Origin of the sequence: Micromonospora sp. NPDC049004, assembly GCF_040649315.1 — a bacterium.
Classification (GTDB): Bacteria; Actinomycetota; Actinomycetes; order Mycobacteriales; family Micromonosporaceae; genus Micromonospora.
The window spans coordinates 1-56,297 of the sequence record NZ_JBEZFG010000003.1; the positions used below are offsets into that span (position 1 = coordinate 1).

General features: G+C 73.2%; 51 protein-coding genes and 2 pseudogenes (1 of these 53 running past the window's edge). 27 read left to right on the top strand and 26 right to left on the bottom strand.

Annotation, left to right across the window (positions count from 1 at the left end; all coding sequences use genetic code 11):
* On the bottom strand, positions 1-1,331 hold a 1,331-nt coding region (locus AB0B97_RS09550), incomplete at its 3' end, for an Hsp70 family protein (RefSeq protein WP_357492123.1).
* Between the two features lie 202 nt (positions 1,332-1,533).
* Here AB0B97_RS09550 and AB0B97_RS09555 point away from each other — a divergent pair.
* The gene (locus AB0B97_RS09555) at positions 1,534-2,226 is read left to right on the top strand and encodes a response regulator transcription factor (RefSeq protein WP_007461060.1); all 693 of its coding nucleotides are present in this window, start codon (positions 1,534-1,536) and stop codon (positions 2,224-2,226) included.
* Positions 2,219-3,232 carry a HAMP domain-containing sensor histidine kinase gene (locus tag AB0B97_RS09560; RefSeq protein ID WP_357492125.1) on the top strand — a complete coding sequence of 338 codons (1,014 nt, stop codon included), beginning with the start codon at positions 2,219-2,221 and terminating at the stop codon, positions 3,230-3,232. The genes AB0B97_RS09555 and AB0B97_RS09560 overlap by 8 nt, the downstream gene beginning before the upstream one ends.
* An 11-nt stretch (positions 3,233-3,243) precedes the next feature.
* Here AB0B97_RS09560 and AB0B97_RS09565 read toward each other — a convergent pair whose 3' ends face one another.
* The 3 genes from AB0B97_RS09565 to AB0B97_RS09575 all read right to left on the bottom strand — a co-directional run bounded on the left by AB0B97_RS09565 (position 3,244) and on the right by AB0B97_RS09575 (position 5,320).
* A complete protein-coding gene (locus tag AB0B97_RS09565) occupies positions 3,244-3,834 on the bottom strand; it encodes a class I SAM-dependent methyltransferase (protein WP_357493406.1) in 591 nt (196 codons plus the stop codon).
* Between the two features lie 134 nt (positions 3,835-3,968).
* Complete coding sequence (locus tag AB0B97_RS09570) at positions 3,969-4,649, bottom strand: DUF2064 domain-containing protein (RefSeq protein ID WP_357492127.1); 681 nt, start codon at positions 4,647-4,649, stop codon at positions 3,969-3,971.
* Positions 4,646-5,320 carry a glycosyltransferase family 2 protein gene (locus AB0B97_RS09575; protein WP_234591555.1) on the bottom strand — a complete coding sequence of 225 codons (675 nt, stop codon included), beginning with the start codon at positions 5,318-5,320 and terminating at the stop codon, positions 4,646-4,648. Before AB0B97_RS09575 ends, AB0B97_RS09570 begins: the two co-directional genes overlap by 4 nt.
* A 145-nt stretch (positions 5,321-5,465) precedes the next feature.
* On the opposite strand from AB0B97_RS09575, the gene AB0B97_RS09580 reads away from it, so the two are divergent.
* Positions 5,466-6,959 (top strand): hypothetical protein, encoded by a 1,494-nt coding sequence (locus AB0B97_RS09580; RefSeq protein ID WP_357492129.1) that lies wholly within the window; start codon positions 5,466-5,468, stop codon positions 6,957-6,959.
* 322 nt (positions 6,960-7,281) lie between these two features.
* Here AB0B97_RS09580 and AB0B97_RS09585 read toward each other — a convergent pair whose 3' ends face one another.
* Positions 7,282-8,346, bottom strand: coding sequence for an NAD-dependent epimerase/dehydratase family protein (locus AB0B97_RS09585; protein ID WP_357492131.1), 1,065 nt, complete (start codon positions 8,344-8,346; stop codon positions 7,282-7,284).
* Between the two features lie 236 nt (positions 8,347-8,582).
* Between AB0B97_RS09585 and AB0B97_RS09590 the strand changes: the two genes are divergently transcribed.
* Both AB0B97_RS09590 and AB0B97_RS09595 read left to right on the top strand, forming a co-directional pair.
* Positions 8,583-9,950: a molybdopterin-dependent oxidoreductase gene (locus AB0B97_RS09590; RefSeq protein ID WP_357492133.1), complete on the top strand. Its 1,368-nt coding sequence runs from the start codon at positions 8,583-8,585 to the stop codon at positions 9,948-9,950.
* Positions 9,943-10,455, top strand: coding sequence for a hypothetical protein (locus AB0B97_RS09595; RefSeq protein ID WP_357492135.1), 513 nt, complete (start codon positions 9,943-9,945; stop codon positions 10,453-10,455). Before AB0B97_RS09590 ends, AB0B97_RS09595 begins: the two co-directional genes overlap by 8 nt.
* Here the strand turns inward: AB0B97_RS09595 and AB0B97_RS09600 are convergent.
* The 7 genes from AB0B97_RS09600 to AB0B97_RS09630 form a co-directional block, all read right to left on the bottom strand.
* Positions 10,422-11,129: a dihydrofolate reductase family protein gene (locus AB0B97_RS09600; protein WP_357492137.1), complete on the bottom strand. Its 708-nt coding sequence runs from the start codon at positions 11,127-11,129 to the stop codon at positions 10,422-10,424. The two genes, AB0B97_RS09595 and AB0B97_RS09600, sit on opposite strands and share 34 nt — an antisense overlap.
* Entirely contained in the window at positions 11,126-11,860 is a 735-nt protein-coding gene (gene ribA / locus AB0B97_RS09605) for a GTP cyclohydrolase II (protein ID WP_357492139.1), read from the bottom strand. The genes AB0B97_RS09600 and ribA overlap by 4 nt, the downstream gene beginning before the upstream one ends.
* A gap of 57 nt (positions 11,861-11,917) precedes the next feature.
* Entirely contained in the window at positions 11,918-12,856 is a 939-nt protein-coding gene (locus tag AB0B97_RS09610) for a lysylphosphatidylglycerol synthase transmembrane domain-containing protein (RefSeq protein ID WP_357493408.1), read from the bottom strand.
* Between the two features lie 64 nt (positions 12,857-12,920).
* Positions 12,921-13,745, bottom strand: coding sequence for a class I SAM-dependent methyltransferase (locus tag AB0B97_RS09615; protein WP_357492141.1), 825 nt, complete (start codon positions 13,743-13,745; stop codon positions 12,921-12,923).
* Positions 13,742-14,770: a glycosyltransferase family 4 protein gene (locus AB0B97_RS09620; protein WP_357493411.1), complete on the bottom strand. Its 1,029-nt coding sequence runs from the start codon at positions 14,768-14,770 to the stop codon at positions 13,742-13,744. Before AB0B97_RS09620 ends, AB0B97_RS09615 begins: the two co-directional genes overlap by 4 nt.
* Positions 14,771-14,832: 62 nt before the next feature.
* Positions 14,833-15,231 (bottom strand): 6-carboxytetrahydropterin synthase, encoded by a 399-nt coding sequence (locus AB0B97_RS09625; protein WP_357492143.1) that lies wholly within the window; start codon positions 15,229-15,231, stop codon positions 14,833-14,835.
* A 2-nt stretch (positions 15,232-15,233) separates the two neighbouring features.
* Positions 15,234-16,217, bottom strand: a complete 984-nt coding sequence (locus AB0B97_RS09630) for a dehydrogenase (RefSeq protein WP_357492145.1) — start codon at positions 16,215-16,217, stop codon at positions 15,234-15,236.
* A gap of 93 nt (positions 16,218-16,310) precedes the next feature.
* Between AB0B97_RS09630 and AB0B97_RS09635 the strand changes: the two are divergent.
* Together AB0B97_RS09635 and AB0B97_RS09640 are read left to right on the top strand one after the other, a co-directional pair.
* Positions 16,311-17,000 (top strand): annotated as a pseudogene (locus tag AB0B97_RS09635) (CDP-alcohol phosphatidyltransferase family protein); the annotation flags it as partial.
* Between the two features lie 365 nt (positions 17,001-17,365).
* Positions 17,366-18,964: pseudogene (locus tag AB0B97_RS09640) on the top strand (sulfatase-like hydrolase/transferase); the annotation flags it as partial.
* 4 nt (positions 18,965-18,968) lie between these two features.
* On the opposite strand, the gene AB0B97_RS09645 reads toward AB0B97_RS09640, so the two are convergent.
* Positions 18,969-19,949 (bottom strand): DUF2804 domain-containing protein, encoded by a 981-nt coding sequence (locus tag AB0B97_RS09645; protein ID WP_357492147.1) that lies wholly within the window; start codon positions 19,947-19,949, stop codon positions 18,969-18,971.
* A gap of 201 nt (positions 19,950-20,150) precedes the next feature.
* Between AB0B97_RS09645 and AB0B97_RS09650 the strand changes: the two genes are divergently transcribed.
* The gene (locus AB0B97_RS09650) at positions 20,151-21,470 is read left to right on the top strand and encodes a hypothetical protein (protein WP_357492149.1); all 1,320 of its coding nucleotides are present in this window, start codon (positions 20,151-20,153) and stop codon (positions 21,468-21,470) included.
* Between the two features lie 125 nt (positions 21,471-21,595).
* Here AB0B97_RS09650 and AB0B97_RS09655 read toward each other — a convergent pair whose 3' ends face one another.
* The gene (locus AB0B97_RS09655; protein ID WP_357492151.1) at positions 21,596-23,419 is read right to left on the bottom strand and encodes a glycoside hydrolase family 35 protein; all 1,824 of its coding nucleotides are present in this window, start codon (positions 23,417-23,419) and stop codon (positions 21,596-21,598) included.
* 117 nt (positions 23,420-23,536) lie between these two features.
* Between AB0B97_RS09655 and AB0B97_RS09660 the strand changes: the two genes are divergently transcribed.
* From AB0B97_RS09660 to AB0B97_RS09685, 6 genes are all read left to right on the top strand, one after another.
* Positions 23,537-24,514 carry a substrate-binding domain-containing protein gene (locus tag AB0B97_RS09660; RefSeq protein ID WP_234586712.1) on the top strand — a complete coding sequence of 326 codons (978 nt, stop codon included), beginning with the start codon at positions 23,537-23,539 and terminating at the stop codon, positions 24,512-24,514.
* A 167-nt stretch (positions 24,515-24,681) separates the two neighbouring features.
* Complete coding sequence (locus AB0B97_RS09665; protein WP_357492153.1) at positions 24,682-26,004, top strand: carbohydrate ABC transporter substrate-binding protein; 1,323 nt, start codon at positions 24,682-24,684, stop codon at positions 26,002-26,004.
* A gap of 71 nt (positions 26,005-26,075) precedes the next feature.
* A complete protein-coding gene (locus AB0B97_RS09670; RefSeq protein ID WP_357492155.1) occupies positions 26,076-27,050 on the top strand; it encodes a sugar ABC transporter permease in 975 nt (324 codons plus the stop codon).
* Positions 27,051-27,061: 11 nt separating this feature from the next.
* Positions 27,062-27,940: a carbohydrate ABC transporter permease gene (locus tag AB0B97_RS09675; RefSeq protein ID WP_357492157.1), complete on the top strand. Its 879-nt coding sequence runs from the start codon at positions 27,062-27,064 to the stop codon at positions 27,938-27,940.
* A gap of 19 nt (positions 27,941-27,959) precedes the next feature.
* On the top strand, positions 27,960-28,139 hold the full coding sequence (locus tag AB0B97_RS09680) for a hypothetical protein (RefSeq protein WP_357492159.1): 180 nt from the start codon (positions 27,960-27,962) through the stop codon (positions 28,137-28,139).
* A 156-nt stretch (positions 28,140-28,295) separates the two neighbouring features.
* Positions 28,296-30,263 (top strand): discoidin domain-containing protein, encoded by a 1,968-nt coding sequence (locus AB0B97_RS09685; RefSeq protein ID WP_357492161.1) that lies wholly within the window; start codon positions 28,296-28,298, stop codon positions 30,261-30,263.
* Between the two features lie 133 nt (positions 30,264-30,396).
* On the opposite strand, the gene AB0B97_RS09690 is transcribed toward AB0B97_RS09685, so the two are convergent.
* Entirely contained in the window at positions 30,397-30,990 is a 594-nt protein-coding gene (locus tag AB0B97_RS09690; RefSeq protein WP_357492163.1) for a helix-turn-helix domain-containing protein, read from the bottom strand.
* A 74-nt stretch (positions 30,991-31,064) separates the two neighbouring features.
* Between AB0B97_RS09690 and AB0B97_RS09695 the strand changes: the two genes are divergently transcribed.
* From AB0B97_RS09695 to AB0B97_RS09710, 4 genes are all read left to right on the top strand, one after another.
* On the top strand, positions 31,065-32,627 hold the full coding sequence (locus AB0B97_RS09695; protein WP_357492165.1) for a bifunctional NAD(P)/FAD-dependent oxidoreductase/class I SAM-dependent methyltransferase: 1,563 nt from the start codon (positions 31,065-31,067) through the stop codon (positions 32,625-32,627).
* A 212-nt stretch (positions 32,628-32,839) separates the two neighbouring features.
* Positions 32,840-34,564: a hypothetical protein gene (locus tag AB0B97_RS09700; RefSeq protein ID WP_357492167.1), complete on the top strand. Its 1,725-nt coding sequence runs from the start codon at positions 32,840-32,842 to the stop codon at positions 34,562-34,564.
* A gap of 155 nt (positions 34,565-34,719) precedes the next feature.
* Positions 34,720-35,496 carry a methyltransferase domain-containing protein gene (locus AB0B97_RS09705; RefSeq protein WP_357492169.1) on the top strand — a complete coding sequence of 259 codons (777 nt, stop codon included), beginning with the start codon at positions 34,720-34,722 and terminating at the stop codon, positions 35,494-35,496.
* Positions 35,497-35,683: 187 nt separating this feature from the next.
* Positions 35,684-37,078 (top strand): FAD-dependent oxidoreductase, encoded by a 1,395-nt coding sequence (locus AB0B97_RS09710; RefSeq protein ID WP_357492171.1) that lies wholly within the window; start codon positions 35,684-35,686, stop codon positions 37,076-37,078.
* Positions 37,079-37,121: 43 nt separating this feature from the next.
* Here the strand turns inward: AB0B97_RS09710 and AB0B97_RS09715 are convergent, their stop codons facing one another.
* The 3 genes from AB0B97_RS09715 to AB0B97_RS09725 are packed head-to-tail and all read right to left on the bottom strand — an operon-like array spanning position 37,122 to position 39,789.
* Entirely contained in the window at positions 37,122-37,889 is a 768-nt protein-coding gene (locus AB0B97_RS09715) for a nucleotidyltransferase domain-containing protein (protein ID WP_357492173.1), read from the bottom strand.
* Positions 37,890-37,939: 50 nt separating this feature from the next.
* Positions 37,940-39,307 carry a hypothetical protein gene (locus AB0B97_RS09720; RefSeq protein ID WP_357492175.1) on the bottom strand — a complete coding sequence of 456 codons (1,368 nt, stop codon included), beginning with the start codon at positions 39,305-39,307 and terminating at the stop codon, positions 37,940-37,942.
* A gap of 5 nt (positions 39,308-39,312) precedes the next feature.
* The gene (locus AB0B97_RS09725; protein WP_357492177.1) at positions 39,313-39,789 is read right to left on the bottom strand and encodes a hypothetical protein; all 477 of its coding nucleotides are present in this window, start codon (positions 39,787-39,789) and stop codon (positions 39,313-39,315) included.
* A gap of 102 nt (positions 39,790-39,891) precedes the next feature.
* Here AB0B97_RS09725 and AB0B97_RS09730 point away from each other — a divergent pair, with 102 nt between their 5' ends.
* Complete coding sequence (locus AB0B97_RS09730) at positions 39,892-40,725, top strand: copper resistance protein CopC (RefSeq protein ID WP_357492179.1); 834 nt, start codon at positions 39,892-39,894, stop codon at positions 40,723-40,725.
* Between the two features lie 250 nt (positions 40,726-40,975).
* Positions 40,976-43,807: a ricin-type beta-trefoil lectin domain protein gene (locus tag AB0B97_RS09735; protein ID WP_357492181.1), complete on the top strand. Its 2,832-nt coding sequence runs from the start codon at positions 40,976-40,978 to the stop codon at positions 43,805-43,807.
* Between the two features lie 83 nt (positions 43,808-43,890).
* On the opposite strand, the gene AB0B97_RS09740 is transcribed toward AB0B97_RS09735, so the two are convergent.
* Positions 43,891-44,277: a DUF2267 domain-containing protein gene (locus AB0B97_RS09740; protein WP_357492183.1), complete on the bottom strand. Its 387-nt coding sequence runs from the start codon at positions 44,275-44,277 to the stop codon at positions 43,891-43,893.
* Positions 44,278-44,427: 150 nt separating this feature from the next.
* On the opposite strand from AB0B97_RS09740, the gene AB0B97_RS09745 reads away from it, so the two are divergent.
* From AB0B97_RS09745 to AB0B97_RS09765, 5 genes are all read left to right on the top strand, one after another.
* The gene (locus tag AB0B97_RS09745; protein ID WP_357492185.1) at positions 44,428-45,234 is read left to right on the top strand and encodes an SAM-dependent methyltransferase; all 807 of its coding nucleotides are present in this window, start codon (positions 44,428-44,430) and stop codon (positions 45,232-45,234) included.
* A 163-nt stretch (positions 45,235-45,397) separates the two neighbouring features.
* Positions 45,398-45,730, top strand: coding sequence for a nuclear transport factor 2 family protein (locus AB0B97_RS09750; protein ID WP_234586754.1), 333 nt, complete (start codon positions 45,398-45,400; stop codon positions 45,728-45,730).
* Between the two features lie 34 nt (positions 45,731-45,764).
* A complete protein-coding gene (locus AB0B97_RS09755; RefSeq protein WP_357492187.1) occupies positions 45,765-46,601 on the top strand; it encodes an oxidoreductase in 837 nt (278 codons plus the stop codon).
* 181 nt (positions 46,602-46,782) lie between these two features.
* Positions 46,783-47,115 carry an STAS domain-containing protein gene (locus AB0B97_RS09760; RefSeq protein ID WP_357492189.1) on the top strand — a complete coding sequence of 111 codons (333 nt, stop codon included), beginning with the start codon at positions 46,783-46,785 and terminating at the stop codon, positions 47,113-47,115.
* A 29-nt stretch (positions 47,116-47,144) separates the two neighbouring features.
* Complete coding sequence (locus tag AB0B97_RS09765) at positions 47,145-47,540, top strand: ATP-binding protein (protein WP_357492191.1); 396 nt, start codon at positions 47,145-47,147, stop codon at positions 47,538-47,540.
* Between the two features lie 10 nt (positions 47,541-47,550).
* Here AB0B97_RS09765 and AB0B97_RS09770 read toward each other — a convergent pair whose 3' ends face one another.
* Entirely contained in the window at positions 47,551-49,095 is a 1,545-nt protein-coding gene (locus AB0B97_RS09770) for a SpoIIE family protein phosphatase (protein WP_357492193.1), read from the bottom strand.
* A 185-nt stretch (positions 49,096-49,280) separates the two neighbouring features.
* Between AB0B97_RS09770 and AB0B97_RS09775 the strand changes: the two genes are divergently transcribed.
* On the top strand, positions 49,281-49,658 hold the full coding sequence (locus AB0B97_RS09775) for a nuclear transport factor 2 family protein (protein ID WP_357492195.1): 378 nt from the start codon (positions 49,281-49,283) through the stop codon (positions 49,656-49,658).
* Positions 49,659-49,711: 53 nt separating this feature from the next.
* Here AB0B97_RS09775 and AB0B97_RS09780 read toward each other — a convergent pair whose 3' ends face one another.
* The 3 genes from AB0B97_RS09780 to AB0B97_RS09790 all read right to left on the bottom strand — a co-directional run bounded on the left by AB0B97_RS09780 (position 49,712) and on the right by AB0B97_RS09790 (position 53,343).
* Entirely contained in the window at positions 49,712-50,182 is a 471-nt protein-coding gene (locus AB0B97_RS09780) for a molybdenum cofactor biosysynthesis protein (protein WP_357492197.1), read from the bottom strand.
* A gap of 91 nt (positions 50,183-50,273) precedes the next feature.
* The gene (locus tag AB0B97_RS09785) at positions 50,274-52,358 is read right to left on the bottom strand and encodes a PQQ-dependent sugar dehydrogenase (RefSeq protein WP_357492199.1); all 2,085 of its coding nucleotides are present in this window, start codon (positions 52,356-52,358) and stop codon (positions 50,274-50,276) included.
* A gap of 37 nt (positions 52,359-52,395) precedes the next feature.
* On the bottom strand, positions 52,396-53,343 hold the full coding sequence (locus tag AB0B97_RS09790; protein WP_357492201.1) for a LamG-like jellyroll fold domain-containing protein: 948 nt from the start codon (positions 53,341-53,343) through the stop codon (positions 52,396-52,398).
* A gap of 130 nt (positions 53,344-53,473) precedes the next feature.
* Between AB0B97_RS09790 and AB0B97_RS09795 the strand changes: the two genes are divergently transcribed.
* Positions 53,474-54,508: a LacI family DNA-binding transcriptional regulator gene (locus AB0B97_RS09795; protein ID WP_357492203.1), complete on the top strand. Its 1,035-nt coding sequence runs from the start codon at positions 53,474-53,476 to the stop codon at positions 54,506-54,508.
* Positions 54,509-54,526: 18 nt separating this feature from the next.
* Here the strand turns inward: AB0B97_RS09795 and urtE are convergent, their stop codons facing one another.
* The 3 genes in view from urtE to urtC are tightly spaced (each overlapping or abutting the next) and all read right to left on the bottom strand, a layout consistent with a single transcriptional unit that may run on beyond the window.
* Positions 54,527-55,219, bottom strand: coding sequence for an urea ABC transporter ATP-binding subunit UrtE (urtE, locus tag AB0B97_RS09800; RefSeq protein ID WP_234586780.1), 693 nt, complete (start codon positions 55,217-55,219; stop codon positions 54,527-54,529).
* Positions 55,219-55,995 (bottom strand): urea ABC transporter ATP-binding protein UrtD, encoded by a 777-nt coding sequence (gene urtD / locus AB0B97_RS09805; protein WP_357492205.1) that lies wholly within the window; start codon positions 55,993-55,995, stop codon positions 55,219-55,221. Before urtD ends, urtE begins: the two co-directional genes overlap by 1 nt.
* On the bottom strand, positions 55,992-56,297 hold the final stretch of the coding sequence (gene urtC / locus AB0B97_RS09810; protein WP_357492207.1) for an urea ABC transporter permease subunit UrtC. Its footprint extends 882 nt past the window's final position; only the last 306 of its 1,188 coding nucleotides appear in the window; its start codon lies beyond the right edge, outside the window — the gene reads right to left on this strand; its stop codon occupies positions 55,992-55,994. Before urtC ends, urtD begins: the two co-directional genes overlap by 4 nt.

Below are 56,297 nucleotides of genomic sequence, written 5' to 3' on the forward strand. Positions count from 1 at the left end.
GGCGGCCAGCCGGGGCCGCCCGGCCGCGCCGGCGCCGGCCCGGGTTGCGACGGTACGGTCGGCGCGCTCGACGCCGCAGCCGGCGCAGGCGGACCCGCGAAGGCCGGCGCGGCCGGGGCTGGCGGGCCGGCCGGTGGCGGTACAGGCAGCGCGGGCGCAGCTGCCTGCGGTCCCGCGTACGCCGGCAGCGCTCGGCGCAGCGGCAGGTCCGTCAGCGCGCCCTCGGCCACCGGCAGCTCCGGCTGGTCCAGCACCGTCGGCGCCACCCCCAGCTCGGCGTGCAGCATCCGGGCGACGAGCGGAATCCGCGACGAGCCGCCCACCAGGAACAACCCGGCGAGCTGGTCGGGGCGCAGGCCGGCCGCGGCGATGACCTCCCGGGCCCGATGCACCGCCCGGTGCAGCAGCGGCGCGGCCACCCGCTCGACGTCCTCCCGCGTCAACCGCACCGCCTCGGCCACCCCCGGCACCGCGACCGGGGCCACTGCCGAACGCGACAGCGTCTCCTTCGCACCGCGCACCTCGTCCCACAGCCGGACCTGGTCGCGGCGCTGCGCCGCATCCGACGGCCGGACCAGCCGGGCCCACCGTCGGGCGTGCCGCTCGCCGAGCAGCTCGCCCACCCGCCGCACCAGCGCCGCGTCCAGATCGAGTCCACCCAGGTCGGGCAGGCCGCCGTCGGCGACCACGCGGAAGCCGGAGTCACCCCACGGGTCGGCGCCCTCGTTGCGCAGCACCGCGACGTCGAGCGTGCCGCCGCCGAAGTCGAACACCGCGATCGCGCCGCCGACCGGCACCGGCCGGTGCAGCACCTGCGTGTAGTAGCGGGCGGCGGCCACCGGCTCGCGCAGCAGCCGGGTGCCCGGCGGCGTCGGCCCGGCGAGGGTGTGCTCGGCAGCCTGCGGCCAACCCGCCCGCAGCAGCGCGTCGGCCAGCACCTGCCGGCGCGTGTCGTCCCAGGCAGCGGGGCAGGTGAGCACGGCCGGAGGCAGGAAGCCGACGGCGTCCACCGCGGCCCGACCGACAGCCGTCAGCACCGCGGCGAGCAGCTCCGCCGGCGCGTACGCGCGGTCACCGAGCTGCACGGTCGGCTCGTCCACCCGCCGCTTCGGGTTCGCCTCGAACCGGGCCGGGTCGGCCTGCGCCAACCGCCGGGCGTCCATCCCGACGTGCAGGGTGCCGTCCGGGTCGGCGTACACGGCGGACGGGCTGACCGGCTGACCGTCCATCAGCAGCGGACGGGTCCGCCCGTCCGGCCACCGCAGCACGGCGACCGTGTTGGACGTACCGAGGTCGACACCGAGGGCGTAACCCTCGTGCTGGCCTGCCATCTGCCGATACCTCCGCCGCGACGAGGGAAACTCAGCCCCGCATCGTACGCAGTCCATGCCGCCGGCCCGATCGGTCGGTGCGGTCGCCGCGTCGCACCGACAGATCGGCCGTGGTGGGGCGGCCGGGACGTAAGCGAACCGCAAGATCTCCCGGCTCGGGGCCGTCCGCTCCGCTGGCTAGGCTGGCCCGGGGAGGTGGCCGGTGGCGCAGCGGGTGCTCGTGGTCGACGACGATCGCACCGTCAGCGACGTGGTGTGCCGCTACCTGGAACACGCCGGGTACGAGGTGAGCCACGTCGGGGACGGTCTGGCCGCCCTGGAGGCCGTCCAGGACCGGCCGCCGCACCTGGTCGTGCTGGACCTGATGCTCCCCGGGCTGGACGGGTTGCAGGTGTGCCGGCGGCTGCGGGAGCGGCCGGACGGCGTACCCATCATCATGTTGACCGCGCGCGGCGACGAGGCGGACCGGGTGCTCGGCCTGCAACTGGGCGCCGACGACTACCTGGGCAAGCCGTTCTCGCCGCGGGAGCTGGTGCTGCGGGTCGGTTCGGTGCTGCGCCGCGCCGGTGAGCCGGCCGCGCCGGCGGCCGAACTGCTGGCCGACGCGGGGCTGGAGGTGGCCACCGGGCCACGGATCGCCCGGCTGCACGGCCGCGAGCTGGCCCTGACTCTGCGCGAGTTCGACCTGCTGGCACACCTGATGCGGCACCCGACGCGAGCGTTCAAACGCACCGAGCTGCTGGAACGGGTGTGGGGGTGGAACTTCGGCGACCAGTCCACGGTGACCGTGCACGTGCGGCGGCTGCGGGAGAAGATCGAGGACGACCCAGCCGAACCCCGACGGATCGTCACGGTCTGGGGCGTCGGCTACCGGTACGAGCCGGCCGATGCGTGACCTGGCGCTGATCTTCGGGGCGGCGCTCACGGCCGCGCTCGGCGTGGGCCTGCTGGGCGCGGCAGCCCTGCGGATGCTGCGCCACAGGTCGATCACCGTGCACGTCTGTGTCCTGCTCACCGTCACCGTGGCCGCCGTGGTGGCCGGGGTGGTGGTGGTCGCCCAGGCGATGTTCCTGTCTCCGCACGACCTCCAGGTGGTGCTGCTCACGGTCGCCGCGGCGGCGGTCGTGAGCCTCGGCGTGGGCTGGTACTTCGGGCGTCGACTGGCCGTGGCCGCGGTCTGGGCGGCCCAGGCCCGGGAGCGGGAACGGCGGGTCGAGAAGGGCCGCCGGGACCTGGTGGCCTGGGTGTCACACGACCTGCGGACGCCGCTGGCCGGCCTGCGGGCGATGGCCGAGGCGCTGGAGGACCGGGTGGTCGACGACCCGGCGACGGTCGCCGAGTACCACCGGCGGATCCGCCTGCAGACCGACCGGATGACCCGCCTCGTCGACGACCTGTTCGAGCTGTCCCGGATCAACGCCGGGGCGCTGCGCCTGACCCTGTCGGCGGTGCCGCTCGGTGAGGTGGTCTCCGACGCGTTGGCCGGCACCGCGCCGCTGGCAAAGGCCCGCCGCATCCGGCTGGTGGCCGCCGAGTCGGGTTGGCCCACGGTGCTGGCCAGCGAGCCCGAGCTGGCCCGGGTCGTGGGCAACCTGCTGCTCAACGCGGTGCACTACACGCCGAGCGACGGCACGGTGCGGGTGGACGCCGGGTGTGAGAGCGACGCCGCCTGGCTGGCGATCGCCGACACCTGCGGTGGCATTCCGGAGGACGACCTGCCCCGGCTGTTCGACGTGGCGTTCCGGGGTGAGCCGGCCCGTACGCCGCGCTCCGGTGGGGAGGGCTCCGGCGGGCTGGGGCTGGCGATCGTGCGCGGGCTGGTCGAGGCCCACGGCGGCCGGGTGGACGTGCAGAACGTCGTCGGCGGCTGCCGATTCGTGGTCCGCCTCCCGGCGGCCTGACGCCCGCGGCGTCAGCGGCCCGTTGCCAGTTCACCGAACCAGCGTCGCCCCCGCCGGAACACGTCCCGCACCGCCAGCCCGGCGGCGTCGGCGACCGGGTGCACGGCGCGCGCGTCCAGCCGGGCCCAGCGGAAGGCCGGGCCGAGCAGCATCCGGCCGGCGCGCTGCTCGGCGGCCACCCGGGCCAGGCCCTGCCACAGCCCCGCGCCGGGCGGCTCCAGCTCGACCAGCACCGTGCCGCCTGGAGCGAGCAGTTCCCGGCAGCGGCGCAGCAGCGCCACCGGCTCGCCGCCGATGCCGACGTTCCCGTCGATCAGCACCGCGTGTGCCCACCGGCCCTCGCCGGGCAGCCGCTCGAACAGGTCACCGTGCACCGCCACCGCGCCCCGGGCCCGCGTCAGCCGTACCGCCGTCGCGGAGACGTCCACACCGACCGCCGTCCGGCCGGCCCTGGTCAGCGCCACGGTCAGCCGCCCGGGCCCGCAACCGAGGTCGAGGGTCGGCCCGGCACACCGCTCGACCAGCCCGACGACCGCCGGCTCGGCAGGTCCGTGCCAGCGGTCCACCGGTAGCCGGCTGCGGACACCGTCGCCGTGCACCAGCCACCGTCCTCGGGCCGCACGGTCGGCGAGGGCGGCAGCGAACGGATCCGCCACCGTGCCCGCCGCCGACCCGTCGTGCCCCCGCGCCGGCGACCTCGTCGACGTCGCCTCGATCGGGGCGGTGTCGACGGGGTTCACCGACGACCTCCCGGCAGCAGGGCGAAGCGGACCGCCGCGACCTGTCGGGCGAACCGGCCCTCGGGCGCCTCGACGGCCACCGCGAGGGCGTCGGACCACTCGTCGACGTCGCGCAGCACCGGCAGCGGCGCGGTACGCAGGCCGCGTGCGGTCAGGGCCGCCCACGTGTCGTGGCCGGTGTCCGGCGTCGACATCGGCACGTCGCGCAACACCCGGGCGTGCCGGGGATCGCGCAGCCCGAGCGACCACCAGCCGCCGTCGCGCGCCCGGCCGAGCACCGCGTCGGTGGCACCCAGCCGCACGACCGCCGCGGCCAGCCCGGTCGGCGTCACCTGCGGGGTGTCCATCCCGATCTGGAGTACCTGCCGTCCCGGGTACGCCGCCGCGACCTCGGCGTACGCGTTGGCGAGCCGCTCGCCCAGGCCGACGCCGCGCTGGTCGAGGACCGACCAGCCGGCCAGCGCGGCGGTCAACGCGTCGGCGTCCTCCGCCTCGGTCAGCCGGCCCGTCCAGGCCAGCACCGGCGTGACACCGGGGGTGGCGCGGACGGCGTCGAGGGTGTCGCGCAGCGCGGCGGCGGCGATCCGGGCCGCCTGCGCCGGGGTGGCCGGCGGGCAGAGCCGCGTCTTCACCGCCCCCGCGACGGGCGCCTTGGCGACCACCAGCAGAACGGTCACCGGGGGCCCTCCACGGTGCGCAGCACGCCGGCGAAGTCACGGGTCGCTCGCAGGGTGCCCCGCACCGAACCGGACACCTTGGAGCGGGTGCCGACGGCCCGGGGCGCGTAGGTGACGTCCAGCTCGTGGATCCGCCAGCCGGCGGCGGCGGCCCGGATCAGCAGTTCGAGGGGGTAGCCGAAGGCCCGGTCGGTGACGCCGAGGTCGAGCAGCGCCTCGCGGCGGGCCACCCGGATCGGGCTGAGGTCCCGCAGCGGTACGCCCCGACGGCGCAGCAGCGCGGCGACCAGCGCCGTACCGGCGCGGGCGTGCCACGGCCACACCCCGGCCCCGACCGGGCGTCGCCGGCCCACGCTGAGGTCGGCGGTGCCCGCCAGCACCGGCGCGACCAGGGCCGGCAGCTCGGTGGGGTCGAACGATCCGTCGGCGTCGAGGACGCACACCACCTCGGCATCGGCGGCCTCCAGGCCGGCGTGCACCGCTGCGCCGTAGCCGCGCCGGGGCTCGTGCACCACCCGGGCGCCGTGCCGGGCGGCCACCTCGGGCGAGCCGTCGCGCGAGCCGTTGTCCACCACGATGGCCCGGTAGCCGGGCGGCAGCGCGGTGAGCACGCCGGGCAGGGCGGCCGCCTCGTCCAGGCAGGGCAGCACCACGTCGATCTCAGTCGGCATACCGCCGACGCTAGGGCGACAAGCCAGCGGTGGAGGCGCAAATGTGCTTACCGAACCCTTACCACCTGGGCATTTCTTACCGTCCGGTGACGGGCCGCCGATTGGCGAGCGCGGAGGCGGGCTGTCGCCGTACCGTCCGGTGGTCATGGCCTCGACCACCGCTCTCGCCGCCGCCCCTGGGCGGACCCCGCCCCGCCGCCGGGCCGGGGACCTTCTGGTGCTGGGCGTGGAGGCGGCGCTGCTCGCCGCCGCCGTGCTGGTGGGTGCCGTGCTCAACGCGCGTGGCGCCGGGCTGCACGCCGACGCCGCTCCGCTGTACGCGACGTGGCGGCCGCACGTCGGCTGGGGCAGCCCCGCCGCACTGGCCGTGGCCGTCGCGGTGGTGGGCTGGGGAGCCCGGTGGGCGCGCACCGCCCGGTGGGGTGTCCTGCTGGCTGCCGCGTGGTCGACCGCTGTCGCCTGGACGTTGTCGTTGGCCCTGGTGGACGGCTGGACGGCGGGGCTGACCCGGCGGCTCACCCCGCAGGCCGAGTACCTGCACGAGGTCCCCGGGGTGACCGACATCCCGGCGATGCTGGCCGGCTTCGCCGGCCGGATCGTCGACTTCCAACCCGACGCGTGGTCCACCCACACCGCCGGGCACCCTCCGGGCGCGCTGCTCATCTTCGTCTGGCTGGACCGCATCGGTCTCGGCGGAGGTGCCGCCGCCGCGCTGGCCTGCGTGCTCGTCGGCGCGACGGTAGCGGTGTCGGTGCCGGTGACCCTGCGGGCGCTCGGCGCACCCGACGCGGCCCGCGCGGTGCTCCCGTTCCTGGTGCTGCTGCCGGGGGCGGTCTGGGTGGGCGCGTCCGCCGACGGCATCTTCGCCGCCGTGGTCGCGGCCGGCCTGGCGCTGCTGGCGGTCCGTGGCCGCGTCGCCGCTCTGGCCGGCGGGGTGCTGCTCGGGTTCGCGCTGTACCTGTCGTACGGGTTTCTCCTGGTCGGTGTGCTCGCGCTGGCCGTGGTGACGCTGCGCCGTACGCACCGTCGGGGCGCGCTGCTCGCCGCCGCCGTCGGGGTCGCGGCGGTGATCGCGACCTTCAGCGCGGCGGGCTTTCACTGGTGGGTCGGCTACCGCCTGGTCGTCGAGCGGTACTACCAGGGCTGGGCCGCCGACCGTCCGTACGCCTACTGGGTGTGGGCCAACCTGGCCGCGCTGCTGCTCAGCGCCGGGCCCGTGCTCGGGCCGGCGCTGCGCCGCGTGCTGTCGGGCGCACGGTCGCCGTGGCCGGGGCTGCGCGCGGCGCTGCCGGCGGCCGCCCCCACCCCGGCGGGCGGCCCGGCGCCGGGTGGGCCGCGATTCGGGCCGGGCGCGGCCGCGAGCGGGTGGCGGGCCGTCGGCCGGCTGGCCACGCCTGCGGCAGCAGCGGTACGCGCAGCCGGGCCCACTGTGCTGCTACCGCTGGCCGCCCTGGTGGCGGTGCTCGGTGCGGACCTGTCCGGGCTGAGCAAGGCCGAGGTGGAGCGGATCTGGCTGCCGTTCGTGGTGTGGCTGCTGGTGGCCACCGCCCACCTGCCGACGGGGTCCCGGCGCTGGTGGCTGGCCGCGCAGGCGCTCACCGCGCTGGCCGTCAACCACCTGGTCTGGACGGTCTCCTGACCAACGGCCGCGCCGAGGCGCCGTCGCACCGCCCGGCCGCACCGCCGCACCACCCGGCCGCCTGGTCCCGCCGCCGCATGGCCTGGCCGCCCCGCCGCAGCCCCATCGGCCACCCCGCCACTCCGTTGAGCGGTATGACTCTGAGGAATATTTATGACTCACCGTCATACCGCTCAACGGCAGTACCGGCTCGTCACCGCGCGCGCCAACCGGAGCGAGCACCACCGCCCGAGCCAGCACCACCGCCCGTCAAGCACCGCGCGGCGCGAGCATCCCCAGCGCGCGCACCACTCGGCGTGGACGGGCGGCAGGCGGCGGTCGGTCAGCCTGCGACGGCGGCTGGTTCCCGGAGCGGGTCGGTGGCGAAGCCGGCCACACCCTCGGCGAAGCCGACGCGCGCCGTGTAGCCGAGCAGTTCCACGGCCCGGCGGGGGTCGGCCACCACGTGCCGCACGTCGGCCGCGCGGGCCCCGCCCACCACCTGCGGGGCGGGCCCGCCCATCGCCTCGGCCAGGGTGACGGCCAACTCCCCGACCGTGTGCGGCTCGCCCGAGCAGACGTTCACCGGCACCAGCGTGGCGGGCGGCGCGCTGCTGTCCAGGGCCAGCAGGTTGGCCCGCGCCACGTCGGTGACGTGCACGAAGTCCCGCCGTTGCCGGCCGTCCTCCAACACGCGGGGCGCCACGCCGGCCGCCAGCGCCGACCGGAAGATCGATGCCACCCCGGCGTATGGGGTGTCGCGGGGCATCCGGGGGCCGTACACGTTGTGGTACCGCAGCGCCCACACCGCGCCGCCGGTCTGCCGGGCCCAGGCTGCGGCCAGGTGCTCCTGGGCGAGCTTGCTGGCGGCGTACGTGCTGCGGGGTTCCAGCGGCGCGTCCTCCGGCACGAGCACCGGATCGAGTCCTCGGCCGCAGTGTGGGCAGGTCGGGTCGTACCGGCCGGCTGTCACGTCCTCGGACCGGCGGGGCGCGGGGCGCACCGTGGCGTGCTCGGGGCAGGCGTAGCGCCCCTCGCCGTAGACCACCATCGAGCTGGCCAGCACCAACCGGCCGATGCCCGCCCGGTGCAGCGCCGCCAACAGCACCGCCGTGCCGTAGTCGTTGTGCGTGACGTAGTCGGGGCCGTCCGACGGGTCGAGGCCGTGGCCGACCATCGCCGCCTGGTGACAGACCGCGTCCACGCCGACGAGCAGCCGGTCCAGCAGGGGGCCGTCGCGGACGTCGCCGTGGACCACGTGGTGCCCGCGTGACCAGGTAGGCAGTTCACCGCCGTGCGCCTGGGGCAGCAGCGCGTCCAGCGCCACCACCTCGTGGCCCTGCTCGACAAGCAGGTCGACGACCTGCGACCCGATGAACCCGGCCGCGCCGGTGACCAGTACGCGCATGCCGGTCACGCTAGGGCGGACGGGACGCCCGGCGGGCCGGTTCGGCGGACCCGTAAGGAGTTCGCAACAGCTCGGCGGGTGCCCGCGCCCCGGTAAGCGTTCGGTAATGCGGTAAACCCGGCCCGGCCGTACCCCCGCGGTCTAACCTGCCGGCAGTGCCCGCCGCCGCCCCACGCGCCCGGCCGGGCCGACCGGTGTGGACGACAAGGCGTGTGACGGCGAGGAAGGGGCAGCGGGTGCCGGTTAGCAGACCCGGCCCGAGCGGCAGCGGGACCCGGGCAACGGACGCGGACGGCTACGGCGCTCCGCGCGGGTTCTGGCGAGGGGTGGCGCAGCACGCCCCACCGGGTGTGGACGCCGTCGAACGAAGCTGGCGCAGCCCGTTGCGCGGCCCCTGGCTCACCGCCGTCTACGGCTCGGTGCTGCTGGTGGCGCTGCCGCTGGTGATCATCACCGGCCTGCTCGACTACGCCGCCTACGGCCCGCAGTTCGACCAGGCGTTCCCGACGAACGTGGGCTGGCTGCGGCTGCCCGCGTTCGACTGGCCGACGCGGCCGTCGTGGCTGTTCCGGGTCACCCAGGGGCTGCACGTGACGCTCGGCATCGTGCTCGTCCCGGTGGTGCTGGGCAAGCTGTGGTCGGTGCTGCCGAAGCTGTTCGACTGGCCGCCGGCCCGCTCCCTGGCCCAGGTGTTGGAACGGCTGACGCTGCTGTTGCTGGTCGGCGGGATCCTGTTCCAGATCGCCACCGGCCTGCTCAACATCCAGTACTCGTACGTGTTCGGTTTCGACTTCTACACCGCCCACTACTTCGGAGCGTGGATCTTCACGGGCGCCTTCGTGGCGCACGTGATCATCAAGTTTCCCCGGCTGGTGACCGCGCTGCGGTCCCGCCCGCTGGGCACGGAGCTGCGCACCCCGCGCGCCGCGACCCGACCCGAACCGCCCGACCCGGACGGCCTGGTCGCCGCCGAACCCGCGCCGGCGACGGTCAGCCGGCGCGGCGCGGTCGGACTGGTCGGCGGCGGGGCGCTGCTGCTCGCCGTCGTCACCATCGGGCAGAGCCTGGACGGCCCGCTGCGGCGCACGGCGCTGCTGCTGCCCCGCGGACGACAGCCCGGCACCGGGCCGAACGGCTTCCCGGTCAACCGCACCGTCGCCGCCGCTGGCGTACGCCCCGAGCAGACCGACGCGTCCTGGCGGCTGACGCTGCGGGGCGGCGGCCGGACCGTGACCCTGGACCGGCCCGGCCTGCTCGCCATGGCGCAGCACACCGCCGACCTACCCATCTCCTGCGTGGAGGGTTGGTCGACCCGGCAGACCTGGATCGGCGTCCGTCTTCGTGACCTGGCCGCGCTCGCCGGTGTCGCGGACCCGGCCTCGGCGCGCGTGTCGTCGCTGGAGAAGGCCGGGCTGTTCCGCACGGCGGTGCTCGCCCCCAACCAGATCCTCGATCCGGATTCGTTGCTCGCCCTGCGGGTCAACGGCGTCGACCTCGCCCCCGACCACGGCTACCCGGCTCGGGTCATCGTGCCGGCCCTGCCCGGGGTGCACTGCACGAAGTGGGTCGCCGAGATCGACTTCCGGGGTCAGGCCGATGGCTGAGCGGGACGGGCCGACCGCGGGACGAGACAGGCCAACCGCGGGACGGGCCGGCCGACTGCGCGCCGCCTACGGCGCCGCGCCGTGGCACTTCGTCCTGGTCACGGCGGTCATCGTGCTCGCCGGCTGGGTGGCGCTGCGGCTGGCGCAGGAGGCGACGTTCGGCCGGATGCTGCTCTGGTTCGTCGGCGCGGTCATCGCCCACGACCTGGTGCTGTTTCCGGTGTACGCGAGCGTCGACCGGGTGCTGCGCGCGGTGGTACGCGACCGGGTCACGCTGCTCAACCACCTGCGGGTGCCGGCGCTCGGCACGGCGCTGCTGTTCGTCGTCTACTCCCCCGGCATCCTGCGCTGGGGCGAGACGACCCACGAGGCGGCCACCGGCCAGACCCAGCGCCCGTACCTCGTGCGCTGGTTGGTGCTCAGCGCGACGCTCTTCCTGCTCAGCGCGATCGTGTACCTGCTGCGCCGCCGTCAGGCATCGCGGCACCGGTCGGAGAGCGCGTAGCGCAGCAGCACCACGTCGCCGATCTGGCGGGCCTCGGCCAGTCGGGCGCGGCGTCCCGGGTGCCAGGGGAAGCTCCCCTCCCCGACGAACCGGGGCGCCCGGCGGTCGCCGACGAAGAACGGGGCGACCACCAGGTGCAGCTCGTCGGCGAGACCGGCGGTGAGGAACTGGGCGTGCACCGTCCCGCCCCCCTCGACCATCAGCCGGCGTATGCCCCGCGCCGCCAGGTCGGCGAGGATCCAGGCGAGGTCGACCGGGTCGCCTCCGTCGACGACGGTGGCCAGCCGGCCGACCCGCTCGCGGGTCTTGTCCAGCACTCCGCTGGCGCAGTAGACCAGTCGGTCGGGATCGCCGGCGGTGAAGAACCGGGCGGTCGGGTCGAGGTCTCCCCGAGCGGTCAGGGTCACCTTCGTGGGCGAGGCGGGCCGCCCGCACGTCACCCGCTCGGCCCGGCGGGACGCGGACCGCACCAGCAGGCGGGGATCGTCCCGGCGGACCGTGGCGGCGCCGACCAGGATCGCGTCGCAACTGGCCCGGACCGCGTCGACGCGGTCGAGATCATCGTCGTTGGACAGCAGCAACCGCTGCTCGGAGGCGTCGTCGATGTACCCGTCGATACTGGTGGCGCAGCTCAGCAGCACGTACGGCCGTGGCGACGCCGGCCGGCAGCTCATCGGGAGACGGGCCCGTCAGGGGTACGACCCGCCGGCGCCGGCGCCTGCGCCGCCTCGACCTGCGCCGCCTCGGCCTCCGCCGCCTCAGCCTCCGCCGCCTCGACCTGCGCCGCCTTGGCGGCCTTCGCCGCGAGGTACTCGGCGTTGGCCGGGGACAGGAAGATGCTGGTGGGGACGCGTTCGACGACGTCCACGCCGAGCCGGGTCAACTGCTCGGCCTTGTCCGGGTTGCTGCTGAGCAGGCGCACGCGCGGCACGCCGAGGGTGGCCAGCATCTGCGCGGCGGCGCTGTAGTCACGCTCGTCCTCGCCCCGGCCCAGCGCCACGTTGGCCTGGTAGGTGTCCAGCCCGGCGTCCTGCAGGGCGTACGCGTCGAGCTTGGCGTACAGGCCGATGCCCCGGCCCTCCTGACGCAGGTAGAGCAGGAACCCGCCGGTCTCGGCGATCCGCTGCACCGCCTCGCGCAGCTGCGGCCCGCAGTCGCAGCGCTGGCTGCCGAACACGTCGCCGGTGAGGCATTCGCTGTGCGGGCGGACCAGCGGCGGCTCGCCACCGGCGGCGAGCCGGTCCAGCGCCCCGGCCCAGTCGCCCAGGCCGAGGGCGAGGTGTTCCCGACCGTCGATGAGGCCCTTGAACGTGAACACCCGGACGGTGGTGGTGTAGCCGTCGGGAAACGCCAACGGCACCGTGACCTGCGTACGGACCGTGGCGACCGGCAGTGCTTCGGGCATGGGACTCCTTTGTCCGGCGCCGTCGGGGGACGGCGACGCGTACCGTCTCACCACGACTCAACAGCCACCGCGCAAGGCGGCTTCCCGAGTGGTGGTGGGATTGCGGGCCCGGCGGGCGAGCAGCACGGCCGCGCCGGGCAGGCTGGCCACCAGCACGAGTGCGCCGTAGACGGTGGCGGTGGCGACACCTTCGGCCGCGCTGAGTCCGGCCGCGCCGAACACCCACGCGGCCACGCCCTCGCGGGGGCCGAACCCGGCGACGTTCAGGGGCAGGCCCATGGCGAGCAGGGCGAGCAGGGTCAGGGGCAGGAGCCTAGTCAGCGGAGCGTCCGAACCGGCGGTCCGTGCCGCGAGCAGGAACGTGGCCAGGTGCCCGGCGACCATCACTGCGGAGGCGACCAGCACGCCGAGCCAGGTCCGCCGGGCCAGCAGCCCGGACCGCACGTCCGCCACCGCGGTGCGGACGCCGCGGGCCCACCGGGACCTACCGGCGTCGGGCAGGCACCGCGCCAGCAGCACGACGGCCAGCCCGAGCGCGAGCAGCAGGCCGGCGGCGGCCGGCAGGTACGGCCGCACCGGCGACGGGAACGCCGCCAGCACCACCAGCGCGACAGCCACCAGGACCACCTGACCGGCGGTACGCTCCCAGACCACCGCGCGGATGCCCCGGCTGACGTCGCCGGCGTCGCGGCCGTGGCGTACCGCCCGGTGCACGTCCCCGAGCACCCCGCCGGGCAACGTGGCGTTGAGGAACACCGCCCGGTAGCAGTGCGCCACCGCTGTCGCCAGCGGCAGTCGTACGCCGAGGCCGCCGGCGACGAGACTCCACCGCCAGGCCGCGCAGACAGTGGTGAGCACACCGATGAGCAGGGCCGCGGCCAGCGCCGGCGCGTTGATCAGCCGTACGCCCGCGAGGAACGGGCCGCCGCCCACCTGCCACAGCAGGGCGGCGAGCAGGCCCACCCCGCCGACCACTCGTGCCCAGGCCCACACCATCGACGCCGGTCCTCCCTGAAGATCGTCCACTCTCTCTAGTGCACGTACCCAGGGCGTCGACGGTTCATCCGCCGGCCAGAAGGTCCCGATGCTCGACCAGCACGCCGAGCCGGCCGGCGGCGGCGTCGGCGAGCCGGCGCTGGGCGTACGCCCGGGTTGCGCCGGTCAGTTCCGGGCGGTGCTCGCAGCCCGCGTCCAGCCAGCCGCGGAACCACTCGGCGGCCAGGTCGGCCTGCTCCGGGCCGAGCCGCCACGGGCTGGGCCGCTCCCGCACCGGCACGCCCCGGCGGGCGAACGCGGCGGCGGTGGCGTCGGCCGCGTCCGGGCCGAGCAGCCGGCGGCCGTCGACGGTACGCCGCTGGTGCGCGTTGAACGCCTCCTCGACGATGGCGTCGAGCGGGTCGGGCGGGGTGAGCCGGACCCGGCCCGTCACCGAGACCGCGAACAGGGCGGGACGGCCGGCGTCGACGCAGGCGGCGACCACCCGTTCGACCTCCTCGGCGGTCAGCATGTCCAGCAGCGCGGACGCGGTGACCAGCGCGCCGTCGGACAGGTCGGCGGCGCTGAGCCGGGTGAGGTCGCCGCAGCGGGTGTCGACGGTGACCGGCGCTCCGTCGGCGGCGGTCACCCCGGCCATGCCGTCGGCGGCCCGGGACAGCAGGTCGGCGTCCCGGTCGTGCAGCACCCAGTGCTGCGGCCCGGTCAATCGGGCCGCGAGCCAGCGGCTCATCGAGCCGGTGCCGCTGCCCAGGTCGTGGATCACGATCGGATCGCCGCCGGCCAGTCGGGGCCGCACGGCGTCCACCAGGTCCTCGGCGCGGGCCGCCGCGTCGGCCGGCTCGCGCAGACGCAGCCAGTCGGCGAACGGCAGGGTCTCCTCGACGGTCATCCCGCCACCTCCTCCAGCACAGCGGCCAGGCGCGCGGTCGTCACCGGCCAGTCGGTCAGGGTGTCGCGCCGGGCGAGCGCGGCCCGGCGCAGCCGCGCCCGCAGCTCGTCGTCGCCCCACCACCAGCTCAGCGCCCCGGCCAGGGCGGCCGGGTCGTCCGGCGGCACGAGCAGCCCGGGCAGGTCACCGTCGGGGGCGCGGCCCAGCGCCTCGGGCAGGCCCCCCACCTCGGTGGCCAGCACCGGCACGCCGCGGGCCAGCGCCTCGGTGACGACCATCCCGTACGTCTCGCCCCGCGACGGCAGCACCAGCAGGTCGGCGGCGGCGTACGCGGCGTCGAGCGCCGGGCCGGTCAGCGGGCCGGCCAGCCGGACCCGTTCCGACAGGCCGGCGCCGGCGAGCCGGTCGCGCAGCCGCTGCACCAGTTCGGGTTCCCGGGCCAGCGTGCCGGCGCAGACCAGCGTCCAGGGCATCCCGGCCAGCACGCACAGGGCGTCGACGAGCACGTCGTGACCCTTGTGGTGGGTGACCGCGGCGACGCAGAGCAGCCGGTGGCCGGCTGCCGAGCCGGGCGGCGTCGGCGGTGCGGGCGTCACCCCCGGCGGCGCGACCCGGACCCGGTCGGCCGGCAACCGGTGGCGGGCCAGCAGGCGACGGCGGGTCCACTCGCTCGTGGTGACGACGGCTCGCGCGGTGGCCAGCGCCCGGCCCTCGGCCTCGTCGTCCAGCGGCATGTGCACCAGAAGGACGAGGCGCAGCCGTGTCGCGTGCGGGGCGAGCAGCTCCGGCACGGCCGAGGCGATCAGGCCGTCGACGAGCACCACGGCGTCGTCCGGCGCGGCGGCGAGCAGCCGGGCCAGCGCGGCGAGCGCGGCCGGGTCGGGGTGCGGCCACGCTCCGGGCACCTGGTGCTCGTGCACCAGCCAACCGCGCTCGCCGAGCCCGGCGCAGACCCGCCGGTCGTACGTGTTGCCGCCGCTGGGCGCCGCCGGGTCGTCGATGTCGCCGGGCAGGACGACGTGCACCGTACGGCGGTGCGGGCCGACGACCCTGGCGGCGTGGGCCGGCGTCGGCCGGCCCGTATCGATCACAGCGACCGCTCGTAGCTGGCCCAGGCGACGTGTGACTCGTGCAGGGTGACGGTGATGCCGGCCAGCTCACGCGCCCCGGGGCCCAGCTCACCGGCGTGCACCCGATCGGCCAGGCGGTCGGCGACGGTACGGGCCAGCACCTCGGTGGTGGTGTTGATCCCGGCGAACGCGGGCTCGTCGTCGAGGTTGCGGTAGGACAGCTCACCGACCACGGCCCGCAGCTGCTCGGTGGCCAGACCGATGTCGACGACGATGCCGTCGGCGTCCAGGTCGGGCCGGCGGAACGTCGCGTCCACCACGAACGTCGCCCCGTGCAGGCGCTGGGCCGGGCCGAACACCTCGCCCCGGAAACTGTGGGCGATCATCATGTGATCCCGAACTGTCACGCTGAACACTGTCACTCCCCGTCGTCGTAGGTGATGAGGTGGCAGAGCGCGGGCAGGTCACCCGTGCTCAGTCGGGCGAGTACGTCGGGCAGCTCGGCGAACCGGGACGCGCCGGTGATCAGCGCGTCGAACGCCGGGTCGTCGAGCAGGTCCAGGGCCAGCGCCAGTCGGTCGGCGTAGCTGCGGCGGCCCCGCCGCGCGGGCGCGACCATGCCGACCTGGCTGCTGCGCACGGTGAGCCGTCGGGAGTGGAACGCCCCGCCCAGCGACACCTGCACCGGGCGGTCGCCGTACCAGCTCAACTCGATCACCGTGCCCTCGGGCGCGAGCAGGTCCAGCGCCTGTTGCAGCCCGGCGGACGTGGCGCTGGCGTGCACGACCAGGTCCCGGTCGCCGGTCGCGTCGCCCGGCCGGGCGAACCGGACACCGAGCGCCCCGGCCACCCCCGCCCGGCGTACGTCGGTGTCGATCAGCTCGACGTCCACGCCGGGGAAACGCGCCAGCAGCGCCGCGACGCAGCAGCCCACCATGCCCGCGCCGACCACGCTGACCCGGTCGCCGACCAGGGGCGCGGCGTCCCACAGGGCGTTCACGGCGGTCTCGACGGTGCCGGCGAGCACCGCGCGGGCGGGCGGCACGTCGTCCGGCACCGGGACGACGGCGGTCGCCGGCACGACGTACGCGCTCTGGTGCGGGTGCAGGCAGAACACCGTACGCCCGAGCAGCTCCGGCGGACCCTCTTCGACCACGCCGACGCTGAGGTAGCCGTACTTCACCGGGCCGGGGAAGTCACCCTCCTGGAACGGGGCGCGCATCGACGCGTACTGGTCCACTGGCACCCGGCCGGCGAACACCAGCGTCTCGGTGCCCCGGCTGACGCCGGAGTAGCGGGCCCGCACCAGCACCTCGTCCGGCCCCGGCACGGGCAGCGACACCGGCCGGATCTCCGCCGCGCCGGGCTCGCGCACCCAGCAGGCGTACGCCTCGCGGATCACCCTCGCACACCTCACCTTTTGTCCCGGTCGAACCGAACGGCCCTGATTTCCGTGTTCCCTGTCGGGGTCGTCGATCATAAACACGGAGGTACGGTGCCCACAGTTCGAAGCGGTCCGGTGATCGGGCTGAGCGCCCAGTTGGTCGTGCTGGCGGCACTGGCCGCCACCGTGGGTCTGAGCACGGCGGGCTGGCTGGCCGGCGCCGGCTACGCCGCGCTCACCTGCCTCGCGTTGAGCCGGGGCCTGCACCTGTCCGGCGCGTCGCGGCTCGGCCCCGCCGACCGGGTGACGCTGACCCGGGCCGTTCTGGTCGGCGCGGTCACCGCGCTGGTGGTGGACTCGTTCGGCCACCCGACGCCGGTGGGGCTGCTGGTCGCGCTGAGCGCGGTGGCCCTGCTGCTGGACGCGGTGGACGGTCAGGTCGCCCGGCGCACCGGCACGGTCAGCGCGCTCGGGGCCCGCTTCGACATGGAGGTCGACGCGTTCCTCATCCTGGTCCTGAGCGTGTACGTCGCCCCGACGGCGGGGAGCTGGGTGCTGGCCATCGGCGCGATGCGGTACGCCTTCGTCGCGGCCAGCGCCGTGCTGCCCTGGCTGCGCGGTACGTTGCCGCCGCGCTACTGGCGCAAGGTGGTGGCCGCCGCGCAGGGCGTGTTGTTGGCGGTCGCCGCCGCGCGGGTGCTGCCGGAGCCGTGGACCACAGTGGTCCTGGTGACGGCGTTGACGCTGCTTGTCGAGTCGTTCGGCCGGGACGTGGCCTGGCTGTGGCGTCGCCGCCCGGCCCCTCGGCGGTCCCACCCGCTGCCGGTCGTGGCGATCACCACCGCGCCCGCCCCACCGCCGAGCACCCCGCCCGCGGTCCCGATCGCCGCGCCGGTGGCGGTGCCCCTGCTGCCGCTGGGCGGGCACGCACCGGTCGTCGTACCGCCGCTGCTGCCGGTGCCCACGCCCGCGCTGGCGGCCCGCTCGGGCGGTACGGTCCACTCCGACTGGAGGCAGTGATGACCCTTCCCGCCCGGCTGCGCCGGCTGACCGGCCGGCGCCGCCCGAGCCCCGCGTCGAGCGGTGACGCGTCGGCGCGTACGCCCGTGGTGTCGTCGGTGCCGCGCGGCCGTGCGCGGCGGGCGCTGGGGTGGGTGGGCACGGTGCTGGCGGTTCTGCTGGTGTACGCCGTCCTGGTCGGCCCGGACCGGCTCGGCGAGCTGACGCCCGGCGCGTTCGTGCGGATCCCGCTGGAGGGTCTGCTGGTCGCGGCGCTGCTGCTGGCGCTGCCGCCGCGACCACGGCGGGTGGTGGTGGCCGTGCTCGGGCCGCTGCTGGGTCTGCTGGCCATCGTGAAGCTCGCCGACCTGGGTTTTCGCACGGCCCTCGACCGGCCGTTCGATCTGGTGCTGGACTGGCTGCTGCTGGACGACGCGTTCGGTTTCGTGCGGGATTCGGCGGGGCGGGCCGGCGCGATCGGCGCGGTGGTCGGCGTCGTCCTGCTGGTCGGTGTGCTGCTGCTCGTGACGACCGCGGCGGTGCGGCGGCTGGCGGCGCTGCTGGTCGGCCACGAGCGGGTGGCGACCCGGGCGGTGGCCGCCCTGACCGTGGCCTGGGTCCTCTGCGCCGTCGTCGGCGTGCGGATCGTCCCGGGCGTGCCGGTTGCCGACGCCGGGACCACCGCGCTGGTCGGCGCGCACGCCGAGCAGGTGGACGCGCGGCTGCACGACCGGGAACGGTTCACCGCCCAGATCGACGCCGACCCGTTCCAGGACGTCCCGGGTGACCAGCTGCTGACCGGGCTGCGCGGCAAGGACGTCGTCCTCGCCTTCGTGGAGAGCTACGGGCGCGACGCCGTCGAGGATCCGCAGCTGGCGCCGCAGGTCAACGCGGTGCTGGACACCGGCACCGAGCGGCTGCGCGCGGCCGGGTACGGCGCGCGCAGCGGCTTTCTCACCTCCCCCACCTTCGGCGGGGGCAGTTGGTTGGCGCACGACACGCTGCTGTCCGGTCTGTGGACGGACAACGAGCAGCGGCACCGGAGCCTGCTGGCCAGCGACCGGCTCACCCTCAACGGCGCGTTCCGCCGGGCGGGCTGGCAGACCGTCGGGGTGCTGCCGGCGGCCACCCAGCCGTGGCCGGAGCAGGGATTCTTCTCGTACGACAGGTACTACGACGCCGAGGCGCTGGGCTACCGGGGCCCGAAGTTCAGCTACGCGCCGATGCCCGACCAGTACACGCTGTCGTTCTTCCAGCGGCGGGTGCGCGCCGGCGCCGACCGTCCGATCATGGCGGAGATTCCGCTGATCTCCAGCCACTCACCGTGGACGGCGGTGCCCCGCATGATCGGCTGGGACGAGGTGGGCGACGGTTCGATCTACCACGGCGACTCCGGCGCGAAGGACGACGGCGACGCCGACGACCGGGACACCGGCCGGATCCGGGCCGGCTACCGCCAGGCCGTCGCCTACTCGCTCCAGGCCCTGATCTCCTACGTCCAGACCTACGGTGACGACGATCTGGTGCTGGTCTTCCTCGGCGATCACCAGCCGGCCCCGGTGGTGACCGGCGAGGGCGCCAGTCGGGACGTGCCGATCACCATCGTGGCCCGCGACCCGGCGGTGCTGGACCGGGTTAGCGGCTGGGGTTGGCAGGACGGCCTGCGCCCGGGCCCGCAGGCTCCGGTGTGGCCCATGGACACCTTCCGGGACCGGTTCCTGACCACCTTCGGGCCGTCGACGCCACCGATCGCCGCCCCACGCTGACCCACTACCAGCGGTTGCGTGCCTCCTCGGCCCAGCCGACGAGCCCGTCGAGGCGCACAGTCGTACCGTCGTCCGTCGTCGCCCAGCCGGAGAAGTGCCCGAAACACTGGTGCGTCTCGTTCGCGACGACACCCAGGTTGGTGCGGGCCACCTTCTCGTGGAACGGCTGAAACTCGGCCTCGACCCGTTCCCCGCTGATCCGCCAGGGGCGGAGCCAGTCGGACCTGTCGTACGTCCAGCGCAATTCCTCGCCGATCTTGTGCAGGCGGCCGTCGACGAACAGGCAGTTCTCGGTGACCCCGGTGCCGTCGGTCCACTGACCGCCGAGTTGGATCGCCCGTCCCGGCGCGGCGCCGGCGGCCCAGTTCCACGCGATCGAGTACGGCCACCTGCCGCGACCGTGGTCCAGCACGGCGAACGCGTCGGGTCCACCGATCTCATACGTCCGGCCGTGCAGGTCCAGCGTGCCGAGGACCGGGCGGCCGACGTCCTTGACCGTGTACTGGAATCGCGTGGGGCTCCACGGCACGACCACGCCGAGCGACTCGTGACCGGCCGGCAACGGCACGTCCACCGCCAGCCGTACGCCGGGGGCACTCGCCGAGATGGCGGTGCCGTCCGGGCGCTGGGTGATCCGGATCGCCAGGTCACCGCCCTGCGCTCCCGCTTCGCCCACGCCGCACCGTGGCGGGAGCGTCGTCCCCCGCGCCAGCGGCACCACCACGTCGGCCTTCGTCTCGGTGCCACTGTCCCGGTCGAGCACGTAGACGCTGTGCACACCGGCGTAGTCCAGCGACGAGGCGACCAGCCCGACGATGTGCCGTGGGGTCACGATGCCCCAGTACTCCCATCGCTTGGTCCGGCCCCAGCCGCGCAGGTTCGCGGTGTGCAGGGGGCGGCGGGTCCAGCCCACCGCCGCGGGATTGAGCCGCCCGTTCCGTTGGCACAGATCGACAGGTGAGAGCAGCTCACGTTCGTGCGTCACGACGTGCACGATATCCCCCGCCGCTCTCGGCGAGCACTTGACGAAGATATTGATGCGCCCTACGGTCATACGACATCAGACATTGGATGTCCGATTAACTGACTCTCCCTGGTACTTCAAAGTGGATATCCAGGCGAAGCGACAGTGTCACGGACGTCGGCGTCCCTGGCGCCCTGCATCCCCTCGAAGGAACCGGACCCCATGAAGCTGTCTGCCCTCGGCCGCATCGCTCTGGCCACAGGCATCGCCGTGCTGACCACCGCCATGCTCCCCGGCACCCCTGCGTCCGCCGCACCGGTGAAGAGAAAGATCCTCCCCGTCCTGGTGGAGTTCAGCGACGCCTCCTTCCAGTTCCCGGACAAGGTGAAGGCGTCCACGCCGGACACCTACTTCGGGGCGAAGAGCGACTCGGCCGCGTCGTTCCTGTCCGAGGTCTCGCGCGGGCAGTACACAGTGGTACCCGCCATCAAGGAGCAGTTCCTCGGCCCGATCAAGCTGGACCTGAGCGCCGCCGGCTGCCCGCAGGGCAAGATCAACCAGATGACCCGGGACGAACTCGCCAAACGAGGACTGGTCGCGGGCAAGGACTACGAAAGCCTCTCGATCGTCTTTCCGGCACAGAAGACCGAATGCCCCTGGGCCGGCCTCGCGACCCTGCCCGGCCCGACCACCTGGATCAACCTGTACGGCACCGCCAGTGGCATCGACGTCGTCGGCCACGAACTCGGGCACAACCTGGGCTTCGGTCACCAGGGTCGCGTCCAGTGCACGGGCGGCAACCTGGGCGCGTGCAAGGAGGCGGGCGCCAGCCACACGAGCATCATGGCCGGCGGGTACCGGCCGGCCGGCTTCTCCGCGCCGGAGATGATCCGTGCCGGATGGCTCGGCGGCGGGGCATCAGTCAAGGTCACCAAGTCCGGCGTCTACACGCTGCGCTCACTGCACGGCAAGGGCAGCGGCGTCCGCGCCCTGGACATCGCCCTGGGCGGCGACCGGCTCGTCATCGAGTACCGCCATGCGGCCGGCAACTTCGACGCGAAGCTCGAGGGCGTGCACGCCTACCGCGTCCCCAAGGGCTCCTACGGCTCCTCGTCCCTCATCGACACCACGACGGCGAACAAGACCGCCGCCAACAACGCACCGCCCAACACGGACGCCATCACGAAACTGACGGACAAGGCGAACAAGGTGTCCATCGCCGTCGTCTCCTCGGGGGGCGGCCAGGCCAAGGTCAAGGTCGCGCTCAACGGCGACTCGCTGGCCTCCCTCGACCCGTCCCCCTCGAAGTCCGCTACCCCGACCCCCAGCGCCGTCACCCCCACCCCCAGCGCGAGCGCCGCCACCGAGGCCATGGGCGACAGCTCCGAACCGGTGACCGAGACCGGCCCGGAGGAGCTCACCGCCGCCGCCGAGGACAGCTCGACGACCCTGCCGCTCGCCGCCGCCGGAGGCGGTGCCGCGCTGCTGGCTGTCGGCCTGGCATTCCTGTTCACCAAGCGCCGTCACCGCAGGCGCCACTGACCAGCCGGTTGGGCCCCGGACGTCCACGCGGGCGTCCGGGGCCCGACGCGCTGCCGCCGCCGTCCTGGCACCGACGTCGTGCGCAGGCACGCCGCGCGACCGGCGCGCTGACCACCGGCCGACGGTCAGTCGAACTCCTCGACGTACTCCTCGGTGGGGCCCAGCTCGGGCCGGTCGCGCAACTCCAGGACCGAGCCGAGCCGGTCGGTCTCCAGGACGACAACCGTGTTCTCGCCGCTGCGCAGCAGCGGTGCCGGACAGTAGAGGGTGACCTGCGGGCCGATGTCCCAGTAGCGGCCGAGCAGGAACCCGTTGACCCAGACCAGGCCGTGCACGGAGCCGGGCAGGGCCAGGAAGGTGTCGGCGGGCTCGTCGAGGCGCACCGTCGCGACCGCGAAGCCGGCGCCGGTGCTGGCCGGTCCGGCACCCGCCGCACGACGCAGGTCGTCAGGTGTCCACTCGGTCAGGGCGACAGCCGAGCTCGTCCAGCCGTGCACCATCCGGCGATCGACGAGCACGGGGCCGAGCAGGCCCTTGTGCTGTCCGACCAACGGGCCGTAATTGACGCGGCCCAGGTTCTCCACCAGGACCTCCAGGCGCACGGCCGCCCCGGTGCCGTGGATCGGTATCTCCGGATGCGCACCGTCGGCCACCCCGATCGGCACGCCGTCGGCGAGGACGACGGCCCGGTCGCGTACGTCGGTCAGGATGATCGTGTGCTCGCCCGGGGGGATCTTCGGGTGGGCCGTGAGCAGCACCATCCCGGCGTCCAGGCCGAGCTGTTCGAAGGTGGCCGGCCGGGGCCCGGTCGACTCCGGCGCCGGCACCGCACGCAGGCCGGCGATCAGGTCGGCGTGGTGGGTCAACGGCACCCGCGCCGGCGCGAGGACCGGCATCCGCTCGGGTACCCGCAGCGGCCCGGTGGCGCCGAGCGCCCGGCGCATGGCGTGGAACTTCGCGGTGAGTGTCCCGTCCTCGGCGATCGGCGCGTCGGAGTCGTAGCTGGTGATGGTGGGCTGGAGCCGGCCTCGTTCCGCGTTCGCGCCGGCCCAGAGCCCGAAGTTGGTGCCGCCGTGCGCCATGTAGAGGCTGACGCTTCCGCTCTCGGCGATGATGGCGTCCAGAGTGCGGACCGCGCTGTCCACTGCGCGGACGTGGTGCCGCTCGCCCCAGTGGTCGAACCAGCCGTTCCAGTACTCGGCGACCACGAACGGTTCGTCGGGTCGGCGCTGGGCGAACAGGGCACGGGCGGCCTCGGGCTTCGAGCCGAGGGTGGCGGCGGCGAGCGTGCCCGGCACCGTACCCGCGTCGTGCATCAGCTCGGTGGGGCCGTCGGCGGTGAACAGCAGCTCGGTGATACCGCGGTCGAGCAGGGCGGCGCGGTTCCACAGCAGGTACGCCTCGTCGTCGCCGTAGCTGCCGTACTCGTTCTCGACCTGCACGGCCACGACCGGCCCACCGGCGTGTGCCTGGTGCCGCGCGATGCGGGGTATGAGTTCGTCGAACCACCGCCCGACCGGCCCGGTGAACGCCGGGTCGGAGGTGCGCAGGGCCACGTCGCGGGCGGTGAGCCAGGCCGGCAGTCCACCGTTGGACCACTCCGCGCAGATGTACGGGCCGGGCCGCAGGACGACGTCGAGACCCTCCTCGCCGGCGAGCGCGATGAACGCCTCGAGGTCGCGCCACCCGTCGAAGCGCGGCGCGCGATCGGCGTACGGCTGGTGGAAGTTCCAGGGCACGTACGTGTCGAGGGTGTTCAGACCCAGGTCGGCGAGCCGCCGGATCCGGTCGCGCCACAACTCGGGGTGGACCCGGAAGTAGTGCAGGGCGCCGGACAGGATGCGGTGCGGGACTCCGTGCCGGTAGAGCTGGCGGTCGTGCCAGCCGAGTGCGGGAGAGGGTCTCGTCGGCGGCGCTACCGCGCTGCCCCGCCGGGTGGTCTCGATCATGGTGGCAGCCTATGTTACCCGTGCCATTCGTAACAATGCCGGTAGGATGCGCCCGTAGCACGTTCCGGGAGGGCGACGGGGATGACCGAGGCGACAATGAGTGGCAAGCAGCCGAGCATGGCTGACGTGGCACGGGCCGCCGGCGTGTCGGCACAGACGGTCTCGCGCACCCTGCGCGACTCACCGAACGTCAACGCCGAGACCCGTCGGCGCGTGCTCACCGCCGTCGAGCAGCTCCGATACCGGTACAACGGCGCCCCCCGGCTGCTGTCGTCCGGGCGCAGCTTCACCCTCGGCCTGGTCCTGCTCCAGGCCGGCGGCTACTACTCGCGCTCCGCGGTGACCGCCGGGGTGGAGGCCGCGGCCGGGCAGGCGGGCTACTCGGTGAGCATCGCGACCCTCGCCGAGCTGGACACCGCCATGATGGAAAAGTCCCTGCTCAAGCTGTCCGACCAGGGCGTCGACGGCATCATCATCGCGGTCCCGCTGATCTCCGTGACCCAGCGGATGGAGGACATCACCCGGGACATCCCCACCGTCACTGTCGACGGCTCGCGCACCACAGGTGCGCGGGTGCTGGGCATCGACCAGCACGAGGCCGGGCGCATCGCCACCCAGCACCTGCTCGACGCCGGGCACCGCCAGGTGTGGCACGTGGCCGGGCCGGACGAGTGGATCGAGGCACGGCAGCGCCGGCAGGGCTGGCAGGAGTGCCTGACCACCGCCGGGATCGACGCGCCGCCAGCGCTCGAGGGCGACTGGTCGCCCGAATCCGGTTACCGCCAGGGGCAGATCCTCGCGATGATTCCCGAGGTCACGGCCATTTTCGTGGCCAGTGACGAGATGGCGTTCGGCGTGATCAGGGCGTTGCGCGAGCGCGGCCGGTCGGTGCCTGCGGACGTGTCGATAGTGAGCGTGGACGACATCGAGCTGGCGGCGTACTGCCACCCGCCGCTCACCACTGTCCGCCAGGACTTCTACCGCTCGGGGGCGGCCGCAGTCGCGCTCCTTCTGGGCAGCGAGGGTGCCGGCGAATCGGTGGCGCAGCCGAGCCTCATCGTCCGGGAGTCGACCGCCGCACCGCGGTCCCGCTGACCCCTGAGCGCCTCCGCGCTGTTGGCACATCGTTCTTGACGACTCATGTTACGGGTGCCACAGTAACAACGCGAGGCCCGCCCGCGATCTTGTGGGCCGATGCCGTGCCTCGTCCACGCCGCTCAATTCCGCACCGCCGTGTGCACCGCCCTTGGAGGCCCCCCACCATGTTGAGACGACCAATCGTCCTTGCGGTCGCCGCGGCGACAGCGCTGAGCCTGCTCGCCGGCTGTTCCGGAGGGAACGACGACGCCGACGGCAAGAAGACGCTGAAGATCGCGGCTTTCGAGGGCGGTTACGGCCGGGACATGTACGTCCAGGTCGTCGATGCCTACAGGGCGAAGCACCCCGACGTGGATGTGCAGCTGCAGCTCTCGAAGACCCTTGAGGACGAGATCAGCCCCAACATGAAGGCTGGCAAGTTCCCCGACGTCGTGGTGCTGCCCCAGGGCCGCAAGGCCGCGCTCGCCGAGACTCTGGTCAAGGACAAGGCGCTGGAGGACCTCACCGGCGTTCTGGACATGACAGTGCCGGGCGAGCAGTCCACAGTGCGGTCCAAGCTCGCCGACGGGATCGTCGGCAATCTCAGCACCAACCCGTACAACGACGACAAGACCTACCTGATGCCGATGTACTACGCGCCGACCGGCCTGGTCTACAACAAGGGTCTCTTCGCGCAGAAGGGTTGGCAGGTCCCGACCATCTGGGACGACATGTTCAAGCTCGGCGACGCCGCCAAGGCCGAGGGCATCGCGCTGTTCACGTACCCGACCGCGGGTTACCTGGACTCGTTCTTCTTCGCCCTGCTCGCCGATGTCGGCGGTGAGCAGTTCTACAAGGAGGCGATGACCTACTCCGAGGGTGTCTGGAAGACCGCCCAGGCACGCCAGGTCCTGGACATCACCGCCAAGCTGCTGACCTACGCGGCGAAGACCACCGTCGGGTACGCGAACGAGCAGGACTTCACCAAGAACCAGCAGTCCCTGCTCGACAACAAGACGCTGTTCATGCCGAACGGCACGTGGGTCGTCGGCGAGATGAAGGACGCGCCGCGTGCCACGGGCTTCGAGTGGGCGATGGCCCCGCTGCCGGCGGTCACCGCCGGTGGCAAGCGCTACCTGACCACCATCGTCGAGTCGGCCTGGGTGCCGAGCGGCGCCCAGAACAAGGACGCCGCGAAGGACTTCGTCGCGTACCTCTACTCCGACGAGGCCGCCGGCATCTTCGCCAAGGCCAACGCGATCCAGCCGATCAAGGGCATCGCCTCGACGCTGCCCGCCGAGATCGCGCCGTTCTACCAGCTCTACGAGGACCCGAGCATCACCGCCCTGGTCGGTGGCTTCGCCAGCACGGCCCCCGTCGAGGGCGTGAACATCAAGGGCACGCTCTTCGACACCGCGAACAGCATCATCAGCGGCGACAAGACCGTCGACCAGTGGCAGACCGCCCTGAACGACGCCAGCGAGAAGTTGCGGCAGGCGGGCAAGTGACGCCCGGCGGCAGCCCGGGATCCGGGCTGCCGCCGTTCCCTTCCCCCTGCGAGAGCCAAGGACTGGTCACGGTGACGACGACCCTCACTCCACCAACCCCGGGCGCCAGCAAACGTGCGCCCGGTCGATCCCCGACGTCGACGCGCGGTGGCGCCGCGCGTGGCCGGCGCGGCGACGGCCGGTTCGTCGCCGTCTGCCTGCTGCCGGCGCTGGCACTGTTCGCGCTGTTCATGATCTGGCCGACGGTGAGCGTGTTCCGGATGTCGCTCTACACCTGGAGCGGCTTCTCGACGCAGATGCGGTTCGTCGGCCTGGACAACTTCAGCAAGCTGCTCGACGACGAGCAGTTCCTGCGCGCGTTCCAGAACACCGTCGCGCTGCTCGTCGTCGTGACAGTGGTGACGATGGGGATGGGCCTGTTCCTCGCGGCCGTCATGACCCGGCAGAAGCTGCGCGGCCACACCTTCTACCGGTTCGTGCTCTACGTCCCGAACGTGCTCTCGGTAGTGGTCATCGCGGCCATTTTCTCGGCCGTCTACGACCAGGAGAACGGCCTGCTCAACGGCACCCTCCGGCTGCTCTCGCTGGACGGCCTGCAACAGGTGTGGCTGGGTGACCAGAAGCTGGTGCTCTACTCGGTCGCGACAGCGATGCTGTGGCAGTCGCTGGGCTACTACATGGTCATCTACATGTCGAGCATGGCGAGCATTCCGGAGGAGCTGTACGAGGCCTCGGCGCTCGACGGCGCGTCGGCCGCCCGGCAGTTCTTCGCCGTCACGCTGCCGCTGATCTGGCAGAACCTGCGCACGACACTGACCTTCTTCATCCTCAGCGCCGTCAACCTCAGTTTCGTGCTGGTACGGGCGATGACCGGCGGCGGTCCGGACGGCGCCTCAGAGGTGCTGCTCAGTTACATGTACAAGCAGGCGTACACCAACTCGGCCTACGGCTACGGCATGGCCATCGGCGTGGTGATCTTCGCTTTCTCGTTCCTCGTGTCGCTCCTGGTGAGCCGCGCGACCCGGCGTGAGCCCCTCCAGTTCTAGAGGACACTTCCATGACCACGATCAACAAATCCGGTCCGCGCCCCGGCCGTGGGCTCACCCACCTGCTCGTCGGCGGGATCACCCTGCTCATCGTGATCCCCGTCGCCTGGGTGCTGGTGGCCTCGCTCAAGCGCAAGAGCGAGTTCTTCGGCAGCCCCTGGACCCTGCCCGAAGGCCTGCACCTGCGCAACTACGTCGACGCGTTCGGCGGCGCGCACATGGGCCGCTACTTCGCCACCTCGGTGCTTGTCACAATGCTCGGCCTGGTCTTCGTGCTGGCGGTCTCGGTGCCGGCGGCGTACGTCGTCGCCAGGTACGAGTTCCGCGGCAAGAGCATCGTCGAGGTGGCGCTGCTCGCCGGGCTCTTCGTCAACGTCAACTACATCGTGGTGCCGATCTTCCTGATGCTCGTCGACTGGGACCGCGCGCTCGTCGACGTGTTCCCGGACGGGTTCTTCCTCGACAACCCGGCGATGCTCGCGCTGGTCTACGCGGCCACCTCGATCCCGTTCACGATCTACCTGCTGAGCGCGTACTTCCGGTCGATTCCGGGGGACTTCGAGGAGGCGGCGCTGCTGGACGGGGCATCCCGCTTTCGGATCATGACGCGGGTGATGCTGCCGATGGCCCGCCCGGCGGTCACCACGGTGATCCTGTTCAACTTCCTGGCGTACTGGAACGACTTCGTCATCGCGCTGACGCTGCTGCCCGGCGAGGGCAAGACGTTGCAGGTCGGCCTGCTCAACCTGATGGCCGCCCAGAAGGCGGCCGCGGACCCCGGGCGGCTCTACGCCGGCATGGTCATCGTCATCGTGCCGGTGCTGCTCCTGTACGCGCTGATCCAGCGCCGCCTGATCCAGGGCATGGCCGCCGGCGGCGTCAAGGGCTGAGGCCCGAGAAAGGGATGTCATGAAGGAACCGACGTCTGTCGTACTGCTCGTCGTTGCCCGGATTCTGGTCGCGCTGGCCTGCGTCGTCACGGTGGTGGTCGTCCGGCCCACTGTCGGCTGGGGAAGCCTCGCGATCATGCTCGTGGCGCTCGCCGTTCTGATCGGTCTTCTCGCGGACTACAACCGCAAGTTCCGGTGACTCGGACCCCCGTCGGCGGACGGGCCCGCAGTCCACCGGTTCCGTCGCCGGCGTCATCTCCCGGTCGTGCGCGCCGGACATCTCCCAGGAAGTGAACGACTCCCCCAACCACCCCCACGGTTAGGACTCTCGATGCACCTGTTCAGGTCCTCGTTGGTGGCTTTGACCACGCTAGCCACCGCAGTACTTGTCGCCGCGCCCCCCGCCGCGGCAGCCGCAACGAACTACTACGTCGACTGTTCCGCGAGCACGTCGGGCAGCGGCACCCAGGCCAGCCCCTGGAACAGCTTCACGCCGGTGAACGCCAGGACGTTCGCCGCCGGCGACCAGATCCTGATCCGGCGGGGTACGACCTGCGCCGGTCAGCAGCTCTTCCCCAAGGGTTCCGGCGCTTCCGGGGCACCGATCATCGTCGACGCGTACGGCAGCGGCGCCAAGCCGGTGCTGGCTGGTAACGGTGCGGTCGTCGACGTCGTGAAGCTCTACAACCAGCAGTACTGGGAGATCCGCAACCTGGACATCTCCAACAAGGGTTCGGCGGTCGCCACCCGTCGCGGCGTGCACATCATCCGCGAGAACTCCGGCACCGGCACCTACTACCGGGTGACCGGGCTCAGCGTCCACGACGTCAACGGCAACCAGACCAAGAAGGACGACGACGCCAGCGCCGGCATCTTCTTCGAGGTTCTGGGCTACACCACGCAGACGAAGTTCGACGACGTGCTGATCAACAACAACACGATCGCCACCGTCGACCGCTACGGCATCCACTTCTGGACCCGCTGGATGGTCCGGCCCGAACTGGCCAACCCCAACTGCGGCTCCACCTGCGGCACCTGGCTTCCGCAGACCCGGGTCGTCGTACGCGGCAACACGGTCACCGACATCGGCGGCGACGCCATCGACGTGCACCACACCCAGAGCGCCCTGGTGGAGAACAACCGGGTCGACGGCTTCCGGGTCCGCGAGCCCGCGCAGTGCGCCGCAGGCATCTGGGGCTGGAACATCAACGACGCCCTGTTCCAGTTCAACGAGGTGAGCGGCGGCCGGAGCACCTGTGACGGGCAGGGCCTCGACCTGGACGAGGGCAACATCCGCACCATTTACCAGTACAACTACAGCCACGACAACGAGGGTGGCTTCATCCTGCTGTGCAACGGCGGGGGTTCCACCACCGCGGACAACATCGTGCGCTACAACATCAGCCAGAACGACCGTGGCCAGATCTTCGACCTGGTCTGCGGCAAGCTCACCAACACGAAGATCTACAACAACGTCTTCTACGTCGGCCAGGCGGCCCAGATCATCAACAACGGCAACGGCTCGGCCGGCGCCAACGTGGAGTTCTACAACAACATCTTCTACGTGACCACGACCCAGGCCACCTACAACGCCGGTGCTCTGCTGTTCGACTCCAACGTGTTCTACGGCCAGCACCCGGCCGGCGAGCCCACCGACTCGAACAAGATCACCGCCGACCCGCTGTTCGTCGCGCCGGGCACCGCCACCTCGATCAGTGACGCCGGTGGCTACCGGCTGCGCGCCGGCTCCCCGGCCCTGGCCAGTGGTCAAGCCATGACCAACCCGGGCAGCCGAGACTACTTCGGTGGCGCCGTCACCCAGGGGTGCCGTCCCGACCGGGGCGCCCACCAGCTGAGCACCGTCTGCGTGCCCAGCGCCGGCGTCATCCCGCGTACCGGCTGGTCGCTGAAGTACGTGGACAGCCAGGAGACGACCGCCGAGAACGGCGCCGCGACCAACGCCTTCGACGGGAACCTCAGCACGATCTGGCACACGAAGTACACCGGGGGCAACGCCCCGATGCCCCACGAGATCCAGATCAACCTGGGTGCCAGCTACTCCGTCTCCGGAATCCGCTACCTGCCCCGGCAGGACAGCGGCTCCGGCGCCGCCAACGGGCGCATCGGCCAGTACGAGGTCTACGTCAGCACCGACGGCGCCAACTGGGGTACGGCCGTGGCCACCGGCACCTTCGCCAACAACGCCAGCCAGAAGGAGGTCCGGTTCACCGCCAAGACCGGGCAGTACCTGCGCCTGCGCGCCCTGAGCGAGGTCAACGGCAACCCGTGGACCACCGCCGCGGAGATCTACGCCCTCAACTGACCGGGGCAGACCAGGGAGCCTCCGGCATCGCGCCGGAGGCTCCCTGCGTGCACGCCGCCGGTGACGTTCGCGGGTTTCGGCCCGTTATGTTGCGGACCGCGTTCCACCGGCCCACGGCCGCCCGAGCCAGCGCCTACCCCTCCTCGGCCTTCGCGGGGCGGGCGCGGACGTGCAGCCGCTCCCCCTGCGGCCCGAAGAGGCTGAGCGCCTCGGCGGTGCCGGGGCCGGGATTGAAGAAGAGGTGCGGGACCCGGGTGTCGAACTCGGCCACCTCTCCCGGCGTCAGGATGAGGTCGCGGTCACCGAGCAGCAGGCGCAGCCGGCCCGAGAGCACGTAGAGCCACTCGTACCCCTCGTGGGCCTGTGGGGTCCGCCCCCCGGCGGACGGGTCCGGCGGGAAGATCTGCTTGAACGCCTGGAGGCCGCCCGGTCGGCGGGTCAGCGGCAGGTACGTCACGCCGTGCATGACGATCGGCTTGGGGCGTACGCGGGGGTCGCCGGTGGCCGGGGCGTCCACCAGCTCGTCGAGCGCCACCTGGTACGCCCGCGCGAGCGGAAGCAGCAGTTCCAGGGTGGGTCGGCGGGTGCCGGACTCCAGCCGGGACAGGGTGCTCACCGAGATGCCGGTCAGCTCGGCGAGCTGGGTGAGCGTGGTGCCGCGCTGGTGGCGCAGGGCACGCAGCCGGGGGCCGACGGCCGCCAGCGCGGCGCTGTCCTCGTTTGCCATAACGGCAAGGATACTTGCCACCCGAACGGCTACGACGGATGGTGGGCTCAGCCGACAAGTAGGGGGACATTCCGGTGGACGAGACATATGACGTGGTGGTCGTGGGCGGCGGCGCGGCCGGGCTCAGCGGAGCCCTGGCGCTGAGCCGGGCCCGACGGTCGGTGCTGGTGATCGACTCCGGCGAGCCGCGCAACGCGCCGGCCGACCACGTGCACAACTACCTGGGCCGGGAGGGGACGCCGCCGGGCGAGCTGCTCGCGGCCGGACGCGCCGAGGTGGCCGGGTACGGCGGACAGTTCCGCGCCGGCCGGGTCCAGGCCGCGACCCGCGACGACGGTGGCTTCCGGCTCGCCCTCGACGACGGGGCCTCGGTGCGGGCCCGCCGCCTGCTGGTGGCCACCGGGCTCACCGACGAGCTGCCCGACGTGCCCGGCCTGGCGCAGCGGTGGGGCCGCGACGTGCTGCACTGCCCGTACTGCCACGGCTGGGAGGTGCGGGACCAGCGGGTCGGCGTGCTGGCGACCGGGCCGATGTCCGTGCACCAGGCCGAGATGTGGCGGCAGTGGACCTCCGACGTGCTGCTCCTGCTGCACGACGCCCCGACCCCGGACGAGGAGACGGCCGAGCGGCTGGCCGCCCGGGGCATCGCGGTGGTGCCCGGCCCGGTCGCCGCACTGGAGGTCAGCGGGGACGCGCTCAGCGGAGTCCGCCTCGCCGACGGCCGGGTGGTGGCGCTCGACGTGGTGGTGGTCGCGACCCGTACGGCGCCCCGCGCCGACCTGCTGGTGGGGCTCGGCCTGGCCCCGGAGGAGGTGACGATGGGTGGGCACGTGGTCGGCACCCAGATCCCGGCCGACGCGACCGGGGCGACGACAGTTCCTGGGGTGTGGGTGGCCGGTAACGTGGCCGACCTGCGCGGTCAGGTCATCACCTCGGCCGCCGCCGGGCTCATGGCCGGGGCGGCGATCAACGCCGACCTGATCGCCGAGGACACCCGCGACGCGGTGGCCGCGTACCGGCAGTTGGTGGCCACCACCTTCGAGGAGCCGGCGTGGGAGGAGCGCTACCAGTCCAAGCCGGCCGTCTGGAGTGGACGCCCAAATCCGCAACTTGTCGCCGAGGCCGCGGACCTGGCCCCGGGGCGGGCGCTGGAGGTGGGCAGCGGCGAGGGCGCCGACGCGGTCTGGCTGGCCGAGCGCGGCTGGCGGGTGACCGCGGTGGACATCTCGACCACCGCGCTGACCCGGGCCGCCGAGCACGCCGAGACCGCAGGGGTGGCCGACCGGATCGAGTTCACGCACACCGACCTGCGCGACAAGCCGCCCGCCGAGGAGGCGTACGACCTGGTGTCGGCGCAGTTCATGCACCTGCCCCCGACGCAGCGGCGGGAGTTGTTCGCCAGGCTGGCCGACGCGGTGGCCCCGGGCGGCGTGCTGCTGATCGTCGGGCACCACCCGTCGGACCTGTGGACGTCGGGGCACCGGATGCACATGCCCGACATGATGTACACCGCCGAGGACGTGGCCGCCTCGCTGGACCCGACGCGGTGGGACGTGCTCGTCACCGACACCCGCCCCCGTCCCGGACCGCACGACGTCGTCCACCACGACGCGGTCCTGCTGGCCCGCCGCCGCTGAGCCCGCGTCGATCATGGAGTCGTGGTGGACGACAAGAGCCGCGGATCAGGGCTTTCCGGGCACCACGGCTCCATGATCGACCAAGGAGCGGGGCGGAGGCGGGGCGGGCCTTCGCACGGGGGTGGGCTCGGCGGTAGCGTTGCGCCACACTCACGGCCCGCAGGGGCGGTTGACCGCCGACCCTGACGCCCCGATCGTACGGAGGATGGTGCATGTCCATCGGCGCTGAGCCGCTCGCAGCACGCGACGACGCGGCCTCGCGGCCGAGCTTCGAGCTCACCCTGCGCGGCTACGACAAACGCCAGGTGGACCGACACCTGGAGCAGCTCGACGGCCAGATCGCGATGCTCAGCGGCGAGCACGGACGCTCCGCGGTGCGGGTTCGTGAGCTGACCGCCGAGGTGCAGCGGCTGCGCGCCGAGCTGGCCGAGCTGCACGAGCAGCCGGTGCAGGTGGACCGCGCCTCGTTCCAGGATCTGGGCCCGATGGTCGGCGAGATTCTGACCCTCGCCGAGAAGCAGGCCGCCCTCATCACCGAGTCGGCCAGCGACCGGGCCAACGAGCTGCGCACCGAGGCCGAGCAGATCCTCGCCGACACCCGCGAGCGGGCCGCGCAGGCACGCCACGACCTGTCGGAGGAGCTGGCCGCGCGACGCGCCGAGCAGGAGCAGGCGTACGAGGAGCGGCGTGCCGTGGCCGAGGCCGAGCTGACCGCGATCCGGGAGCGCGCCGAGCAGTTGCGGGCCGACGGCGAGGCCGCGCACGAGCGCGCCCAGCACGAGGCGAAGCGCACCACCGAACAGAGCGCTCAGCAGCTCAACCAGACCCGGGTCGCCGCCGATGCCCTGATGAAGTCGGCCCGCACCCAGATCCAGCAGGAGGTCCAGGCCGCCCGGGCCAAGAACCAGCAGGAGATGGCCCAGTGGCAGGCCGGGGTGGAGCGCGAGGTCGCCGAGCGACGCAGCGCCGCCGAGCAGGAGATCGCCGAGTTGCAGGCCGCGGCCCAGGAGGAGCTGGCCGAGCAGCGCAGCTCCACCGAGCAGCAGATCGCCGCGCTGCTGGCCGAGGCGCAGCAGCACGTGACCGAGCTGCGTAACCGGGCCGACGAGCAGGCGGCCAGCCACCAGGAGCAGCTGACCGCGCTCCAGCAGGAGATCGAGGAGCGCCGGCAGGAGTCGGACCAGCTGCACGCCGAGCTGGAGACCGCCCAGCAGCAGCTCGCGGAGGTCCGCCACGAGGGCGAGACCCTGGAGAACGAGCTGTCCCGCCTCCAGCAGCGGTTGAGCGAGGTGCGTCGGGACCTGACCGCCGAGGCGACCCGGCTGGACGAGGCGCGACGGGCCGGAGATTCCGCCGAGCGGCACGCCAAGGAGGTCCGCGCCCGGGTGCAGCGCGAGGCGAAGCGGGTGGCCGACCTGGCCGCCGCCGCCGTGATGGCCGCCGCGGCCGGCGGCACGGAGACCGCCGAGTACCCGATGGTCGGCTCCCGGTCGAACCCGTCCCGCACGAATGTGGAGCTGCTCCCCGTGGACCGGCCCGCGAACGATCGCGCCGAGGCCGACCGCGTGGACGCCGACCGCGCCGACACCGACCGGACCGACACCGACCGGACCGACGCGGACGACACCCGGGCCGAGGTCGAGCACGCCGACGCCGAGCACGGCAACGGTCGGCACGCCGACGCCGAACACGCCAACGGTCAGCACGCCGACGCCGAGCACGCCAACGGTCAGCACGTCGGTGTCGACCACGCCGACGGCGAGCGGCCCGGTCGGCCGCCCCTGCGGTACCCGGTGGAGCCGGCCGATCAGACGGCCACGTCGGGGTCGCCCACCAACGACGCCGAGCGGATCTTCACGCGGCCCGAGCCGCCGACGCCCGTACCGTTCCTGGCCTTCGGGCAACCGGTCAGCGACAACGGCACCGCCCGGCACTGACCGCGCCTTTTGTCGACCCGGGCCCCGCGCAGCGGCGCGTGGGGCCCGAGCTCGCGGTTCGGCGCGACCGGGCCGGCCCGTCGACGGCGGCGGCCTACACCGGATCTGCGCGCCGTGTTCGCGATACGCCCACAATCCGCTGTTTGGATGGGCCGATGAGCCACCACCCGAGCGCGACGCCCACCGCCGCCGATCAGATCGCGTACCTCGACACGGCCGCGGCCACCGCTGTCGGACGCGACTACAAGAGGCGTGCCCTCGACGCCCTCGATCTGCGGCCGGGGCACACGGTGGTGGACGTCGGCTGCGGCCCGGGGACCGACCTCGGACGGCTTGCCGACGCCGTCCAGGCCGGCGGCCGGGTTGTCGGAGTCGACAGTGACGCGCGGATGCTCGCCGAGGCCGGTCGGCGGCTGGCCGACCGGCCGACGATCGGCCTGCGCGCGGGCGACGCGCACGCGCTTCCGCTGGACGACACCAGCATGGACCGGGCCCGGATCGACCGGGTCCTCATGCACGTCGCGGATCCCGCGATGGTGCTGAGGGAGGTTCGTCGGGTGCTGCGCCCGGGTGGTGTGCTCGCGCTGACCGAGCCGGACTGGGACACCCTCGCGGTCGCCGACGAGGACGTGCGGACGAGCCGCGGCTTCGCCCGCTTCGTCGCGGGGCGGGTGCGGAACGCTACTGTCGGACGGGAGCTGGTCCGGCTGTCGGCGCGGGCTGGCCTGCGGGTGAGATCGGTCGAGGCGATCGCCGTCGTCTTTCGGGACTTCGACACGGCGGACCGGATCCTGGGGCTGCGGCGCAATTCGGCCCGCGCCGTCGCGGCCGGCGAGCTGACCGACGCGGACGTTCAGCCGTGGCTGCGACGTCTCACGGACGGTCCCCTGCTGGCGGGGTTCACCCTGTACCTGGTCACGGCCGAAGCCTGACGCCGCGCGGCGGGCCGGTCCCGACTCGGCGCCGCCCCGTCGTCGGGCACGACGCACCGGGGACGATTCTGCACCGAACCATCCCGAACGTGGCGCCGGAGCTGGCAGGCTGGGTTGGCCGACACGCACCGACCGCCGCTGGCCCGACTGGCGACCCAGGAGCGCCTCGTGGCCGGAAGGAGCGCCAGTGACCGACCAACCGGAGGACTTCGACCTGCTCGTCGTGGGCGGCGGCAAGGCCGGCAAGACGCTGAGCATGGACGTTGCCCGGTCCGGCCGTCGGGTGGCGATGGTGGAGCGCGGCATGATCGGCGGTAGCTGCATCAACGTCGCGTGCATCCCCACGAAGGCCCTGGTGACGAGCGCGCGGGCGGCCCGCCAGCTGCGCCACGCCGCCGCGCTCGGCGTCGTGGTCGAGGGCGGGCACGTCGACGTGGACCTGCTGCGGGCGCACAAGCAGGACGTCGTCGAGGGCATGGTCGCCGCCAACCGGCAGCAGTTCCTCGACTCGGGCCTGCACCTGGTGATCGGTCAGGCCCGCTTCGTGGCCGCGCGGACCGTGCGGGTGTCACTGGCCGACGGCGACGAACGACTGCTGCGCGGCGACGACGTGGTCGTCAACACGGGCACCCGGCCGTACCTGCCGTCCGTACCCGGAATGGCCGAGGCCGGGGTGCTGACCAGCGACGACCTGCTGCGCCTGGACCGGCTCCCGGCACGACTTGTGGTGCTCGGCGGTGGCACCGTCGGGGTGGAGTTCGCGCAGATGTTCGCGTCGTTCGGCAGCGCGGTGACGGTGATCGAGGGAGGTCCCCAGCTGCTGACCCGGGAGGACCCCGACATCGGCGACGCGATGATGCGGGTCTTCCTCGACGACGGCATCGACGTACGCGTCGGGGTGACTGTCGCCCGGGTCGACCGCGACGCCGACGGTACGGCCCGGATCACGCTCGACGACGGCAGCGTGGTGACCGGTGACGACGTGCTGGTGGCGGCCGGCCGGGCGCCGGTCACCGACGGGCTCGGGCTGGACGCGGCAGGTGTCCGACTCAATGACAGTGGCTTCGTGCTGGTCGACGAGTACCTGCGCACCAGCGCCGAGCGGACGTGGGCGGCCGGGGACGTCGCGGGCAGCCCGCAGTTCACCCACGCCTCTCTCGACGACTATCGGATCATCCGGGCGAACCTGGCCGGTGCGCAGCGCAGCACGGCGGGAAGGCTCATCCCGTACACCGTCTTCACCACCCCGGAGCTGGCGCGGGTCGGTCTCAGCGAGAGCGACGCGCGCCGCGCCGGGTACGACGTCCAGGTGGCCCACCTGCCCGTCGCCGCGATCCCCCGGGCCCGCACCCTGCGCCAGACGCAGGGCATGTGGAAGGCGGTGATCGACGCCCGGACCGACCAGATCCTGGGCGCGGCGCTGCTCGGCGCGGAGGCGGGCGAGGTGATCACGTCGGTGCAGCTGGCAATGCTCGCCGGCATGCCGTGGACCGCGCTGCGGGACGCGGTCATCACGCATCCGACAATGGCCGAGGGCCTCAACCTGCTCTTCGCGTCGCTGACGTCCCGCCCGGTGCGCTGAGCACGTCCCGCCCGGTGCGCTGAGCACGTCCCGCCGGGCGAGGTCAGCCGGCGATCTCGGCGCGTACCCGTTGCTGGAAGGCACGCGCCTGGGCACCCGTGGGCGGTGGCCCACCGTGTCGCGCGGCGATCGCCCGGCGGATCACCTCATCCGGGTCGCCGGTGTCGACGAGCCGCCGGCCGGCGTCCACCTTGGACAACCACGCACCGTCGCGGTGGCGCACCAGCGAGCGGCAGGCGCCGAGCACCGCGTCCTCCGCGCCGGGCGCGGGCCGGTCGCCCGGTGGCGTCGGCAGGGCCAGCCACCAGGTCAGCGCCTCGATCAGCAGGCGGCGCAGGTCGGCCGGGTCGAGGTCGGCGAAGGCCTCCGCCGCCGGCGGTCCGTGCAGCGCCATCCCGCTCTGGTGCAGGATGCTGCGGTCCAGCCCGTACCAGAACCGGCCGTCGGCGCTCGGGCGGTCCGCCGGGTCGAGGGTGCGGCGGAACGGCATCGCGCGCCCGGTGTTCAGCTCGACCTCGAAGCCGGGCTCGGGGCTGCCGGCCGCGGCCACGGCCCGCTGGTACACGACCAGTTCCAGCCCGCGCGCCGGGCAGGGCAGCGCCTCGTGCCGCAGCCGTGCCACGAGGGTCCGCTTGGCCGCCTCGGTCAGCGGGTCGGCGCAGACCAGCGCCACGTCCACGTCGCTCCGGCCGGGCTGGTACGCGCCGAGTCCCACCGACCCGGCCGCGTACGCCCCGACGAGATCGCCGCCGAGCACGTCCCGGGCGGTGTCAACGAGGTCGTCGAGGTAGCGCCGAAGGGCAGAGTCCACGCCCCATCCTCACCCGTGGGCGCGGGCGCGTCGGCACCGGGCCGGCGGCCCTAACCGGCGTAGAGCAGCAGCAGGCCGGCGACGGTGTACGCGACCATCAGCGCGAGCAGCGGGAGCTGACCGGCCACCGCCCGCGCCCGGGGGAACAGGTACAGGGCGCGGTCGTGAGCGAGCAGCGTCCCGAGCAGGTGCCCGACGATGATGACGGTGATCTGGAGGTTGGCCACCCCGGACGGGGTGACCAGCCCGGTGTGCGGTTGCCAGCCCGCCGTGCCGAACCAGTCCGCCCCGGTGTCACGCGGGTCGGACAGCAGGGCGACGGTGCGTTGACCCTCCAGGATCAGCAGCGAGTAGTAGTGCGCCACCACGTAGCCCACCGCGATCGGCACGATCGAGTGCGCGAGTTCGCGCGGCACCCGCGGCGACTCCGCAGGGTTCGGCGGCCCCGCGGCGTCTGGCGGTCGGGGACCGCCGACGCGGGCGGCGGCGCCGGTGGCGAGCAGGTACGCCACGGCGACGACCCCGATGACCACGATCAGTCCGGCGCTGCCGGTGACCGCCGGGGGCAGGCCGTTCTCCTGGGAGAAGCGCAGCCACGCCGGCGCGTTGGAGAGGCTGTCGAACATGGTCGAGCCGAGTAGCACGATCACCACGGCGACGAGCCCGGGACGGGGCCGCAGTCCGGCGATCCCGTCGAGCGGGTTGCGCCACACCAGCACTCCGTCGGCGGCCCTGCCGATCGGGGCGAGCTGGCCGACGAGCGCGCTGTAGACCTCGAACGGGTCGGCCCGGTCGAACCAGCCCGCGCCGAACAGCGCGGCGCCGCCGAGCATGACCACTGCGTACCCGGCCAGCCACGCGGTGATGACCGGCAGGGTGGCCCGGTCCGGCGCGACCAGTTCCAGCCAGACGAACCCGAACAGGGTGAGCGCGGCCGGCCAGAGGCCCACGCCGGTGGGCAGCTCCCGGACGCCGCGTGCGGGCTCGCGCCGCGCCGCCAGGGCGACGAGCAGGTGCACGGTCCGCAGCGGGTTGACGGCCCGCCAGAGCGGGCCGAACAGCAGCGAGGCGGGTACCAGCCCGACCCAGAGGAGCACGTAGAGCGCGCCGGCCGTCGGATTGTCCGGGGTGTCCGGCCCGCCGAGCAGGCCGACGCAGAACCAGCCGACGGCGAGCAGTCCCAGTGCGCGCAGCGCCCACCGGAACGCGGGGGCGTCGACGAGGCCGGCCAGCCGGTCGGGCAGCGGCCGGCCACCGGCGGCGTCCCGGTCGAGGCGTGGCTCGCGCCAGAGCAGGCCCAGGGCGAGGAACGTGACGACCAGGGTCAGCGCGGCGGCGACGACGAGTTCGGCAAGCGTGATGGGCAGGTCCTGGCGGCCGCCGACGCCGTGCGCCAGCAGCGCGGGAGCGGCGGGCATCCCGCTCAGCGGACGACGAGCTGGAACAGCACCAGCTCGGTCTCGTGCGTCTCCACCTCGAACAGCCCGGTCTTCTCGGCCCGGAACTCCACCGAGCCGGGCGTACCGGCCGGCAGTCGGGCCCCCAGGTCGTAGCCGTGCACGTGCAGTTCGTCGGCGACGTCCGAGGTGACGGTGATCCGGACCAGTTGCCCCTTGGTCACGGTCACCCGGCCGGTGGGCGGGCTGATCCGTCGTTTGGCGATGGTCACGGTGATCTCCCGGTCGGCCCCGGGCGTGCTGGCGGCGGGAGTCGGGCTGTCCGCCGAGGCCGGCGCGGAGGCGCTCGGTGCGGCGGTCGACGTGGCCGGCGTCGAGGGGGCGGCGACGGACGGGTCGTCGTCCTGCCCGCAGCCGGCGGTGAGCAGGGCGCTGAGCAGGCCGGTGACGAAAAGGGCGGTGGGGACGGCGGTGCGGTGGCCACCGGGGGTACGGACGAGCACGGGCGGACTCCGAACGACGCGGGGGGACGGGGTGTCGAGCTGATCGTCGGAGGGTGAACTCTACGTCTTGTTCGGCGGTGGGGAAATGACCATGATGAACGAATGCGATCGAGGCTGGTCACTGTCTGTCACGTTGTGTGCCGTACCGTCGCGGTGCTGGCGGCGCTGCTGGTGGTGTCCCTGGCGCTGCCCGCCGCCCCGGCGTCGGCGCACGGGCAGTTGGCGACCTCCACGCCGCTGACCGGCACCGTCGTCCGTAAGCCCCTGGCCCAGATCGGGTTGTACTTCACCGAGAAGCCGGCCGCCAACGCGCACTTCACCCTCACCGGGCCGAACGGGTCACGGGTGGACAGCGGCTGGTCGCACGGCGAGCCGAAGCGGCTGGACAAGCCGGTCCAGGAGTACTTCATGGTCAACGGGGTCTTCGAGCCGCGGCTGTACCACACCGGCTTTCCCGCGATGGTTACCGTCGCGCACTGGCCGGCGAAGGGCCGCTACACCGCCAGCTATCTCACTGTCGCGTCGGACGGCGAAGCGGTGCGGGGCACCGTCACCTTCGACTACCAGGGCCCGAGCACGCCCGCCCCGGCCGGCTGGACGGCACCGACGAACGGCCCCGAGCCCGCCCTCCTCGCCCAGGCCGAGGGCACCCCCTCGGCCTCCGCCGTGCCGGCGGCGACACTCCCGGCGGACGCCACCCCCGCGGCCGCGCCGCCGGCGTCCCCACCGGCGGGAGGTCTTCCGCCCTGGGTGGTGCCCGCCGCCGTCGTCGTGGTCGTCGGCACGATCATCGTCGTGGCAGCCCGTCGCCGGCCGGCGCAACGCGCGTCCGGCGGCACCGCCCGTCCGCGCGGCGCAGCGCCGCGTCCACGGGGTGCGGCGTCGCGTCCGCGCGGTGGAACGGACCGCCGGCCGGCTCGTCGCGGCCGCCGCTGACCCGGACGGGCATCTCCGGGCATTCGGGGACAAGCACCGCGACCTTTCGCACGGACATCGGGAACTTTTGATGTATTGATGCAAAGGCATGGACAGTCAGATCGAAAGCCCTTAATGTCTCGACCCATCAACCCGGTGTTTCCGGATCGTCACTCGTCGGCGTCGAGGACGTTACGGACCGGGCCGGCGGCCACCGCCTCACATCGCTGCACACCGGCCGTCGGTCACTCCTATCCTCTGTGGAGGAACGATGGGCACACCGCTGCTGCGCCGATTCCGCAGTCCCGTCCTGGGCGCGCTCGCGCTCGTCCTCGCCGTCGGCTTCTGGGCCGACCCGGCCGACGCCGCCCCCGAGCAGGAACCGGGCGTCACTCTGCGCGTCTACGACGTCCAGGTGCCGCTCTCCGAGATCTGCACTCTCAAGCCCGCGCAGACCCCGAACGTGGACAAGCTGATGTCCACGATCAACTGGACGTCGCCGGCCGACTTCGGCTTCGACGACAACTTCGTCTCGCAGGTGCTCGGCAACATCACCATCACCCAGGCCGGGAGCTACACCTTCCGGCTCAGCAGCGACGACGGTTCCAAGCTGACGATCGACAACACCGTCGTGATCAACCATGACGGGCTGCACGGCGCCACCCCGCCCAAGGAGGGCGCGGTCACCCTCGCGGCCGGGCTGCACCCCCTGCGCATCGACCACTTCGAGCGCACCGGCGGCCAGCAGATCACCCTGGAGTGGCGGACGCCCGGCTCGTCGTCCTTCGTGGTCGTGCCCACCTCGGCGCTGAGCACCGACGCCGGAGTCGTGCGGGTCACCGCACCGGGGCGCAAGGAGTGCGAGGGGGTCACCGACTCCCCCGGCGACGGGCTGCCGCTGACCGGCGTGCACCCCGGCTACACGCTCACGAACCTGCGGCCCTCGGGCTTCCAGCCGAAGGTCACCGGGATGGACTGGCTGGCCGACGGCCGGCTCGTCATCAGCACCTGGGGTGGCAGCGACCAGTCCGGCACCTCCCAGGACGGCGAGGTGTACATCATGGGCAACACCGGCGGCGCGACCGGCCCCGGGTCGGTCACCACCAAGAAGATCGCCGGCGGGCTCAAGGAGCCGATGGGGCTCAAGGTCGTCGACGGCGTGGTCTACGTGTCGGAGAAGCAGCGGCTGACCCGGCTCGTGGACACCACCGGAGACGAGGTGGCCGACCGCCTGGACACCGTCGCCACCTGGCCGTACGGCGGCAAGTTCCACGAGTTCGCGTTCGGTCTGCTCTACCAGGACGGCTCGTTCTACGTGAACCTGTCGGTGTCGATCGACTACGGCGGCGCGACAACGGTGCCGCAGCCCGCCGCCAACCGGGGCACCACCATCAGGGTCAACAAGGACACCGGCGCGGTCAGCTACATCGCCGGCGGTCTGCGGACGCCGCACGGCATCGGCTGGGGTCCGGAGGGCGGCATCTTCGTCACCGACAACCAGGGTGGCTGGCTGCCGTCGTCGAAGCTGGTGCACATCAAGCAGGGGCGCTTCTTCAACCACTACATGACCCCGGCGGGCCCGTTCGACGCCAACCCGGTCACCCCGCCGGTGCTCTGGATGCCGCAGAACGAGATCGCCAACTCCCCCAGCACGCCGCTCTACCTCACCACCGGGCGGTACGCCGGGCAGTTCGTCATCGGCGACGTCACCTACGGCGGCCTCCAGCGCGCCTCGGTGGAGAAGGTCAACGGCGAGTACCAGGGCGCGCTGTTCCGGCTCACCCAGGGCCTGGAGGCGGGCGTCTCCGAGGTCAACCTCGGCCCGGACGGCGCGATCTACGTCGGCGGGCTCGGCGCGGGCGGCAACTGGGGGCAGACCGGCAAGCTGACGTACGGGTTGCAGAAGCTCACCCCGAACAGCGCCAGCACCTTCGAGATGCTGGCCATGCGGGCCACCACCGCCGGTTTCGAGGTGGAGTACACCCAGCCGGTCTCGGCGGAGACCGCCGCCAACCTGGCCGCCCACTACAAGGTCAAGCAGTGGCGGTACGAGGCGACATCCAACTACGGCGGCCCGAAGATCGACGAGGAGACGTTGACAGTCAGTGGGGCCACCCTCTCGGCGGACGGCCGGAAGGTCACCCTGACCGTCGACGGCCGCAAGGCCGGCCGGGTGGTGTACCTGCGCTCACCCCGCCCGTTCACCTCCACCAGCGGGCAGTCGCTGTGGAGCACCGAGGCGTGGTACACGCTCAACGCCATCCCGGGCGTCACCCCGCCCGGTGGCGGGACCAACCTGGCGCTCAACAAGCCGGCCACCGCGGACAGCTCCTGCTCGACGACCGAGGGGCCGGCCAAGGCCGTCAACGGCAGCGTCACCGGCGGCAACGGCGACAAGTGGTGTTCCAAGGGCACGTCGAAGTACCTCCAGGTGGACCTGGGCGGCAGCTACGCGGTGAACCGGGTGGTGGTGAAGCACGCCGGCGCCGGTGGTGAGGACGCCGCCTGGAACACCCGGGACTTCACCATCGCGTCCAGTCTCGACGGCACGAACTGGACCACCCGGGCCACGGTGACCGGCAACACGGCGAGCACCACGACGCACGACGTCACCGCGCCCGGCGCCCGCTACGTCCGGCTGGCCGTCACCGCGCCGACCAGCACCAGCGACACCGCCGCGCGCATCTACGAGCTGGAGGTGTACGGCAGCGCCGCCAGCGGCGCGGGCAGCATCACCGGCATCGGCGGCAAGTGCCTGGACGTGGACAACGCCGGCACCGCGGACGGTACGAAGGTGCAGTTGTGGACCTGCAACGGCACCGGCGCGCAGTCGTGGAGCCGGTCCGGTGACACGTACCGGGCGCTGGGCAAGTGTCTCGACGTGGACAACGCCGGCACCGCCGACGGCACCAAGGTGCAGTTGTGGACCTGCAACGGCACCGGCTCGCAGGTGTGGCAGCCGCAGTCCGACGGGTCGATCCGCAACCCGCAGTCGGGCAAGGTGTTGCAGGCCGCCGGGGGCGCCAGCGCCGACGGCACCCAGATCCAGATCGGCACGTACGCCGGTGGCGCGCACCAGAAGTGGGTGGTCACCGCGGGCTGACGCCCGGGGCGCGGTCTGGCCGCCGGCCGGTCAGACCGCGCTGTGCGCCGACAGTTGGACGGCCAGGCCGGACACGGCGTCGGTCAGGGGCCGTGCGGCAGGGGTTGGGCCAGTGCCCGCAGGTCCGCCGGGAGTTGGGACAGGGCGTCGGTGAACTCGCGGTGCCCGACCACCCGGTGCATGGTCTGCAGAACCGCCCGTACGCCCCGTTCGGCTCCGGGCCGGTCCGTCCCGGCGCGGTCGGCCACGCGGCGCAGGAACTCGTCGTGCCCGAACGCTTCCGGCGGCTCGGCGGCCTTGACCAGCAGTGGGCTCAACTCGGCGGCCAGGTGCGGAGCGAGCGCGGCGGCCTCGCCGCCGCTGAGGCGCTCGGTGAGCGTCCGCAGCACGGCCTCGGTCAGCGGGCGTGCCTGCGCGGGCGGGATGCCCGCCCGTGCCGCGACCTTGTCGACGAACCCCAGATCGGCCATGGTCCCGCCCTTTCCGTTGCCGAGACGCGTGGCTACCCGGGCCGACCGGCGGCAAACCCGAGGGCGTGGGCGTCCGCTTTGCGCATCGAAGGGCTGTGCGAACATGGTTGTCCTTCGTGTCTTGCCCACCCCCGAGCGGAAGGACGCCCCATGGCGGAAATCGCCCCCCTGCCGGCCGCCGACCAGCCCAAGATCGACACCAGCGTGCCGCACTCGGCCCGGATCTGGAACTACTGGTTGGGCGGCAAGGACAACTTCGAGATCGACCGGCTGGCCGGCGAGCAGGTACGCGAGCTGTTCCCCGCGATGATCGAGACCGCCCGCGAGTCACGGGCGTTCCTGTCCCGCGCGGTGCGCTTCCTCGCCGGTGAGGCGGGGATCCGCCAGTTCCTCGACGTCGGCACCGGTCTGCCGACCGCCGACAACACCCACCAGGTGGCCCAGCGGGTCAACCCGCGGAGCCGGGTCGTCTACGTCGACAACGACCCGATGGTGCTGGCCCACGCGCGGGCGCTGCTGGTCGGCAGCCCGGACGGGCTGACCCGCTACATCCACGCCGACCTGCGCGAGCCGGAGGCGGTGCTCCGGCAGGCCGCCGAGCACCTCGACTTCACCGAACCCGTCGCCGTCCTGCTGTTCGGGGTGATGGGCCACGTCGGCGACGACGACGAGGCGGTCGCCATCATCCGCGCCCTGCTCGACGCGGTGCCGTCCGGCAGCTACCTGGCGCTCTCCGACGGCACCGACACCAGCGAGGCCGTCGTCGAGTCGCACCGCCAGTACAACGAGAGCGGCGCGCTGCCGTACCACCTGCGCAGTCCGCAGCGGATCGCCCGGTTCTTCGACGGCCTGGAGCTGGTCGAGCCCGGTCTGGTGCCGTTCACCCACTGGCGGCCCGAGCACGACGGCACCCCGGCACCCCTGGACGGCTACTGCGCCGTCGGCCGCAAGCCCTGACCCGCGCCGCGTGGCGCCGGTGGCGGATCCCGCCGCCGGCGCCACGCGCGCCGAGGTCGGTTCTGTCGGTTGCTCCGCGCCCGGTCAGCCCCGTCTCGTACGGTGGGGTCGGACCGGGTTCACGCCAGCCGCCCGAGGGCGGCCCGTGCCGCAGGAGGAGCAGATGGCTGTCGACCTGCCCGACGTGATCGACAGGTACTTCCGAGCCGTCGGCGACAACGACCTCGACGCCCTCGTCGCCTGCTTCGCGGACACCGCGAGCGTGGCCGACGAGGACCGGCTGTACGACGGCCGACCGTCGATCCGCTCCTGGGCACAGCGGACGGCGGCGGCCTCCTCGTACACTGCCGAACCGTTGCGGGTGACGCCCCAGGCGGGCGACTCGTACCTGGTCAGCACACGGGTGTCGGGTGACTTTCCGGGCAGCCCGATCGAGCTGCGGTACCGGTTCACCCTGCGCGACGGCCTGATCGGTGCCCTGGACATCCGCCCGTAGCGACCACGCGGGTCGCCCGTCAGGAGGAGACGTCGTGGCACGAGTCTGGCTCGTCACCGGTTGCTCGCGAGGGCTCGGCCGGGCGCTCGCCGAAGCTGTGCTGGCCGACGGCGACCGGCTCGTCGCCACCGCCCGCAACCCGGCGCAGCTCGCCGACCTCACCGACCGGTACGGCGACCAGGTCCGGGCGCTCGCGCTCGACGTCACCGATCCCGCCGCCGCCCGGACGGCCGTACAGGGCACGGTGGACGCGTTCGGGAGCCTGGACGTCCTGGTCAACAACGCCGGGTACGCCGACGTGGCCGCGATCGAGGACGTGTCCGAGGAGGCATTCCGGGCGCAGATCGAGGCCAACTTCTTCGGGGTGGTCAACCTGACCCGCGCCGCCCTGCCGGTGCTGCGGGGGCAGGGGCGCGGGCACATCGTGCAGATCTCCAGTGTCGGCGACCGGGTGGCCAGCACCGGGCTGGGCGCCTACCAGTCCGCCAAGTGGGCGGTCGCCGGCTTCTCGGCGGTGCTCGCCACGGAGGTCGCGTCGTTCGGGATCCGGATCACCACGGTCGAGCCGGGCGCGCTGCGCACCGACTGGGCAGGCGCCTCGATGAGCATGTTGCCGGTCAGCGAGCCGTACCGGCCGGTCATCGAGCCGGTCGTGGAGCGGATGCGTCGCACCAGCGGGAACCAGCCCGGCGACCCCACCCGGGCCGCCCAGGCGATCATCCGGATCACCCGCGTCGACGACCCGCCCGCCCGGTTGCTCCTCGGCGCCGACGCCGTGGCGGCCGCCTCGACGGTCGCCGAGGCGCTCGCCGCGTCCGACGCGCGGTGGCGCGAGTTGAGCGAGTCCGTCGCGTTCGACGCGACGCCCTGACCCCCTGCAAGGGCGAATCGGCGACCCGCGCCGGACGTTCCGCGTCCCGTCGTCGGGCCCCGGAGCGGACCGGAACGGGTTTTCGTGATCACCCGCCGAACGGACGACGTGGTCAGTCGGCCGGCGGATGACATGATGTGCCGACAACAGCTGACGCTACGAGGAAGGGTGCTGCTGTCTGATGGCGCACTTCGAGGCCCGCACGTCCACGGCACCCGGGCGAATCGTGGTCACGCTGACCGGTGAGTGTGACCTGGCCGCCCAGGCTGAGCTGACGGGCGTGCTGTCCGCGGCGGTGCGCGCCGCGCCGGTGGTGGTGGTCGACGTCGGCGGGCTGCGGTTCCTCGACTCCACCGGCCTGCACGGCCTGGTGACCGCCCATCAGGAGGCACGCGCGAGCGGCCGGCATCTGTACGCCGTGAACGCCGCCGGCCCGGTAGCGGCCGTCCTCGACATCACCGGCATCGGCAACCTGCTGCGCCCGCCCGCCGACGACTCGCGGCTGGCGGGCTGATGGCGGCCGACCGGCGAGAGACCCGTGCCGTGGCCGAGCAGCCCTCGCCCGCCCGGCGCACCGACACCATGACGTACGAGGTGGCGAACGACCTGCGGGCGCTGCGCGCGTTCGTCTGCGCCGGCGCGATCGCCCGGGGCCTGCCGGCCGAGCGGGTGGAGCTGCTGGCGCTGGCGGTCAGCGAGCTGGCCACGAACACGCTGCAGCACACCTCCCACGGTGGCCGGGTCCGGCTCTGGGCCGAGGGTGACCAGTTGTTCTGCGACGTCGTCGATCGGGGCCCGGCGCGGGCGTTCGGCCGGGCCATGCCGGCCGCCGACGCGGTACGGGGTCGCGGGCTGGCCATCGTCGAGCAGATCTGTGACGAGGTGGCCGTGCTGACCGCCAGTGAGGGCACCGTGGTCCGGATCCGACTGGCGCTCTGAGCGCGGCGGCTCACGGCAGCACGCGCACGGCCAGGGTGCACGTGTCGTCGTCCGGGCTGGGATGGTTGAGCAGGTCACGCAGGCGGGCGAGGGGCTGCTCCCCCGGCGTCGCGGTGAGCGCCGAGAGGGTTTCGCGCACCTGCGGCAGCAGGTCCTGCTCGGGCGCGCGTCTCTCGACCAGGCCGTCGGTGTAGAACAGCACGACGTCGCCGGGGTTCAGGCGCGGGGCGAGCACCGGGTACGCGTCGTCGTCGCCGGCGCCCAGCAGCAGACCCGGGGGGCGGTCGAGCGGGGCGGTCGCGCCGGCGCGGGACAGCAGCGGCACCATGTGCCCGGCGCGGCCCCAGCAGAGCACCCGGGTGGCCGGGTCGTACACCGCGACCACTGCGGTTGCGGTGATCGAGAGCTGCCCGCAGAGCTGGTTGAGGTGCCCCAGCAGCACCGACGGGTCCCGGATGCCGATCGAGAGCCAGGCGACCAGGGCGAAGCGCAGGTGCGCCATTCCGCTCGCCGCGTCCAATCCGTGACCGGCGACGTCGCCGACGGCGAGCACCACCTTTCCGTCCGGCAGGGACTGCGCGTGGTACCAGTCCCCGCCGACCCGCGCGGTGCTCTCGGCCGGCAGGTAGTTGACCACCGCCTCCAGGCCGGCCAGCGGAAACGGGTCGCGGGGCACCGGCTGGATGAGGTTCTGCAACTGCCCGGCCAGCCGGTGCTCGGCGAGGGCTGTCATCTCCCGCGTCCGCAACTGGTCGCTGAGTCGCTCGATGGCGGTCCGGGAGTCCACCCGGGCGGTCACGTCCTGCACCACGGCGTGGATCTTCAGCGGTGCGCCGTCCGCGTCGCGGGAGACGTCGGACAGGATGCGCAGATACCGCACCGCGCCCGCCGTCTGGAACCGGACCGTCACGTCCGAGGACGCGCCGCTGTCCAGCGTCTGCCACGCCGTCTCGCTGAGCATGTAGTCGTCGGGGAGCAGGGCGGCTGCCTGCTCGGTGCGCGACAGCGGGCCGAGCGCCGGATCGCGCTCGAAGATCCGGTACATCCCGGGTGACCACTGGCTGACCCCGCTGGCCAGGTCGTACTCCGCCCAGCCGAGGCTGCCCAGCAGCTCGGTGTGGTCCATGCGCCGGCGGTCCTCGTCGAGACGCTGCCAGGACACCAGCAGACCGCCGAGGACGCGGTGCACGTGGATGTCGAACAGCGAGTCGGCGACGACGCCGGTGCGCTTCTCCACGTACCGGAAGTCGGCCAGGCGACCGGACGAACCGGTGGCGAGGACCTGCTGGTAGAGCTGCCAGAGAGGGCCGCCGACCATGCTGGGGTACAGCTCGCTCAGGCGGGCGCCCACCCGGTCGACGCCCCGCCCGTAGATGTCGTGGCTCTGGCCGCTGGTGGCCGCGATCCGGAAGTCGGCGGCCGCCCGGTGGTCGTCGGGCACGGGCACCAGCCACGTGCACCCGGCCGGGACGACCGCGAGGATCTCCCGGACGACCGCCTCGACCGGCCGCGTCGCTTCGGCGGCGTACGCGCCGGGACCACCGTGGTCCGCCATGGCACGAGCCTAGTCACCGACAGGCGTACGGCACACGGCCGGCGCATCGAGGTGGCGCTCGGACCAGATGGAGGCCACGGTGGGACGAGACGCGCCGCCGATGCGCCCACGACGAGGCGTGCCGGCTGCCACAATGCGGTCAGTCCGGACGGTGGCGTCGGACGACGGAGACCAGGAGGACGGCCATGCCGGACAGCGCACGCGAGGCGGAGCTGCTCGACGCCGAACGCACCCTGCAGGCCGCGCAGCGGGCCGGTGACGTCGCGGCCCTCGATCAGTTGCTGGTCGACCAGCTCATCGCGATCGGCCCCGACGGCCGCCAGCACGGCAAGGCCGAGGACCTGGCGGCGCACCGGGACCGGACCTCGATCATCGAGGAGCTGGTCGAGGAGGAACTGGACCTGCTCGTCGTCGGGCGGACCGGCGTGACGTTCTTCCTGGGCCGGGTCGCCGGGGTGTTCAACGGTGAGCCGTTCGCCGCGCGTCTGCGCTACACCCGGACCTGGATCCACGACGACCCGCACGGCTGGCGGATCCTCGCCGCACACATCAGCCCGGTCTGACCGCCGGACGGGCTGTTCCGCCCAGCTCACGGTGGCGGCCGGCGTGTGCCGCTTCAGCTCACTGTGGCGTCGATCGGGCCGACGCGCAGCAGACCGTCGTTGAGCGGGGTGCAGCGGATGCCGCCCGTGGTGCGCAGCGCCTTCCAGGCGCCCGGACCGACAGTGACGTCCATCCAGGCGCACGGTCGGGCGGCCCGGTTCACCCGCAGGCTTACCGGGCCGTCGCCGGAATCCAGGATCAGGACCCGGCCGATCAGCTCGTCCACGGCGATGCCGGCGGTGAGGATGTTGCGTCGCACCTGCGCGAGGCCGATGCCGGCCGGCAGGGACTCCTGGGCGATCACTGTCACGCTGGCGTCGCGGTGCGCGGGCTTGCCGAAGTAGCGGTCGCCGACGATGCCGAGGCCGGCGCGGAGCGCGACGGTGTCGACCAGTTCGCCGGGAGGGGCCGGCGCCGGGCCGTCGGAGGGCCGGCCCAGGAAGCGGTGCACGGGCGAGGCCAGCAACTCGACGATCTGCGCCATGGCACGGATTCTACGAACGCGACGGTGCCCTCCGGGCGGGTTGCGCGCCCGAGGGGGACGGCGGCACGGTGACCGCCGCCCCCGGCGGGTCTCAGGCCGGTGTGCCGGTGACGGTGAGGTTGCGCAGCCGGCCGACGTTGTCGAACGAGCCGAAGCCCACCCGCCCCGAGCCGAAGGTGGTGTCCTTCGCGCTGAGCAGCGGGTCGCGGTGCCCGTCGACGTAGACGGCGATCTCGCCGGTGGCCGGCAGGTGCACGACGCGTACGCGGTGCCACTCGGCGTCGGTGATCGCCGGGTTGGCGCCACGGGAGCGGCCGTTCCACTGGTGGTCGATGCGCTCCCGGTCGGCGTTGTTGACCTTGAAGATGCCGTTGTGCGGATAGATCGTGTTGTCGGTGGAGAGGTGGGCGTAGTAGAACTCCGTGTCCGAGCGCCAGCCGAAGACGATGATCACGTCGCGGTTGCTGATCTCCACAGGTGTGTCGAGTCGTACCCGGGCGTCGATCTGCACCGACGACCACGCCGGGCCGGCGGTCAGCACGGCGTACTCGAATGGCCGGCGCGGGCCCGGCCGGCTCTCCCCGGCCTCGGCGAGGATGACCTGGTCGCGGGTGAACTGCCACTTCGCGGGCGTCACCGGCGCCCAGTTCGCGGCGCCCGCGGTGCGGCGCAGCGTGGTGTCGCCGATGTCGCCGCTGGCGAACTCCCTCATGCCGGTCACCTTCCAGATCGTGCCGTTGGCCTTGGCGACGAGGTACAGCTCGCCGGCGGCGTCGGTGCCGAAGCGCAGGTCGACCCGGTTGGGGTCGCCGGGGGCGCCCGGCGCGGAGAGGTCCCGCATCCGCACCGGGCCACCCGCGGCGTCGAAGAGCGCGAGCTGGTGGATCGGGGCGAGGCCGTGACCGCGGCGCATCTCGTTCGCCTCGGTGTAGAGCACCCGGCCGTCGACCAGGTCGCCGAAGACGTACTTGCCGCGCAGCGCGGGCACCGCGCGTCCCCGGTAGACGAACCCGCCGGCCACCGCGACGCCGACGTCCGCGGTGCAGTTCCAGTCCGCGGCGGGGTCGTGGTCGTACGCGGCGACGGGGTACGTGTAGCCGTAGCGCTCGTCGTCGGCGGGCAGCGGGAACAGCCGGTCGCAGGGGTTGGTGGCCGCCTTGTCGAAGACGAAGGAGCCCTCGCGCTCGCTCCAGCCGAAGTTGTCGCCGGCGCGGACCTCGTAGATCGCCTCGATGGCGTGCTCACCGATGTGCCCGAGGTACATCCGGCCGGTCGCCCGGTCCCAGCTGAACCGGTGCGGGTCGCGAAAGCCCACGGCGTAGATCTCGCCGAGCGCGCCGGCCTGCCCGACGAACGGGTTGTCGGCGGGAATGCCGTACCGGCCGTTGGCCGAGTTGACGCCGCGCGGGTCGATGCGCAGCAGCTTGCCGTGCGGCAGGCCCAGGTTCTGCGGGTCGGTGGTGCGTACGCCCAGGCCGCCGTCGCCGACGGCGAGGTACAGCAGGCCGTAGTCGCGGTCGTGGCGCTTCGCCGTCGGGTTGAAGTTGATCTCCTGGATGCCGTGCACCTGCCCGCCGAAGCCGATGCGGAGCACCTCCCGGCGGGTGCCGGCGAAGGTGTCGGCGGCCGGGTCGGTGGCCGTCCACTCGGTGATGACACCGTGGTAGATCGTGCCGGCCTGGGCGTGGTCCGGTGGCGTGGTCGTCGCCGAGGCCAGCTCGGTGTGGATGGTGTAGAACCGGCCGTTGACGCCGAACTCGGGGTGGAAGGCGACGTACCCGAAGCCCTGACCGAGCCCCCGGCCGGAGAAGAACTGGGGCGCGAAGGTGGCCGCCATGTCGAGGTAGACGTGCGGCACGCCGTTCTCGACCAGGTAGAGGTTGCCGTTCAGGTCGGGCACCGCGCGCCGGCCGGAGCCGTCGGGCAACTCCATGATCGTGTTGATCCGGGCGGTCCGCATGAGCCGCTGGTCCGTCGGCGCGGGGGTCGGGTACGACTGCGGGAAGCGCGCGTACTCGCTCAGGACCAGCCCGAGGCGGGACTGGGTCGGCATCTCGGGGATCGGGTCGTAGACCGCGTCGGCGGCTCGGGCGGGGGCCGCGACCAGTGTGGACAGCACCACCACGAGGGCGGTGAGGCCGGCCCTCAGGGTGGGTCGGCGGTGGAGGGTGCGCACGCGTGTCTCCTTCTCGGTGGGACGGTGCCGAGGGTGGTCAGCGGGCCAGGTGGTGGTACTGCCTGCGCACGTCGCGCGCGGAGACCACGCTGTCGAGGAACAGCAGGCCGTCCATGCGGCAGTCGCAGGGGTTGCGTTCGAGCGTGTCCTGCGGGAAGCTCCCGCCGATCTTGATGCCCCGCGGGTCGGAGGCGGTGGTCACGTGCAGGCCGGGCCCCGACACGAGCCACGGGTCGTCGGCGCGGGTGTAGAAACCGTCGACGGGTTCGCCGTTGCGGTAGAGGGCCAGCGCGCCGGTGCCGAAGTCGAAGGTGGCCGCGAGGTGCACCCACTCCCCCACCGGCAGCAGGTCCCGCCAGTCCGGCCGCGCGGCGAACGTCTGCGAGTTGCCGCCGTCGAGGCGGCGGCCGAGCGCGACGAGGCGCAGTTCGCCGTCGACGTCGATCAGCTCCAGCAGAGCCCGGACGCCGTGCCCGTCGGAGTCGCCGGTGAGCAGGCCGGCCAGCCCTATCGCGTTGTACCTGTCGTCCGGGTCGGCGGTGGTGGAGTTGAGCGCCGGGCTGTCCATGTTCAGCTTGAACCAGCCCATGATGGTGGTGCCGCCGGTGGCGCTGAAGGCGCGCAACGTCCGCACCCCGCTGGCCGACCACGTCCCGGCCTTCCAGTCGTCGTTGCCGGTGGTCGCCGGGTCGACCTGCCGGGTCTGCACCGCGTTGCCGCTGCCCCGGTAGGCGCGATCGGGCACCCGCATCGCCGCGCCGCCGTTGATCAGCTCGATCTCGGTGCCCGAGCGGCCCTGGTCACGCTCCAGGGCCGGGTCGCCCGGCACCGGGTGGTCGAAGTCGTACGCGGCGACCAGGTGCGCCCGCAAGGCCGGATGGACGTCGCGGGCGGTGCTCCGGTCCGCCTGGGCCGGCGGTACGCCCGCGCCGGTCAGCACGCCGACCACCAGGAGCGAGACGGCGACGATTCGGGCTCTGGACATCGTTCACCTCGTTTCGCGGCACGCCGGTGCCCGCTACGTAAGCGCTTACGTAAGCGCTTACGTACCCTAGGCTTCGACGAACGTCACTGGCAATAGATCGGGTGACATGGATGTTTCCGGGGAGTTGCGGATGCCCAGGGCTGGCCAGCGGCCCCGCCTCGTGGAGGTGGCCGAACGCGCGGGCGTCTCGCTGGCCACCGCCTCCCGGGCCCTCGCCGGCCGCGAGGGGGTCAGCACCGAGGTGGCCGACCGGATCCGGCGGGTCGCCCACGAGCTGGGCTACGTCGCCAACCCGTACGCCCGCACCCTGGCCGGCGGCGCCCGCTCCACCGTCGGGCTGATCGTCCACCAGGTCGACGACCCCTACTTCTCCGAGATCGCCGCCGGAGTCATCCAACTCGCCGCCGAGCAGGGGCTGCTGGTGCAGATCTGCCAGTCCGGCCGCGACCCGGGCTACGAGCTGCAACAGCTGCGCCACCTCATCGCCCAACGGGTCGGCATCATCCTGATCAGCGGCTCCGGGTACGACGACCCGCGGGTCGAGACCGAGGCCCGCGCCGAGCTGGCGGCGTTCCAGGACCACGGCGGTCGGGTCGCCGCCATCGGCCGGCACGCGCTCGGCGTCGACGCCGTCCTGCCGGACAACGAGGCCGGTGGCCACGCGCTCGCCACGCACCTCATGGACATCGGCCACCGCCGCATCGCGGTCGCCGCCGGCAGCGCCGGCCTCACCACTGTCGCCGACCGGCTCGCCGGCGTCACGTCCGCGCTGCGGCAGCGCGGGCTGCGCCCCGACGACCTGACTGTCGTACACGGGGACTTCACCCGCGGTGGTGGACGCGCCGCCACCGAGCAGATCCTCAACGAGCACCCGGAGACCACGGCGATCATCGCGCTGAACGACGCCATGGCGATCGGCGTGCTCTCGACGCTGCGGTCGCGCCGCGTGCCGGTGCCCGCGCGGGTCTCCGTCGTCGGCTTCGACGACGTGTCCGTCGCCGCCGACCTCGCGCCCAGCCTCACCACCATCCGACTGCCGATGGCCGAGATGGGCCGCACCGCGCTCACCCTCGCCCTCAAGCCCCGCTCGGCGCGGCCCCGCCGCCGCGCCACCGGCCACCTGCTGGTCGTCCGCGACTCGACAGGGCCCGCGCCGAGGACCTGACCGGCGGCGGGGGTGCGGTCAGACCGCCAGGGCCGCCCGGACCTCCCGCTCCGCGGTGACGCCGCCGTCGCCGTCCGAGGTGACCCGGCCGGACTCCAGCACGTGGTAGCGGTTCGCCACCCGCAGCGCGAAACCCAGGTGCTGCTCCACGAGCAGCACGCTGAAGCCGGGCTGCCGGGTCAGCTCGACGATCCGCTCCTGGATCTCCGCGACCACCGACGGCTGGATGCCCTCGGTCGGCTCGTCGAGCATCAGCAGCCGGGGCCGGGTGATCAGCGCGCGGGCGATGGCCAGTTGCTGGCGCTGGCCGCCGGAGAGCAGCCCGGCCCGCCGGCGCAGCAGCGGGCGCAGCGCCGGGAACAGGTCCAGCACCTCCGCCGTGGCCACCGCGCCGTCACGCCGACCGTCGGCGACCAGGCGCAGGTTCTCCCCGGCCGTCAGGTGCCCGAAGCACTGCTGGCCCTGCGGGACGTACGCCATCCCACGCTGCACCCGCTCGTGCGGTGCGAGACGGGTGACGTCCTCGCCGTCCAGCTCGACGGTGCCGGCGCTGGGGCGCAGCAGGCCCGCCGCGACCCGCAGCAGGGTGCTCTTGCCGGCGCCGTTGTGCCCGAGCACCGCGGCCACCCCGTCGGGCGGGACGGCGAGATCCACCCCGTGCAGCACCCTCGAACGCCCGTATCCGGCGTGCACCCCGCGCAGGGTCAGCATCATGCCTCCAGACCGCTGGGAACCGCCCCGGCGTCGACCGGGTGGCCAAGGTAGACCTCCTGCACACGCGGATCCGCCTGGACCTGCGCCACAGTGCCCTCGCTGAGCACCTTGCCGGCGTGCAGCACCGTGACGCTGCGCGCGAACCGGCGCAGGAAGTCCATGTCGTGCTCGATCACCACCACCGTGCGGTCCCGGCTCACCGTCTCCAGCAGCGCGCCGGTGGCGTCGCGTTCCTCGTGGCTCATCCCGGCGACCGGCTCGTCGAGCAGCAGCAGCCGCGCGTCCTGCACCAGCAGCATGCCGATCTCCAGCCACTGCTTCTGACCGTGCGCGAGCGTCCCGGCGAGCTGGTCGGCCCGCCCGGTCAGACCGATGGTTTCCAGCGCGGCGGCCACCTCGTCGGGTATCCCCCGCCGGCGCCGCGCCAGCGTCACCCAGCTCCGCCGGGCGCCGGCCGCGATGTCGAGGTTCTGCACGACCGACAGCTCCTCGAACACCGTGGACGTCTGGAACGTCCGCCCGATGCCCAGCCGGCTGATCCGGTGCACCGGGCGGCCGAGCAGCTCCTGGTCGCCGAACCGTACCGAGCCGGTGGCCCGCACCAGGCCGGTGACCGCGTCGACGAGGGTGGTCTTGCCGGCGCCGTTCGGCCCGATCAGGAACCGGATGTCGCCGGCCGGCACCTCCAGCGAGACGCCGTCGACTGCGGTGAAGCCGTCGAAGCTGACCCGCACGTCACGGACGGACAGGCCGTCCAGCCGATCGCCGCTCATGCCGCCGGCACCTCCGCTCGATCGCCGCGTCGCCGGCCCAGCGGCGACCATCCACGCCGGTCCGACGCCGGCCCGGGGGCCCGATGGCGGGCCAGCGCCCACAGCGACGCCAGGCCGCCGGGAAGGAACGCCACCACGACCACGAAGAGCAGACCCTGCAGGTACGTCCAGGTCCCCGGGAAACGCTCCGACAGGGCGGTACGCGCCCAGGCCACCGCCACCGCGCCGAGCACCGGGCCCAGCAGCGTCGCCCGGCCACCCACCGCCACCCCGATGACGAACTCGATCGACGGGACGATCCC

What these genes read in the sequence shown, in the direction of transcription:
- AB0B97_RS09665 (WP_357492153.1), top strand. Translation starts at nt 24,682, where the DNA reads ATGTTGAGACGACCAATCGTCCTTGCGGTCGCCGCGGCGACAGCGCTG.
- AB0B97_RS09680 (WP_357492159.1), top strand. Translation starts at nt 27,960, where the DNA reads ATGAAGGAACCGACGTCTGTCGTACTGCTCGTCGTTGCCCGGATTCTG.
- AB0B97_RS09775 (WP_357492195.1), top strand. Translation starts at nt 49,281, where the DNA reads ATGCCGGACAGCGCACGCGAGGCGGAGCTGCTCGACGCCGAACGCACC.
- AB0B97_RS09675 (WP_357492157.1), top strand. Translation starts at nt 27,062, where the DNA reads ATGACCACGATCAACAAATCCGGTCCGCGCCCCGGCCGTGGGCTCACC.
- AB0B97_RS09585 (WP_357492131.1), bottom strand. Translation starts at nt 8,346, where the DNA reads ATGCGCGTACTGGTCACCGGCGCGGCCGGGTTCATCGGGTCGCAGGTC.
- AB0B97_RS09615 (WP_357492141.1), bottom strand. Translation starts at nt 13,745, where the DNA reads ATGACCGTCGAGGAGACCCTGCCGTTCGCCGACTGGCTGCGTCTGCGC.
- AB0B97_RS09690 (WP_357492163.1), bottom strand. Translation starts at nt 30,990, where the DNA reads ATGGCAAACGAGGACAGCGCCGCGCTGGCGGCCGTCGGCCCCCGGCTG.
- AB0B97_RS09730 (WP_357492179.1), top strand. Translation starts at nt 39,892, where the DNA reads ATGCGATCGAGGCTGGTCACTGTCTGTCACGTTGTGTGCCGTACCGTC.
- urtE (WP_234586780.1), bottom strand. Translation starts at nt 55,219, where the DNA reads ATGCTGACCCTGCGCGGGGTGCACGCCGGATACGGGCGTTCGAGGGTG.
- AB0B97_RS09610 (WP_357493408.1), bottom strand. Translation starts at nt 12,856, where the DNA reads ATGGTGTGGGCCTGGGCACGAGTGGTCGGCGGGGTGGGCCTGCTCGCC.
- ribA (WP_357492139.1), bottom strand. Translation starts at nt 11,860, where the DNA reads ATGCCCGAAGCACTGCCGGTCGCCACGGTCCGTACGCAGGTCACGGTG.
- AB0B97_RS09560 (WP_357492125.1), top strand. Translation starts at nt 2,219, where the DNA reads ATGCGTGACCTGGCGCTGATCTTCGGGGCGGCGCTCACGGCCGCGCTC.
- AB0B97_RS09655 (WP_357492151.1), bottom strand. Translation starts at nt 23,419, where the DNA reads ATGATCGAGACCACCCGGCGGGGCAGCGCGGTAGCGCCGCCGACGAGA.
- AB0B97_RS09735 (WP_357492181.1), top strand. Translation starts at nt 40,976, where the DNA reads ATGGGCACACCGCTGCTGCGCCGATTCCGCAGTCCCGTCCTGGGCGCG.
- urtD (WP_357492205.1), bottom strand. Translation starts at nt 55,995, where the DNA reads ATGAGCGGCGATCGGCTGGACGGCCTGTCCGTCCGTGACGTGCGGGTC.
- AB0B97_RS09580 (WP_357492129.1), top strand. Translation starts at nt 5,466, where the DNA reads ATGGCCTCGACCACCGCTCTCGCCGCCGCCCCTGGGCGGACCCCGCCC.
- AB0B97_RS09760 (WP_357492189.1), top strand. Translation starts at nt 46,783, where the DNA reads ATGGCGCACTTCGAGGCCCGCACGTCCACGGCACCCGGGCGAATCGTG.
- AB0B97_RS09595 (WP_357492135.1), top strand. Translation starts at nt 9,943, where the DNA reads ATGGCTGAGCGGGACGGGCCGACCGCGGGACGAGACAGGCCAACCGCG.
- AB0B97_RS09750 (WP_234586754.1), top strand. Translation starts at nt 45,398, where the DNA reads ATGGCTGTCGACCTGCCCGACGTGATCGACAGGTACTTCCGAGCCGTC.
- AB0B97_RS09795 (WP_357492203.1), top strand. Translation starts at nt 53,474, where the DNA reads ATGCCCAGGGCTGGCCAGCGGCCCCGCCTCGTGGAGGTGGCCGAACGC.
- AB0B97_RS09660 (WP_234586712.1), top strand. Translation starts at nt 23,537, where the DNA reads ATGGCTGACGTGGCACGGGCCGCCGGCGTGTCGGCACAGACGGTCTCG.
- AB0B97_RS09600 (WP_357492137.1), bottom strand. Translation starts at nt 11,129, where the DNA reads ATGAGCTGCCGGCCGGCGTCGCCACGGCCGTACGTGCTGCTGAGCTGC.
- AB0B97_RS09745 (WP_357492185.1), top strand. Translation starts at nt 44,428, where the DNA reads ATGGCGGAAATCGCCCCCCTGCCGGCCGCCGACCAGCCCAAGATCGAC.
- AB0B97_RS09650 (WP_357492149.1), top strand. Translation starts at nt 20,151, where the DNA reads ATGAAGCTGTCTGCCCTCGGCCGCATCGCTCTGGCCACAGGCATCGCC.
- AB0B97_RS09720 (WP_357492175.1), bottom strand. Translation starts at nt 39,307, where the DNA reads ATGCCCGCCGCTCCCGCGCTGCTGGCGCACGGCGTCGGCGGCCGCCAG.
- AB0B97_RS09700 (WP_357492167.1), top strand. Translation starts at nt 32,840, where the DNA reads ATGTCCATCGGCGCTGAGCCGCTCGCAGCACGCGACGACGCGGCCTCG.
- AB0B97_RS09575 (WP_234591555.1), bottom strand. Translation starts at nt 5,320, where the DNA reads ATGCCGACTGAGATCGACGTGGTGCTGCCCTGCCTGGACGAGGCGGCC.
- AB0B97_RS09740 (WP_357492183.1), bottom strand. Translation starts at nt 44,277, where the DNA reads ATGGCCGATCTGGGGTTCGTCGACAAGGTCGCGGCACGGGCGGGCATC.
- AB0B97_RS09770 (WP_357492193.1), bottom strand. Translation starts at nt 49,095, where the DNA reads ATGGCGGACCACGGTGGTCCCGGCGCGTACGCCGCCGAAGCGACGCGG.
- AB0B97_RS09705 (WP_357492169.1), top strand. Translation starts at nt 34,720, where the DNA reads ATGAGCCACCACCCGAGCGCGACGCCCACCGCCGCCGATCAGATCGCG.
- AB0B97_RS09780 (WP_357492197.1), bottom strand. Translation starts at nt 50,182, where the DNA reads ATGGCGCAGATCGTCGAGTTGCTGGCCTCGCCCGTGCACCGCTTCCTG.
- AB0B97_RS09790 (WP_357492201.1), bottom strand. Translation starts at nt 53,343, where the DNA reads ATGTCCAGAGCCCGAATCGTCGCCGTCTCGCTCCTGGTGGTCGGCGTG.